Consider the following 57671-nt stretch of genomic DNA (forward strand, 5'->3'; position numbering starts at 1 on the left):
GGTGAGGCCGGTCTTGCGCACTTTCTGCACCTCTTTGGCCAGTTCAACCGAGAAGGCGTCCACCCGCAACGACGGCAGGGACAGACCGACCTTCTGCTCCTGATGGGTGACGATCAGTTCTTTGATCAGCGGCTCCACGCAGGTGTAGTCAGCCGTGCTTAATGAGGTCAGGGCGATCTCATCGTAGCCGGTCGCCTTGACGAGCGCCTCAGCCTGTCGCTTCAACGTCTCAGGGGAGCGCTCCCGCACAGGTCGGTAGATGCTCCCGGCCTGGCAAAAACGGCAAGCCCGGGAACAGCCACGGAGCACCTCGAGCATAACCCGGTCATGGACCACATCCATGAATGGCACCAGTGAGGTGGCAGGAAAAAAGGCCTTGTCCAAATCGGCCACGATCTGCTTTTTCACCTTTGCCGGAACACCGTCCCGGATGGGCGCTGTGCCCAGGAAACGCCCGTCGGCGGTGTACTCCGACTGGTAGAAGATGGGCACGTAGACGCCGGGGATGGCGGCCAGCCGCAGTAGCAGCGCCTCCCGGTGGGCACGATCGCCCGCTTTTGCTTCGCCAGTATCGCCTTTGAAATCTGCGATAGCTTGCAGGACCCTTGGCAGCGTCTCTTCCCCTTCGCCGAGGAGGACCAGATCGACAAAAGGCGCCAGGGGCTCCGGGTTGACGGCACAGGGTCCGCCAGCCATGATCAGGGGATCGCCGTAGACCCGCTCCTCGGCAAAGAGGGGAATGCCGGCCAGGTCGAGCATGTTGAGGATGTTGCTGTAGGACATCTCATACTGCAGGGTGAAGCCGACGACGTCAAAGTCGGTCAGCGGACGCCGGCTCTCCAGGGAGAACAGGGGCACCCCGCGCGACCGCATGGCCCTTTCCATATCGGGCCAAGGGGCGAAGACACGCTCCATGGCCATGCGCGGCTGTTCGTTGATCAGATGGTAGAGGATGCGCAAACCCAGGTGAGACATGCCGACCTCATAGACGTCGGGAAAGGCGAAGGCCATGGCCACATCGATGCCTGACCAATCCTTTTTCACCTGGTTGTGTTCGCCCCCTGTGTACCGGGTCGGTTTTGTCACCTTGCGCAGCAGTTCGTCTTCTAAGATTTGGCTGATTTCACGTTTACGACTCAAACTGGTATCCCCGCCTCACGCGCTGATTCGTTCAATGATAACCGATATATAACGGAACTTACGATAAGATTATCCCCTTTAACTCAGAAAGACAACCCCGTTGGATCCTTTTTTGGTCTGACGTCCTCCCTCCCCAGACCTTCAAGCTTATGATCCCCTCATCTGCCTCCCTTTTGGATCAGATCCCCCACGGTCAGGTCCTCCTTCCCTTGCAGCATCTGTTGGAGCAGATCGTTCTCGCTGACCTGGCCGATGATGGCGCCGCTCTCGTCAACGATGGTGACAAGCAGGCACCGTTCAGGCACGATGCGAGGCAGCAGGCTGGAGACGCGCACATCGCGCCGGGCCACGACCACCTCGCCGTTCCAGGCGGCTTGACCTGTCAGCTTGCGCCGCTTCACCCGGAGCAGGTTCCAAAAAAACATGGGGCCGTTGCTCCTTTCTTTGTGGGCGCCGAGAAAGAGAAATCCAGCGATGAGCGGCAGGTCGAGGCCGTTGCGCCCCCCGTAAAGGCCCACCACCGCCAGCAGACCGAAGAGCAGGGCCAACGCCTCCCCCCAACGGGCGGTGCGCAAGGAAGCGCCCATGACCCCCCAGCGCCCAGCCAGCCAGGCGCGGCAGAGACGGCCGCCATCAAGGGGGAGGATCGGCAATAGATTAAACAAGCCGATGGAGAAATTGACATTCCGCAAGAAATCGAAATAATCGCCCCAGTCGATGCCGAGGCGCTGCCCCCCTTCGAGGACCAGCAAGAGGAAAAAGGAGAAGAGAGGGCCGGCCAGGGCGACGGGGATCTCATCGCCAGGGCTTTGCTCCAAGCCCGGTTCGAGCCGGGCGACGCCGCCGAAAGGAAAAAACTCCACCTCCTGGACAGCGAAGCCCTTCCGACGGGCGACAAGCACATGACCCAACTCATGCCAGGCCACACAGGCAAAGGCCAGGGCCACCTCGACAGCCACACCGGCCCAGACATAGAGCGCCGCCAGCACGATGAGCCATTCGTTGATCCGCACGTCCACCCCGGCTAGGCGGACGATCCTCACTGGGGCTGTCCCCCCTTCTCGCTTTCAAAAGGGTCGATGCTCTGGCCCCCCCGACGGACCTCTAGATAGAGTTGGGACTGGCCGTCGGCCTCGCCGCGGGCCAGTCGGCCCAGCGTCGTCTCGACCGCCACAGCCTGACCGGTTTTCACCTCCAGCGACTCCAAGGGACCCACGATGCGAACCGTTCCGTCATCGGCTGCGATCTGCAGGTAGTGACCGCCGTTTTCCATCCACTCCACGGCCACCTTGCCGGCGGCGCCGGCAGTAACCGGCGACCCCGCTGGCGCCGCGATGCGAACGCCAGGATAAAACTGGCCGCCCCGTTGCCCGAAGCTCTGCACGATGATGCCCTTGACCGGCGTGTCCACAGGCAAGCCGACCCGGGCGCCTCCTCCGGCAGGGGCGAAGACGGGCGCCACCGCCGTCGCGTCCGTCCAGAGACCAAGGCGCAAAACGGCATCATGGAGTGCCTCATACTCCACGCTTTCGGTGGCGACCCGCCGGATCTCCCCTTGCAACCAGTGAGCCCATGGCTGGTCGACCTGGAAGATCTGCCAGGTCCCAGCAAAAAGCGCCAGCGAGATGGCCGTCTGCCAGAGCCAACGGCGGAGCGGAGAACCTTCTCTCGCCGGCGGTTCGCCCCAACGGGCCGAGCCATCGCCCGAAAACCAACTCCGCGCCGGCGACGCGCCGAAGCCTTTGAACCAAGCGCCGCCCCCCTCATCGCCCAGACCGCTCCTTCCCTTCACTGGCGGTTCCAAATCGCCCTTTCCCTTCGGGCTCTCCCCTGTTGACGCCGAACGCCGCCGCCGGCGGTTGGTGATCCACTCGCCCCCATCGGGAATGATCGACTTTTTCACATTTGTCCCCCCTGTTCACCAACCCTGATACACTCTATGCACTGCCCTGGAAAAAATAGGACATCCCTTTCTTTACCCTCGCTGTCACGCATGTGCCGGAACGCCGGCGGGCATACTCTAAGCCAGGAGGTGGTGCTTATGGCCCGAATTATCCCCATGCCTCGACCACACCGCGCCGGGAAGTGCTCCGAATGTCCGATGGCCCCCTGGTGCTACACCAACCCGGCCGACCGCACATCAATCAACCCCGTACATACACAAGCGATGAAGCGAGCCTTCGAACAATGCATCCGCCAGCGAGGCGAAGAACGGTAACTCCAGTCGATCAGGCGATCCCGGAAGCACTTCCAATCGCCTTTTTCTTTTCGCCTTTTTTCTTTGTCCGCCTCCGAAGGACACTTGTACAGGTTGGGACAAATGATTATAATATGTGCTTGTTGGCACTAACCAGTGATACCCAAAAGCGAGACAGGGAAAACTTGATTCGAGCCTTATCTTCTAGACGATCTTCCCAACCTCATGCATTGAAAGGAGCCTCTCTTCATGAACCTCTGGCGGAAAAAATCCCTGGACCAGTTGATCGAGTTTGCCCATTCAAAATCGGGCCTCAAAAAAACGCTGGGCGCCTTTGATCTCACCTTGCTGGGCATCGGGGCAATCATCGGAACGGGCATCTTCGTGCTAACCGGCATCGCCGCCGCTGAACATGCCGGTCCAGCGCTGGTGCTCTCCTTCGTGATCGCCGGACTTGCTTGCGGCTTCGCCGCCCTGGCCTACGCCGAATTCGCCGCCCTTTGCCCCGTGTCAGGGAGCGCCTACACCTATTCCTACGCTACCCTGGGGGAATTCATGGCTTGGCTGATTGGCTGGGCGCTCATCCTCGAATATGGTCTCGCTTCCTCAGCCGTCTCCATCGGATGGTCGGCCTACTTCGTCAAGCTTGTGGAAGGCCTGGGATTCCACTTGCCAGCAGCCTTGGTCAATCCGCCTGCCAGCGGGGGAATCGTCAACCTGCCCGCCGTCATCATCGTCTTGATCGTCACCTCACTCCTTTCGATCGGCATTCGGGAAAGCGCTCGTGTCAACAACATCATGGTTTTCATCAAGATGGCCGTCGTCTTCCTCTTCATCGGTGTCGGCGTCTGGTACGTCAAACCAGCCAACTGGGTCCCTTTCATGCCTTACGGCGTCTCCGGCATCTGGTCCGGCGCGGCCATCGTCTTTTTCGCCTACATCGGCTTTGACGCTGTCTCCACAGCGGCCGAGGAAGTGAAAAATCCACAGCGGGACCTTCCTATCGGTATCGTCTCTTCGCTGGCCATCTGCACCGTCCTCTACATCATCGTGTCGGCCATCATGACCGGCATCGTCCCTTACGCCCAGTTTAAGGGCGTCTCTGCACCGGTCGCCCTGGCCATGCAGGTAGCCGGCCAGAACTGGGTGGCCGGTTTTGTCTCCATCGGCGCCATCGCTGGCATCACGACGGTCCTTCTGGTGATGCTCTTCGGTCAAACGCGCGTCTTTTTCGCCATGAGCCGAGATGGCCTGCTGCCTCCCTTTTTTTCGAAGGTGCATCCCCGCTTCGAGACGCCCTTTGTCTCCACATGGCTGACTGGGTTGATCGTCGCCTTTGTCGCCGGGTTCGTGCCTATCGGAATCGTGGCGGAGATGGTCAACCTAGGCACCTTATCCGCCTTTGTCTTCGTATCCATCGGCGTTATCCTGCTACGCCGCCAACGGCCGGAACTGAACCGCCCCTTTCGTTGTCCCGGCGTTCCCTTTACGCCTTTGCTCGCCGTGCTCTTTTGCGCCTTTTTGATGGGCTCTCTTCCCTGGATCACCTGGAAGCTGTTCCTGATCTGGATGGCCGTCGGCATCGTCGTCTATTTTCTCTATGGCTACTCGCACAGCAAGATCGCCGTTACTGCCGGAAAGGCGAACGCTTCTGAACAATAAGTCGCGCCTCTCGATAACATCAAATCGTCAAAAAAGCCCTCTCTCTTCCTTGTGGTCAAGGAAGGGAGAGGGCTTTTTGGGATCGATTTCTCATCGACCACCGCCAGATCTATTCGGCAGGATAACGAGTGCCATACTCTTGGAGCCGTGGAAATCGCTCTCTCGATTGAGCCTGTACAACCAATCGACGAACCGCCTGCGGGTCAAGCCGCTGTGTTTTCCGGTAGGTCTTCTTTTGACCTACCTCCAGCCAAATGACAGCCCCGATAAATAATGCCAACAGGGCAAGCATGTACATCAGCCGCGTTCCCCCTTTCATCGCCTTCCAATTCAGCCATCCCTGGATACGTTTTACCTCGATCAGTTGAGCTTGATCGAACTTCGAATGTCATCATTGTAAAGCAAATTCAACAAAAGAATTAGTAATTCCTTCCATATCCTTTGCTTTTCGTTCGTCATATTCCGACTCGATATGACCGGAGGATTTCTGCTCATTAAATAAAGGCAAAAGGCGAGGCAAGGCGGGTTGAAAAGGGCTGGCAATGGTTGCTGACAACCATAACCGACTGGCAACAGCAGGAAATGACGCGAAAAGGGTTATGGACGCAGGGGCCGTTTCAGGTACTCCATGATCCCGGCGACGATCGCCTGGGCGACGCGATCTTGAAAATCGGATGTGAACAACAGTTTTTCCTCTTCAGGATTGGAGATGAAGACCGTCTCCAGCAACGCGGCGGGAACCTCAGAAGTGCGCAAGACATAGAAGTTGGCCTGTTTTACCCCCCGGTCGTCTCTTCCTGTCGCCGGCTGCACCTTCCGCTGGATCGTCTCGGCCAGCGACCGCCCATTCTCTCCGCTGATCCAGGTTTCCGTTCCTCCTGCTTCCTGCCTTGTAGCAGCGTTAGCATGGATACTGAAGAAGAGATCCGGATGCAATCGGTTGTTGATGATCCCCCGGTCGGACAGCGACACATCCATATCGACAGACCGGGTCAGCGACACATCGATGCCCTGTTTGACGAGAAGATCACGGACCTTCAGCGCCATGGTCAGCGTATAATCTTTCTCCCGTGTTCCCGTCGGCCCTAAGGCGCCAGGATCGATGCCACCGTGACCGGGGTCCAACAGGATCAAGGGGATTCCGGCACGCCGCAGCGACCTTGCGCCAGGGATACGGATGCACAGGCCCTCCGGCGATTTTTGAATCTGAGGCGTAACCGTTCCGATCAGATCAATGACGATGCGGGCCGTGTCCTCCCGGAATTGACCAAAGCGCACCTGTTTGACCGGACCGAGGTTAATCGCCCTGTTTTTCGGCAAGGATTCGCCGAGTTTTACGCCCGGCAGGTCGACGACCACCCGGTCTGGCCCCCTTAATACCGACAACTGGTATTCCATCTGGTCTGTCTTGGCAACAATGATGATGTCTTTGTTGTTCTCGATCCACCAGTCGATGTCAGAGAGTTCTCCTGAAACCGTTCCCGCAGGCTTGCCGGCAGTCGTTCCAGCCCCAGGTGAGACGGCTGTTCCGGGCGCTTGACCTTCCGAAGTTGCTGGCCTTTCACCGCCCATGCCCACTCCGGAGGAAGGCGGCGTTCCAGACGGGGTAGTTACCGGCGTCTGTCCCGCCCGCTCCGATGTGGAGTCAACATAGGCCGTGCGACTGGGGCCATCCCAATCGACCTTACCGCCCATGGAGACGCCGACAAAGCGCAAGGGAACAAAGAGCCGGTCGTCACGCAGTTGGGCCGGGGCATCGAGGGAGACCACCTTTCCGTTCACCGTGGCCTCCCGCTGACCGGGGCGGAGGGCGATCTTCAATCCCTCCCCTTCCAGAGCAGCCTCGTATTTTTCGCTGTTCCAGGCTACCTTTAGCCCCAGTTGTTCCGACACGACCCGCACCGGCACGAGCACCCGCTCTTTGACAATGACCGGCGGTGAATCGGGGACGACAGCCTTGCCGTTGATGACCAGATTGACCGTATCTGGCGACGGGGAAGCGGCAGCCGCCGGAAGGAGTTGTCCAAAACATAAGAAGGCGGTTAGCCAAAGCCCGAAGAGGAAGGCAGCCGCAAGAGACCGCTGAGGTAGATTAAACAACGTTAGCACTCCTTAGAAAAAACAACTGCCGCCGATAAATTCGCGAAGGATGGAGTTGTGGGGAACCTCCACGTCCTCCATGGGCCGGAAGTAATCGAGCAACGTCAAGAGGCGCTGTGCTTCACCGTAGACCTTCGAGTCGCCGGGGATGACCTCCAGGAGCGGAGCAGCGTAGCGGGCCAACACGGCCAGCTCGTAGACGAGGGCGGAGTTGAACATGACATCCGCCTCTTCCTGGAAGGGGAAGATCCACCGTTCCTCACCACGGCGGACAGAGGACCACATGGTCAGGGTCCGCAGTGCATCATGGGAACGGAACTGGTGGTCCCGGACGATACGCCGGATACAGCGGGCGTCAGTTGTCTTGATGTAGTTCATGGGATTTAGATTCAGTTCCATGAGAGCGCTCACATAGATCTTAAACTTATGATCGCGCGCGACCGCTGCTGTCAATCTTTCATTGAGGCCATGAATCCCTTCGACAATGATGGGCCGGTCGATGCCGGCCTGCACGACATCTTCGTGGTACTCCCGGTCGCCCGTATGGAAATTGTAGCGAGGGATTTCCACAGCCTCCCCGGCGATCAACTTCGTCAAGTGGTCGTTGAAAAGGGCGCAATCGACGGCATCGATGGACTCAAAGTCATAATTGCCGGAGGCGTCACGAGGTGTCAGCGATCGCGGCAGGAAATAATCGTCCATCGACAAGGTCACCGGATCCAGGCCGTTAACGCGCAGTTGGATCTTCAGGCGCTGCGCGAAGGTGGTCTTGCCAGAAGAGGAGGGGCCGGCGATCAGGATCAACCGCGCCTTTTCCGGCTCCTCGGTGATCCGGTCGGCGATCTGGGCGATCTTTTTTTCATGGAGCGCCTCGGCGATGCGGATCAGTTCCCCCGTCTTCCCCGCTGCATTGTGGCTGTTGAGGTCGCGCACATCGGCCACCTTGACGATCTTTGTCCACTTATCCGATTCGCGGAAGATATAGGCGAGCTGCTTCTGCTCCACATTGGGCGGGATCCGGTACGGATCGGACTGGTCAGGGTGGCGCAAGAGAAAGCCCGAGTAGTGAGGCGCCAGTTGATAGGTGGTGATCATCCCCGTATGGGGGACGAGGATTTCATCGCTGTAGGCCACATAACCGCCACAGGTGTAGATATTCACCGGTTCACGGCTGCGAAAGCGAAGGACGTCCGCCTGGTCCTGGCGACCGGACGCCTCCAGGATGTGCAGCGCTTCAAAGCGACTGACCACCCTACGCTCGATCGGTTCGGCAGCGCGCACGACTTCCCACATGCGTTCCCGCAACTGTTCGACCATCTCCGCCGTCAAGGGCTGATCGCCCATGAGTTCGCCATAAAAACCCTTGTTCAAGGAGAACTGGATCTCTAGCTGCTGGCGGGGAAAGAGTTCCCGCGCTACCCGCATCAAGACAAAAGCGAGGCTCTGACCGTAGACGCGCAAGCCCGTCTCTGTCGACATGTCGACCATTTCCACCTGGCAGTCCCGTTCGGGGACGTACCCCAAGTCCTCCAGCACGTTGTCGACGCGGACAGCGACGATCGGCGCCGGGTGTTCCGGTTGCAGTTCCCAGGCCAGCGCTTGCAACGGCAGACGGCGGTTCCACCAGCGGCAGAAAGAGCCTGTCTTCGGAGAGGACACGGTCACACCGAGACAGTCGGACGCGTATTCGTTCATCATCACCGTTCCTCCTCAGTGAACCCCTCCCGGAACGTGTGTTCCGAGTCGCTATTCCCATTATACTTCTTTACGCCTTGCATCGACAGATGCTTTTGTCCTAAAAAAATAACCCCGCCGGGGGGTCCGGCAGGGTTACTGCATGCCTTGGCTGCGCATTTCCCGTTGTCTGGTGAAGATGAATTGTATGACCCGCTCCTGCTCTCCCCGGGAGATGTTCAGGAACTCGATCCCAAGGACGTAAACGAGCTCCTTTCCCTCTCCCTCCACAAAGGAACGCTTCACCTGCCCGCCGACGCGGAGCCGATCCTTGCCAAGGGGCAGGTCCACGAGGATCTTATCACCTACATGCAACTGCTCCTTCACGTTCAAGCAGACACCGCCGCCGGAGACGTTGCGGATGACCCCCTTGTACCAGGTCCAATCCTTAGGTTCTACATCTTTCTCCTGTTTGCAGTACTGGGTGGCGATAGTGATGGGAAAGCGGTAAAAATTGCGCCGCTGCACCTTGTCGGCGCGGATCGGCTTTTTCACGATGATCACAGGAAGGGGATTCGAACGGCGGGACTGGACGACCGTCTGATAGACCCAGACGCCGTTCTCGCTGGCTTTGTAAAAGATCAGGTGTTCCCCGATATGCAACGGGATCAGCTGTCCCTCTTTGAAGGGCAATGCCAGCGTCAGGCTGTCTTCTTCCACATCCTCGATCCGACTCTTGTAATGCCCGGAATAAATGCTGCCGGCAGGAATGAGGATCTGGATTAGGTCATTGACTTTCAGTTGGTCCTGACTCATGACATGTCCACTCCTAAAACATTATCGACTGTCTACGCCAGTATACGTTAAGTAGCAACCCCAAGCAGACCAGATTTGTCAACATGGCCGATCCGCCATAGCTGACAAAGGGCAGCGGGATGCCTGTAACCGGCATGATGCCTGTTGTCATACCTACGTTGACCAGGACATGAAAGAGCCACATGGAGACAATGCCTGTCACGATGAGCGAACCGAAGCTGTCCCGGGCATCGAGAGCGATGCGCAACCCCCGTAGGATGATTACGAAGAAGAGCGACAGCAAGCCGACGGCGCCGGTGAAACCGAGTTCTTCCCCGACGACGGAAAAAATAAAGTCAGTGTGGTGTTCCGGTAGAAAATTCAATTGGGCCTGGGTGCCCCGGAAAAGACCCTTGCCAAAAAGTCCGCCGGAACCGATGGCGACCAGTGACTGATTGATATGGTACCCGTCTCCGAGGGGATCCAAATCAGGATCCAAAAAAATGATCAGCCGTTTGATTTGGTACTCCTTCAAGGGCAAGGGCCAGTCCCAGGTGAAGTGTCCGTAAATGCCGACGACGATCACCACAAGGCCGGAGAAGACGAGAAGACCCATGATTCTCTTGTTCGCTCCCGCCGCCACCATCATCCCCAGCATGATGGCGATAAAGACGAGCGATGTGCCAAGGTCGGGCTGCTTGAGGATCAGCAGCATGGGCACTGCCACAAAGGCGAAACAGGGCAGCATGTCTTTTAGGGTCTCCAGTCGCCCTTGCCGTTTGGACAAAAAGTCGGCAAAGGTGAGGATCATGAGGAGCTTGGCAAACTCGGAGGGTTGAAACTGAAATCCGCCGATGTTGATCCAACGGACGGCGCCGTTTACATTGACGCCGAGACCAGGGATTAACACGGCCGCGAGGATAAGCAGGTTGAGTCCGTAGAGGTACCAGGAATAGCGGGAAAAGGTCTGGTAGTGAAAAAACATGGAGATCGTCACAAAGGTAATGCCGACGAAGACCCAAATCGTCTGCTTGCGGGCAAAGGCCAGCGGATCGGCGCCCACGTTCGATGAGGCGCTACGCATGATAATGATGCTGAAGGTCAGCAGGAGAAGCACGACGGCGACAAGTGTCAAATCCAGGTTCCGCGCAAGTTTCCAGCGCAAAGGTGTTCCCCCTACCTTATGGTCTGAAGACATTCCTATTATAGGGGATAGTACAGGCAATGAAAAGCCCCTCCCTTTTTTAGAGAAGAGGGGCCGATAGCTTTTGCGCTCCTATTGGTATTGCTTTATCACTATCCTCAGCGTAAGTTCATAGACTTTTCGCGATATCCACCTTTTGGCGAAATCATACGTTGCGGCGCTTCAACCCCAGCACGGGGATGTTGGCCACCAAGGCGACCGACGCTTCTTCGTTGTTCAAGTTGACTTCCAGGGATCTTTCGTCGATCTCCAGATAGCTCGATATGACCTTGATCAGGTCCTCTTTGAGGGCCTCCATGATTTCCGGCGAGACGCTGCTGCGGTCGTGAACCAGCACAAGACGCAGGCGCTCCTTCGCAATGTTTTTGCTGTTGCCGCTGTCGCGGCTGAACATGCGGTTGAGAAAGTCCAGCACCGCCATGGGCTTCCTGCCCCCTTTCCTGCCTGTTAGCGGTTCATGCCGAAGATTTTGCGAACCTTATCGAAAAAGCCTTCCGTGATCTCCAGGTTCATTAGGGGCACTTCGGCGCCAGTCAAGCGACGAGTGATGTTCCGGTAAGCTTGTCCGGCCCGGGAGTTGTCATCTAGCACAGCCGGTTCGCCTTTGTTCGTCGAGATGACGATGGTGTCGTCCTCCGGCACGACGCCGAGCACATCGATGGCCAGGATGTCGACCATATCTTCAATGGACATCATGTCGCCTTGTTTGACCATGGTCGGCCGCAGGCGGTTGATGATCAGCCGGGGATTGCGCAAGCCGGCCGCCTCCAGAAGTCCGATGATCCGATCGGCGTCACGAATGGCCGAAACCTCCGGTGTCGTGACGACGACAGCCTTTTCAGCCCCGGCGATGGCGTTCTTGAAGCCTTGCTCAATACCGGCAGGGCAGTCAATGAGCACAAAGTCAAACTCCTGCTTCAAGTCTTCACAGAGCTTTTTCATCTGCGCCTGATTGACCGCCGTCTTATCTTTCGTCTGAGCCGCTGGGAGCAGGTTGAGGCGGCCGTCAGGGAAACGTTTGTCCTTGATCAAGGCCTTCCCATAAGTCACCTGGCCGCTCGTCACATCGACGATATCGTAGACGATCCGGTTTTCCAGGCCCATGACAACATCAAGGTTGCGCAACCCGATATCCGTATCGACCAGGACGACCTTAAATCCGAGCGCGGCCAAACCGGTGCCGATGTTGGCTGTCGTGGTCGTCTTGCCAACGCCGCCTTTGCCTGAGGTGATGACAATCACTTCACCCATGTGAGTTCCTCCCTTACATGTCTTTGCCGTAAGCTTTTGTTCCATAGTGGTAGCGCTCAATCGTCACCATGCCATCCCGGATGCGGGCGATTTCCGGATGATCGGGACCTTCTTCCTCTTCATCAGGCGGGCGGGTGATGTGATTGGCAATTCGCAGTTGTGTCGGACGAAGACGGTAGGCAGTCACTACCGCCTCATCGCCGCCCATGGCGCCGGCGTGGGCGACGCCGCGGAAGACGCCCATGACGATGATATTGCCGCCGGCGACGATCTCCGCGCCGGGGTTGACATCGCCCAGGATGACCACATGCCCGGGGTAGCGAACAGTCTGGCCGGAACGAAGGGTCCGCTGGATGAGCAACGTCCGCTCGTCGCCGCCCTGGGTCAGGATAGCGGTTTGCTCATCCACCCCATAATTGTCCACCGGCTCCGGCGGCGCCTCGCCATCGTCCAAGGCCGCGCCTGACTGCGCGAGAACCGGTGCGGAATCGTCAATGATGTCACGCTCTCTCCTATCACGGTCTCGAACATCGCGGCTTCTGACGGCGCCATCGGCCCGTTCGCTCGATTCGTAAAGGTGATTGGCGATCTGGTAGATGCGTTCCCGGTTTCCTTTTAACACGGCCCTTTCCTCCTCGTCATGTTGACCGGCTGGATCGGTCCAAGAATTGATGCCCCGCAAGATGAGCCCGTAGGATGGGAAGAGAGTCCGCAACCGTTCAATCTGATCCGGATGGAGTTGCCGTGTCCCAATATCGACGGTGACATGGGCGCCCACAAGGAAACAATCAGCTGACGCCAGTTTATCTTCAATCGCAGCGGCCAGTTCGTAAAAATCGCACTGGGAGTCCAGAAAGAAGGTAAGCCCGTCTTTGGATCCTTTGATTACGATGTCTGTTTTTCGCATTGCCGTCAACTCGCCCCTCAGCCGATTTCCATATCTTTACCATTTTTAGTCCATCAATAAATTCTACGCTCTAGGGGGAATTCCTTCAAACAATAGAAAAAAACGAGGAGACTGGCTCCTCGTTTCCCTTATTCTTCGACACGTCCAAAGGGAACCAAGGCTTCCGGATTGGTGGGTTCGACACCGAAATAGGCTTCAAAAGCTGCCCGCGCCACGATGCCGGCAGAAGAACCGCCGTGGTAGCCGTACTCGACAACGCCGGCGTAAGCCACTTCCGGGTTGTCGTAAGGGGCGAAGGCCACGAAGACGCCATGGTAATCCTTTTCCTTGTCGTCGCCGGCCCGGCCTGTCTCGGCGGTGCCCGTCTTGGCGCCCACCTTGACGGGAAAGTTTGAGAACAGGTAGGACGCCGTCCCGCCTTGTTCCGTGACAGCCAACATGGCCCGCCGGACCAGGGCCAGGTTCTCCGGCGATACCGACACCTGGTTGAGGATGGTCGGCCCGAACTGCTGGACGACCTCTTTGTCTGGCGTTTCAATCCGATCGACCATGTAAGGCTGGAAGCGGGTGCCTCCGTTGGCCAGCGTAGCGATGTAGTTGGCGAGTTGCAAGACGGTGTACTGGCTTCTTCCCTGGCCGATGGAGGTGTTGTAGGTCTCAAAGGGCTGCCAGTAAGGCCAGTAGTTCAGGTCGTTGCGGTAATCACGCTCGATCGTTTTGCGCATGGCCGTGTCTTTTTTCTGGATCTTAGCTTTCTCCTCTTCCGTTTGGGCGTTGGCCAGTTCCTCTTGGAGCTTTTTGTCCTGTTCACGCATGCGGGCTTGGTAGCGGTTGTTGGCGTAGGAGCTACCCCAGGCGCGCTTCCAGTCGCGGCCCGGCAGGAGTCCCTCCTCCTCGCCCGGCAGCAGGATGCCTGTCTCCTGGCCAAGGCCAAACTCACGGGCGATGCGGCTGATGTTATCGATGCCGGCCCGCCGCCCCATCTCCTGAAAATAGACGTTGCAGGAACCGGCCACCGCTTCGTTCAGGTCAACCGAACCGTGGACGGTCCAGCAGGGAATGTTAGGCTTCTCCCAGTAGGCGCCGGTGCAGGTGATATGCTCGTGAGGATCAAGTTTCCCCACATCGAGAGCGGCGATAGCTGTGAGCGGCTTGAAGGTCGAACCTGGAGGGTAAGAGGCCTGAATGACACGGTTGATACCCGCTGGCGGGTCGGAACGGAAGTAGTAATCGGCTGTCTCTTGGTTCATCGTTCCGACAAAGTCGTTGGGATTGAGGGCCGGCCGCGAGACCATGCCCAAAATGGCGCCAGTGCGAACGTTGATCATGACAGCAGCGCCGGCTTTCGCTTTCGGGTTATCGCGCTGCAGTTGGCTCAAGGTCCGGTCCATCGCCTCTTCCATGGTCTTTTGGACCTTGGCGTCAAGGGTCAGCACCAGCCGGTCGCCCGGAGTGGGGTTATGGGTAAAGAGGTTGCGGATAGGTCGGTTGGACCGGTTGATCTCCACCTGCTGGTAGCCGTCCTGCCCGCGCAGGTATTTCTCGTACGCCTTTTCCAGGCCTGTCTTACCGATCATATCATTTAAGCGGTACTTTTCATCACCGTACTGCTTGAGCTCTTCCGGGCTGATTTGACGGACATACCCCAGCAGGTGACCGGCGATCTGGCTCCCCTCAACAGGGGGGTAGTTACGGACAGGGCCTTTTTCGACGACGACACCGGGCAGTTCGGCGCGCCGTTCTTCGAGCATGGCCACTTCCGTCTCGGTCAGGTTGGATTTGATCAGGATGGGCTCGTAGAGGCGCTGCTTGCGTTTTTCAAACTGCTCGCGGATGTACTCGGCAGTGATCGAAGGATCGTTGGCGCCGAGGATCTGGGCCAGTTTCTGCACCACAGCGTCCCGGTCGTTGTTTTGGATGCCTAAGTAGGTCACGTAGGCGTTGAAGACCGGCACTGATGTGGCCAGGGTCACGCCGTTGCGGTCGACGATGTCTCCCCGCATGGCCGGGATCGGCAGCATTTTAATGCGGTTTTCCTCCGAGGTGGTCGTGTACTCGGAAGCGGCGACAAACTGGAGATAAAAAAGGCGGCTCAAGAGGACGCCAAAGACAACGATCGCCACCACGGCAAAGAAACGCAGCGTCTTTTCCAGATCTTTGCGACGCTTCGCGGCAGGGGGATCGACGGTCATTTCGTTACTCATCTCATTGATGAGGTTGTTTAAGTCGAGGCTCATGAACCCACCTCTTCCTTCGGCAGCCACCCCTTGCAGGCGGCCCGGTAAAAGGGACCGTACAGCAGGGGGACTGCCGCCGTGTTATAAAGAGCCTGGGTCAAGAGGGTCATGAAAAAGCCCCCTACGGCAAAGGGCAGTCCGGCGAAACTTCCCAGCAGGAAGGCCAGGGTGTGGTAGGCCACCGTGCCGGCAAGGACACAACCGATGGGGACGAGCAGGTTGTCCTTGTAGAGCCGCCCTTCGATCAACCCGCAGAGACCGGCCGTGGCAGCGAGGGCGAGGGCGTTCAACCCGATATAGCGTCCCGTCAGCATATCGAGAAAGAGGCCGGCGCCGGCGCCAAAGAGGCTGCCGAAGCGTCCGCCCTTTAAGATGGCTGTAAAGACGACTAGGATCAGCACCAGATGAGGCGTTACGCCAGCAATGGCCAGATGGGTCATCAGGGTCGTCTGTAAGGTCGTGCTGGCCAGCAGCAACAGGACCAGGTTCAGATGGCGCAACTACTCTCCCTCCTGGCGCAGGACCTTTTGGACGATAAAGACCTCTTCCAGGCGCTGAAAGTCGACGGCCGGGCGCAAACCGGCCTGTTTCGTCAGGCCGTTCGGTTCAGGCTCTACATTCGTCACATAGCCGACGCGAAGTCCCTTCGGATAAAGCGACCCCAGACCGGAGGTGACGACCAGTTGCCCCTCCTGCGCCGGTGCGTCGCGCCGCAGGTGAACCATCGTCAACATCCCTGAACCGTCGCCTTTTGCTTCGATGATCCCGGGCTCCCGAGTCACCTGCAGCATGGCGGGCACCGGCGCCTCCCGGTCGATGATCAGCAGAACCTGGCAGGAATGGGGCGATACAGAGGTCACATGACCGATCAGACCGTCATTGTTGATGACGACCATGTCCTTCGCCACCCCGTCGTTGGCGCCCTGGTCAAGGGTCAATGATCGAAACCATGTCGATGTCTCGCGGCCGATCACCCGGGCGGCGATCATCTGGTAGTTTCCCGCTTTTTCTTCTTTAAACGCCAGCATCTCTTTCATGCGGAGGTTTTCCAACTGGTACTGGCGCAACAATCCGTTTTCACGACGCAATTCGCCGTTTTCCTGGCGCAGCGCCTCGTTCTCCTCCTTGACCAGACGGTAGTTGATCACCGCCTGGCCAATGGCCTCCCCTTGTCCGGTCACATAGGCGAGACCTGCCTGAAAAGGCGCCAGCAGCGAATGGCTGGAACTCTCCAGCAGGGTCGTGTCCCATCGGTCGTTGCTCGTCATACGGAGAAGCCCCAGGCCGATGACCGTTCCAAGACCGACGACAAGAAGTGTCTTTCTTATTCTTGTTCGGGCCAAAAAGGCTTCCCCCTTAGTGGAATCGACGCGTCCGCCTATTATGCTTCACCTTTAAGCCCGCTCGCCTCGCTGTACAAAGCGGGGGACGCATGGGCAAAGCTCGCTAAGAGCTCCGCGGCTGCTCGCTCGACGCCGCAGCGGGCGCGCCAAATCTATCGGGCTTTTTTCTGCATGTCAGAGGGCGCGCCTTTTCGCTGCGCCGTCTTCGCTCGCTGACGCCGCTCCGCTCAAACCGCTCACTTTGCCCATGCGCCCCTGCTACAGATCGTTTCACGCAACGCGCCACCCAACTATTGTCGATCAAGGGTAAGAAATAATCAACGGGTTTTTGCTTTTTTCAACAATTTCCTATTTAATCTATGCTTCTCTATGCCTGATGACGCTGGAACGCGCTTGCTTGCGTCTGAGAACGCCGTCCGGCAATTAGAGCAGCACCATGTTCTAATTGAGCCGCTTCTGCGGAATCAGGACGCGCTTCAGGGCGGGGATGTTTTCCAGGACGCGTCCAGTGCCAAGGGCGACGGCGGAAAGGGGCTCGTCGGCCAAGTAGACGGGCATGCCGGTCTGAAGGCTGACGAGGCGGTCCAGTCCGCGCAGGAGGGAGCCACCGCCGGCCATGACGATGCCGTGTTCCATCAGGTCGGCTGCCAGTTCGGGCGGTGTTTTTTCCAGGCAGACCTTGATGGCGTCAATGATGGCGGCGACCGGCTCGGAGAGGGCCTTCTGGATCTCTTCCGCCGTGACGGTGACTGTCTTGGGCAGGCCGGAGACGAGGTCGCGGCCGCGCACGTCGATGGCCTCCTGCAATTCTTCAGCGCGGTCCAGGAAGGCCGAGCCGAGGCGGATTTTGATCTCCTCCGATGTGCGCTCCCCGATGGCCAGGTTATACTGGCGCTTGATGTAGGCGGCGATGGCTTCATCCATCTCATCGCCGGCGATGCGGATCGATTTGGAGGTGACGATGCCGCCGAGGGAGATGACGGCCACCTCAGTCGTGCCGCCGCCGATGTCGACGATCATGTTGCCGGTCGGCTCATGGACGGGCAGTCCGGCGCCGATGGCCGCCGCCATGGGCTCTTCGATCAGGTAGGCTTCCCTGGCGCCAGCCTGCAAGGCCGCTTCCTTGACGGCACGCTCCTCTACGGCGGTGACGCCGCAGGGGACGCAGACGACGACGCGGACGCGAGAGAACAAGCCGGTGCTGGAGCCGAGGGCCTTGCGGATGAAGTAGCGGAGCATGGACATGGTGATGTCAAAGTCGGCAATGACGCCGTCTTTCATGGGACGGATGGCGGTGATGTTGCCGGGGGTGCGGCCGATCATCTGCTTGGCCTCTTCGCCGACGGCCATGACCGAGCCGCTGTCACGCTGAATGGCGACGACGGAAGGCTCCCGCAGGATGATCCCTCGGCCTTTCATGTGTACGAGGGTGTTGGCGGTGCCAAGGTCGATGCCGAGGTCTTTTGTAAACATCATATTCCTATCTCCTTACCGGATCAGACGTATCCTAGTTCTTTGAGGCTGCTGTAGCGGTTGTCGCCGATGATCACATGGTCGAGGATCTCGATCCCTAAAATTTTTCCTGCTTCAACGATTCGCCGCGTAATCTCGCGATCCTCCCGCGACGGTGTCGGATCTCCGCTGGGATGGTTATGTATGAGCACAACCGCAGCGGCGCTTTTGCGGATCAAGACTTTGAACAGTTCCCGAGGATGGACAATGGAGGAAGAGAGACTGCCGACGGAGATATCCTCGATGCTGAGAACCTGGTTTTTCGTGTTCAAGGCAATGGCGCGAAAGACCTCTCGATCCAAAAAGCGCATATCCTCCATGACCAATCGGCTGGCGTCCTCAGGCGATCGGATGGCGGGACGCGATTCAGGCGACGTTGAAGCGATGCGACGTCCCAATTCAACAGCCGCTTTGACCTGGGCTGCCTTGGCTGCGCCCAAGCCTTTGAGGGCGCTCAACTCGTCGGCTGTAGTCTCAGCCAGGAAACGGAGACCGCCCTGGCGGAGGATGCGGTGGGCCATGTCGATGGCCGTTTCCCGGGTTGTTCCGGTCCGCAACAGTATAGCCAACAGTTCAGCGTTGGTCAACGCCTGCGGACCTGCCGACAGAAGGCGCTCACGGGGGCGCAGGTCCTCAGGCAGATCTTTAATGGTCAAATGATAAGTTTCACTCACGGTGTACCCCCCTTTTCAGGCGGGGAACCGGCTATCACTGTGCGACGGTTAGGCTGGAGAAGAGCTTCGGTTGTTCCCTTCCGTTCCTAGACTCATCAAGGAAATTCCCCATTGGCGAAGCAGCTTATCCAAACGAACGAGCGGCAAACCAACGACGTTAAAATAGTCTCCCTCCAAGCCTTCCACCAGCAGGGCGGCCAATCCTTGGATGCCGTAAGCGCCAGCCTTGTCGAGACAGTCGCCGGTGGAGACATAGCGTTCGATGTCCTCCTCCGTGAGATTGCGGAAGTGGACCAACGTCTCTTCATAGCCGCCCAGTTCATCAACGATGCGGCCCTTTTCGACTTGAAACAATGCCAGCCCCGTGATCACCCGATGGGAACGGCCGGAGAGGCGGCGGAGCATCTCTCGGGCATGATCGGGCGATTTCGGTTTCCCGAGGACATCCTCGTCGAGGACGACGATGGTGTCTGCGCCCAGGACGATCCCGTCGGATATTCGTTCACAAACGGAATGAGCCTTGCCGCGGGACAGCGCCAAGGCTTGGGCCTCCGGGGCTAAGGCGTCCACACCTTCTTCAGGAAAATCGCTAGGCAGGACCGCAAAGCGGAGCCCCAGGTCGGAAAGCAACTGGCGTCGACGGGGCGAAGCCGATGCTAGCACAAGGTTCAAGTGAATCCCCCCAGGCTAGAATCGCCGGTAGAGAAAGATACCGGCAAGCATCCCTACGGCGCCAGCCAAGTTCAACTTGATGCCGAGGCCGAGGGTGAAACTAAACGATACAAGATTGATGTGAGCCGGGCCGAGTTCGACTTCCTTGCTCAGCTTCATGACAGGTACGACAGGGCTCAAGGCCTCCCCGATCAAACTGCCTATGATGGCGCCGACGATCATGAATAAAACCAGCATGCCCATCTGACCAGCGCCGACACGAATCCCCTTCACAGCCCGTACCCCCTGACCAATGAAAAAGGAAAGCCGGGAACACCCCCGGTCTTCCCAGGTAACTTGGAATTTATTCGTCAGATTGCACGAAAATCCTTCTCACCGTCCTTTTTTCCCTCCCGGCGGAATACACATCGGGTTTTGCCTTTCCCGTAAATGAAATGAGGCACAGGGGGTAGCGGATGGGTGAGCCGTTTGGGCGGAGCGGCGAAAAGCGAGCAATGACGGCAGAGCGTCCAGGGCGCCATGGTTGACATGCAGAAAAGCCCAGAGGTTTGGCGCCCTAGCGGCGCCGTCGAGCGAGCCGCCGCGGAGCCCTTAGCGAACCCATCCGCTACCCCCTCCACCGATAGATCTCTTAAGGAATAACTCAAAAACCCAGTGCCTTCCGCCACAACGCCAGCGCCCCCTCCCGCTTCACATCCAGCACAGGTACCCTCAGTTTCCGCCCCAAACGCCCCTCCAAGACCCCGCCAGGCAGGTAACGAGGGCGGTAGCTCTGGCTCTCGGCGTCATATTCCGGGTAAAAAGGGTTGACGGTCACAGCGAGGAGCGGGATTGACCGCCGCAACACCGGCGTCAACCCGGCTTCCCGCAACTGCCGCAGCATCAAGTCTGTTTCGCCGGGGTTGTCACTGAGCAGCAAAGTAACGGGATCGCGAAAAAAGATGCGCCACCCGATTAAGCGGGGTCCAACTGTAGAGAGTAGGGAACGAACGGCGGCGGTGGTTACCAGCCTCGGCAGGATAATCAGGCCTTCGACGGGACCTGCCGCGTGACTGGGGAGGAAGGCGCTCACCTGCCGCCCTAGGTCCCGTCCATCGTCAACTGTCAGCATCTGGGCGTCCGCCAGGGGCATCTTGCGCCACTGCCCCTGTTGGCGGCAGGCGACACCGCCGGTGTCCGTGAATACCGATGTGCTCCCTTGAGGCAACCGGAAGATTTGGGCGATGCTCTCCGTCTCTGCTGTAAGGTGTGCCGGATCAACGTGGCGAGCTGCGCCGGTAGCCACGATCAAGCCGTCTGTCTCCACCATGGGCGCGATGCGGTTGAGGGCGCCGTCGACCATGAGCAGGTCGGGCCGGTAGCGGGCGAGGCGCCCTTTCACCTGCCCCAACTCGACAGCCTTGTTCGGCCCGGCGACGACGACGAGACCAGGCGACACCACCTCGCCGATGATGATTGGCCCGAGCGCGCTGGCAATGTTCGTGTCTTCCAGGATGCGGATGTCGGCCGTGGACGGCGTCAAGCACCGTCGGGCCGTGGCGACGAGGGTTCCCGGCGCCAGGGCCAGGCGAGGCTTGGGCAGACCGGTAATGTTGTCCACCTCTTCCCCATCATAGCCGATGGAGGTGACGGCGATCCGCCGCCGCCGGCGGTAAGCTTCCCGGAGCAACGCCGAGGTGGTCGTTGTCTTGCCCGTGTTTTTCGCTGTTCCAGCGATGCCGACCGTCCTCATCCCTCGGTGACCGTTCCCCGGCCGCCCCGCCCCGGGTAAGCGCCCTCCTCCTTGCTGCCCAGCAAGCCCATGTAAAGGGCTTCCGGGAAAGAGGGCGCATCGGCGACCGCTTTTAAAACGCCCTCGATCTTGTCGACAATCTCCGTCGCCCATCGGCTCGCATGTTTTGTCGGCTCGACGCGGCCCTCGCCGAAGAAGCGGAAGCCCTCGGCGACAGCCCGCAACGTGTCGACGCGGGAGGCGGCGACGATGGGGCCGCCGGAGTAGGCCTCGTCCGAGGAGGCGATGGAGACGGCGTCCACCTTTAACGATGCCGCCAGGGCCGCATGCAGGGAGGTGGTCATCGAAGACTGTACCCGGTCCTCGGTCTGCGTCAAAAAACCGATAGGCGCCCCCGGCCAGATGGGGGCGTCGATGATGGCGCGCAAGGCCTCGATCTTGGCCGCATTGAAATCGATGTAGTTGTCGTTCATCTGACCACTGACCATCACTTCGGGGCTGAAGGCGAAGAGCGGCTGCAATAGGGGCTTGCCGCCAAGACGGCGGGCCAGGGCCGCCACAATCAACATGCCGGCAAAAGCCTTGTGGGCGGGCACGCCGGCCAACTCCTCATTGGTGACCACATCAAAGGGGAGGTTGTACTTGACGGCCATGCGGATCGCCTCCACCCCGTCGGCAGTCAGTCGAGCCGGATCGGTCCCGGCGGCCAGCGCGCCATAGACGATATTGATCTTGGTCAGGTCAGCGCCGAGCTTGCCCGCCAGGACGACCGTCTCAGGCGTGTTCAATCCCCGGTGGGCGCGCACCTGCCAGAGGGTCGACGCCTCCAGGGCTGCCTTGATCCAGGAGAGGTTTTCCGGGGTGATGACGGAACCATCCTCTTGGTGGGTCAGAAAATCGCCGATGAAGCCCTCTGTCCGGGCGCCCCAGGAGGGGTCGAAGTGAACGACGCCGTCGGCGCCCCAGGCCTCGCAGACCTTGATGTGGGCGATATCCATGAAGGGACAGCCGGTGCCATACTGGATGAAAATCTTCGGCTGGTCCTCCCGGTGCTGCAAACGCCGGACGGTCATCCTTTTTTCGACGGAGGTGATGTAGTCTTCCAGGCGCGCAATCTCTTCCTTGCTCTGGCGGCGTGTCTTGGGATGGACGTCGCCCTTGCGGTAAAAGGCTCCGGCGACAGGATCACAGAGTGCGGCATAGGCCTTATTGAACTGGGCATCGATTTTGCCCTGCCGCCAGGACTCCGCATCCCAGGCCTCATCGCGCAGCCTCGACCGTTGGATCCCCGGCGTCGTCTTCCCCTCGGTCCAAGCCACGATGCCATCGACGATCTTTTCGAGCAGTTTGGCGATGGCTGGGTGACGGTATTCATAGCTGTAGCCGGCGGTGAGGTCGGCTTTTTCCTTCCGAACCCGCTCCCCCTCCGGCTTGTAGGGCCGGCCTTCAATGAAAGCGACCACCTCGTCGACAGAGGTCCCTGGGCCGAAACCGGCGTCAAAACCGAGTTCGGCCGCCAGTTCTGGACGGATTGCCATGCCGCCCACAACCAGGGTCGTCTTGTCCCTCAGGCCGGCGGCGTCGGTCAGATCGACGAAGCGGGCAAGGAGTTCGGCTACGCCGTAGCCGAGGGTCCGGCTGACGAGCACCTGGTCGGGACTCTCCCGGCTGATGATGCTGACGATCTCCTCCGGCGGCAGGTCGGGCGGCAACAGCATCGTCTGGTGCCCCGCCTCGTCGAGGCCCCGGCGGATCATCTTCAAACCGATATCATGGACCGGATCAAGGGGCACCAGCAGCACTTTTTTCTTCTCTGGGCATTTCGCCATCGTCAATCACCCCTTCCCTTGCCGGTCCGCATTGCGCACCCAGGCATAGTCCTGGCCGGGGCGATAGATGTAAGCGCGAGCCCGGACGCGCGCCCCCGGCCCGGCAAACTGGATGAACACCAAGTCCACATCTTGAAAGCCCAGCGTTTTCATCAGGCGAATGGCCATTTCCTTCCCCTCGTCTTCGCTCGAACAGATGAGGAAGGTCTCCAGGTCCAATGCGTCGAGGACTTGGGAGAGCACCCCTTGCGCCAATTGTCTTCCTCCTCGCCATGTCCCTGCCGGGACCCTGTCATTTGCGCTGGGATTATTTTCTCCCTAATAGGGATTTTTATTTTTCCCAGAGAAATTGCAGGATTTCGTGAAAAGAATGCTTCCGATCGTATCTGCTTGCAGGCGAGAAAAACGCAGCGCATTTCCGCAAAGAAACCGCAGCAAAAAGCGGTTGAAAAGGTCCTTGAACCTCTCAACCGCTTTTTTGCTTGATAAACCGGAACCCGATGACATATAGGGCCGATCAAATTCCCCCGCCTACATCAGCAGGATGGCGACGATCGTCGTCACTGCCAAGCCCGAGATGACGGGGATGAAGTTGCGGCGGGCCAGTTCGATCGGGTTGACGCCCGCGATGGCCGCCACAGGGATCAAGCCCCAGGGGATGATGGTGCCGCCGCCGGTCCACACACCCGCGATCTGGCCGAGGGCGGCCAGCACAGCCACATTCAGATCGGGGAGAGCCGTTTTGAAGGTCGCAGCGATGGAACCGACCAGGGGAAGCGGCGAGAATCCGGAGCCATCCAGGCCGACGATCATCCCCGCCGCCAGTTCGATCACAGCCACAGCCGCCTTGTTCAGCGGGACGGCGTTGGACAGGGCCAGACCCACATCCTCCAGGAAGCCGGGCGCTCCCTTGCCGAGGATCTGCTGGGAGAGTTCGCCCTTACCGAGGAAGAAGAAGCCGCCGATAATGATCACAGGGGCAAAAATCTTGATCCCGAACATGAACCCGTCCCGGACAAAATCGGTGATCTTCTCCAATGACTCTACACCATACTTGAGCACCGATCCGAAGGCCAGCAGCAGCGCCGCCGTTCCGCCGACGAGGGCCGTGGCGTCGCCGCCTTTGAGGTCATAGGTGAGCATGGCCCAGACGTCGGCGATGAAGGCGATGGGAACGAGGAAGGCAAACACATAGGATAGGCTTGTGATCTCCTGCTTTTGGTTTTTATTCTCGTACTGCAACCGCTCTTTGTCATGAGCTGCCCGGTTGGCCGCAATGTCCCGGCGAACGAGGATGAAGGCGATGACCGATGTGACAACGCCCATGACTACCACCAGCGGGATGGAAGCGGAGACCACCTCACCTGACGTTATCCCAGCCGCCTTGGCCGTAATCGTCGGGGCGCCCTGAATGACGTAGTCGCTGGACAGGGCAATGCCGTGACCGAAGATGTTCATGGCCATGGCCGCCCCCATGGCTGGCAGTCCGGCCCGAACGGCGATGGGCAGCATGATGCCGCCAATCAGTGCCACTGCGGGGGAAGGCCAGACGAACCAGGATACGATCAGCATGGCAAAGCCGAGGATCCAGAAAGCCACGTCGGCATTGACCATCAGTTTGGCCGCTGGTCGCATGATCAGGTAGTCAGCGCCCAGTTCGGTGAGCACTTTGGACATGGCCACGATCAGCGAGATGACCACGATGATCCCAAGAAACTCAATGCCGGCGACGACAAGGGCGTTAAAAACAGCTTGAATGGCGCCGCCTAATCCTCCGGTGTACATCCAGCCGATATGCAGGATGCCAATAAGGCAGGGGATCAGGGGGTCACGGCGCAAGCCCATGACGACGATGACCACCAGCACGTAGAACAGGAAAACCCAGTGAAGTGTTGTGAGGGTAACCAACTGCGACCACCTCCTAAGAGACCGGCCGTTCCATGACGCCAGTCAAGCCGGCCGCTTCCACCCGCTGCCGGATGGCGTTGATATCGGTCGAGTAGAGCCCTTGTTCCTTCATCCGTTGAAAATAGACGGAGCCGGAGAAGGTGTACTTTTTCGTCAGTCCCTCCTCGGTCTGCATCTGCTCGTTCACATGAGCAATGGCGTCGCCGACAGCAAGGGAGGGCGGCAGTTCGAGGAGCGGTTTTTGCAGGGCGAAGCGGACGGCGTTATGACCAGCCAGAGCGCCCGTGACGATGGCCTCCGTGTGTCCCACCAAGAGTCCCGCCTTTTCGCCGGCGCAAAAGAGGTTCTCTGCATCGCCTTTGACCTTCAACGTGTTGTCCCGGGGGCACATGCCCACATAGCGCATGGAGTTGCCGATCCCGCCGGAGTAGGGGTCTTCAAAGCGGGCGTTCTCGAACCCCGGGATGTGGCGCAGCTTGTCCAAGGGATAATAGGGCGACATGAGTTTGGCGTGGCCCGTGTCGAGGAGGATGATGTTTTCTGCGAACTCCTTGAGGGCGTACTGTTGGCAGGCTTTCTGGGAAAGGGCGTCCTCCTTGCGCAGTTCCTCGGGGATGGCGACGACGGCGACGCCCCTTTTATTCAGGGTGTCCACGATGTCGTCGCAGATGGAATCCTTGTGCAGCTTGCAGGAGCCGGACATGGCGCCGAAGCTGCCGTCGGCCTTTTTGCCGACGACCTCTTTAACGCCCGCCTTGCCGGCGATGGAGACGCGCCCCCCGAAGGTAGGGCAACGGTAGATGCACATGACACAGCCGTTGCCGTACTTGCCACAGTTGCCCTGGGGTCCCGCCGTGCCACTGGCGTCAACGAAGACATCACCAGTGATTTCATCAGTCTCATCGATCACAACGCCAGTGATGCGCGATCCCTGCATGGTGATGTCGCGCACACGAGCGAGTGTGCGGAAGTGGATGTTGGGGTATTTGGCGAGCCGCCGGCGGACAGCGGGCTCCACCTTGGCCACATCATAGAGGCTGGCGTGCTTGTGGCCGGGGAACTCGATGTTTTTGTGTCGGGAGACTTCATCGGTGACCTCGAAGAGATCGCCGCCGCCCATGGCCAGCATTTCCTCAGTGGCGGTGAAGCGGCCATTGTTGCGCATGATCCCGCCAACGAGGCCGGTCCCCAGGAACATGTCCGTCCGTTCCAGCAGGGCCACCTCGGCGCCCGCCTTGGCCGCCGCAATCGCCGCAGCGCAGCCGGCCCAGCCGCCGCCGACTACGACTACCTTCGGCATTGGTTCGCCACCTCGCTTTCCCTGACGGATTTTTCGCTGCGAATGCTTTGCTTGCCGGTTTTCATCGTACAGCTTTCGATCAAATCATGCCGGCATAGCGGGCGGTGATCTCCATCAGGCGGACGAGGGCGCGGACGGCGAAGCGCATGTTCTCTTCGATGATCTGGCCGTCATCGTCGGTCGTGCCCAGGCCGGGCGAGATGTAGACGTTGGCGTCATAGGCGATGGTCGGGATGACGCCCATCTGAGCAAGGCCGGACTGCAGGATGTTGCTGCCGGCGTACATGTCTTCGATGGCGAAGATGGGCAGGCCGAGACCGCCTTCCTTCCAGGTGCCTTCATAGTTGACCTCGACAGCCTGAGAGTTGTAGGACTTGCTGATCTTGAGGCCTTTTTTGATGTTCGGATGGATCTTGTCGAACTCGTCGTTGACGATCCGTTCCATGTCGTCGACAGGCTTGGTCAGGATCTCCGGCTTGTCCCGCAAGACCCGCAGGGTCTGCACCTGGCTGAGCAAGGCCTCCTTACCGGGGTCGAAGGTGACATAAGCGGCCTTGCCATAGGAGGCCGTCGTTCCCCAGCGGTCGCCGTGCATGCCCATGGCTCGGCGGATATGAGTCATCACATCCTCGCGGCCGATGACCAGGCCGGAGGTGGCGGCGCCAGAGGCTTTGTCCATGGCATAGGTGATCACGTCGGCGTTAACCTTGCGAGGGTCGGTGCCAACGAAGGGGATGCCCCAGGCGTTGTCGATCAGGTAGGGCACATTGTACTCGTGGGCCAGTTCGCCGATGCGCTTCATCAAAAGCGGCGCTCCATCCTCGTCCTTGACACCGTAGCCGTAACCGGGAGTATCATAGCCGAGAGAAGCGAAGCCGGTCAGGAAGGGGGCATGCACCTCGGCGGCGAGGGCCATCTGTTCGATGGATGCCTCGGGGTCGACCTCGGTGAGCAGCGGGACGGGATGGGCTTTGATGCCGTGAACAGGATACTGGGCGCCGACGAGCGGCACAATGACCGTGTCGAAGTTGTTCTGCCGTTTGCCGTAAAATCCAAGCTCGCCGGCAGTGGTGCCTCGGTCGGCGTAGATGTCCTTGTACTTGGGCGGAAAGGGCCGGCCGTAAGCGGCTTGATGGTGCATGTGCTTTTCATAGGGGCAGATGTAGCGGGCGCGGTAGTTGTCGCCGCGGCCCAGGTTGGGCGGCGTCATCAGGGTGTCAAAGCAGAGCCAGAGGGCCGCCTCGCAAGTGCTCGTCGGCACGGGCTCCCACTCGTCGCCGTAGACATCCTTGACGATCTCCCGCAGTTCGTCGACGAGCTTGGCCAGGGGGATGACTTCCCTCCCGCCCTTTTCGGTCGCCTCGGCGATGTCGCGGCGCAGCGGCGCCGGGCACCCCGAGATGGCGCCGGTGAGGCCGAATTTACCGCGCAGGTGCGGCGGGATGCCGATCTCATCGGCTGCTTTCTTGGCTTCAGCGTAGATCTGGGGGATGCTGGCTTGCAGGTGGCGGTACAACTGGTACTTGTATTTCAGGGTTGTCGTCAAATCAGGGGCCTCCTTGTCTTACATGGGCTTGCGTATTGCATCCTCCGCTAGGCATGGGCAACATGGTTCAAACCTGGACGATCATCTCCACTTCCACAGCGGCGTCGAGGGGCAGCTCGTTCACCCCGACGGCGGAGCGGGCGTGCTGCCCTTTGTCGCCGAAGACTTGGCCCAGCAGTTCCGAAGCGCCGTTGATGACGCCAGGCTGGCCCTGAAAGCCGGGCGCGCTGTTGACAAAGCCGGTCACTTTGACGATCTTTTTGACCTGGTTGAGATCGCCCACCTGCCCCTTGATCACGCCGAGGCAGTTCAGGCAGCAGACCTTGGCTGCTTCATAAGCCTTTTCGGCTGTCAGGTCCTTGCCCACCTTGCCCTTGTATTTCAACTCGCCGTTGACAAAGGGGATCTGCCCTGACGTGTAGATGAAATCACCGGCCTTGACTGCCGGCACGTAGGCGGCCACCGGTTTGGGCGCTTCCGGCAACGTGATTCCCATCTCCTGCAGTTTCGCTTCTACGGACATCCCTTCACCTCCTGAATGTGCGAATGACTTGAAACTCATCGCTAGTTTCACCGAGGCTGGGAAAATCATGTGCTTTTTCAGCATTTGTCGGGGCGGGAGTTAGCTCAGCAGAGATGTCATTCAGGGGCGATTCAATCGGGGCTTTTGATCAGCAGTTGCTGGCCGATTTCGGCGCCGATGGAGACGCCCGACTGGCGCTCGTCTGACTTGATGACGATGTTGATGTGGTTGGGCATGTGGGTTTCATCAAAACCGGCGATATGGCCGAGGAGCTTCCCTTTTAAAAAAACGGGATCGCCGGTGACGATGACGCCGCCCCCCTTCACCTCAAAAAAAGCGAGATAGGCGATGCGATCGACCTGTTTCCCCGGGCCGGCGTCCGCTTCGTCGGTGACGATGATCTCGTGGATCTCGTCTTCAGCCAGGGCGCGGGAGATGGGCTTGATCAACTGCAAGCCTCGGTTCTCGAGCCTTCCTTCCAAGATCGCCACCAGTTCGCCGACGACGTCTTTTTTCTTGGCATAGGGGTGAACGCGGAGCATGCCTTTGGCGTAGGGATCGGACATAGTATTAGGGCTCCCCCTTTGTCACGATTCTGTCATTCCTTAGTTTGGCATTGTATCGTTTTTTTATGAAAAGACAGCACTTCTTTGCACCCACGAGTGCGCGCAATTTAGTACTTTTAGGGCGTTTGATACACGTTTACACAAAATGCATAATGCTTTTCGGGTCTCTCATGAAGGAAAATAAAATTTTCGATAGAATTACCAACGCAGATTAACGTAAGAGAATGGGGCGCTTTTAAGATGCAAAGAAAAAAACTTTAGAAAGCAAGGTTGTAAATCACTTTTTCAATGACAGTAAAACGAGTCAAATGTACCGTTAGTCGTTTTTTCGATCGTATCATCGATGTGGAACCAAAATCCGAATCTATTTATGTAGTAGATGATTATTCGAGTAATTTCATTATAAATTCGTATAGGATAATTGCAGAAAAAAAAGACGATTATAGTGTGGTCATTAGCGGGTTAGTTGGTCTCAAAAGTCGCAATGCAATAGGAAAAGGCATGTATTATTATGAAAACCTCAATGTATACAAAGAGATACGTTAATGCCGCATCTTCATAGTTCTTGAATAATTCTTTTCCAGCATCTATCCGGTTTTAAAAATGCAAAAAAGTTACCCCCCTATTGTAGCCACGTACTATCATAGGGGGTAACTTTCTCTCGCTTCTGTTTCTAAGTTAACGGTTCCATCAGAAAATATACAAACAAGTCTTGTTATTTCTACCTAATAAGTAGAGCAACAGGTTATTACCTTAGCAAAAAAGAATACCGAAAAAGCAGACCTGGTTTACAGCTTCCCCCGCGACCCCAAATTGAAGGTCAAGACCTCTAGGTTCACCGACAGGTCCACGTTGCGCAGTTCGACCCGGGGCGGCAGGTTCAAGACACAGGGGGCGAAGTTCAAGAGGGCGTCTACGCCGGATTCGACAAGGATATCCGCCACCTCTTGGGCGACCGTGGCTGGCACAGTGATGATGCCGATGCCCACCTGCTTTTCCTTCACCGTCTTGGCCAGTTCTTCAATGGGCTGCACGGTGATGTCGTCATACTGCTTGCCGATCTTGGCCGGGTCGCTGTCAAAAATTCCGACCAGGTGAAAGCCTCGCTCCCCAAAGCCCCTGTACATGGCCAATGCGGAGCCCAGGTGGCCGGCGCCGACGATGACGACGCGCCACTCCCGGTTCAGACGAAGGATGTTCAAGATGTGGTGTTGCAGTTCGTCGACATTGTAGCCGACGCCGCGTGTGCCGAATTCCCCGAAATAGGCCAGATCCTTACGGACATGGGCGGGACTGACTCCCACCCCTTCGGCGATCTCTCCCGAAGAAATCATTTGTACGCCCCGCGCTTCCACCTGGCTCAGGTAGCGGGAATACATGGACAACCGGATGATTGTGGCTTCGGGGATTTTCAGGGTTTTCACGCCAAATCCCTTCTTTCTAGATACCGATTAACCAGTGGATCGCAACGTAAGACAAAGCCGCCACGGCGGCAGACGCCGGTATGGTAAAAATCCAGGCCGTCACAATGCGCTTAGCTACAACCCAACGGACGGCAGAGACGCGTTTGGCCGAGCCTACCCCCATTATACACGAAGAAACAACATGTGTGGTACTGACAGGCATGCCAAAAAGTGAAGCGCCGTAAATCACTAGGGAGGAACTGAGGTCGGCGGCAAAGCCATTGATCGGCTCCAGCTTGACGATCCGGCCTCCCATGGTGCGGATGATCTTCCAGCCACCGACCGCTGTGCCGAGAGCCATAGCTAGGGCGCAGGCGAAGATGACCCACTTGGGCACCTCAAAGGCGGCGATCATGCCGGTGCTGAAGAGAGCCATGGTGATGATGCCCATCGACTTCTGGGCGTCGTTGGAACCGTGCGAAAAAGCAGCCGCCGTCGCGGCCAGAATCTGCAAGCGCAGGTAGCGCTGGTTCACCCGGCCCGGCGTCTGTTTGCGCGACAACCACCAGAGGGCCGTCATGATGAAGAAACCGACGACGAGGCCGACGATGGGAGAGGCGATGAGGATGAAGACGATCTTTTTAATGCCGGCCCACTTTAGATGGGCTACGCCTTGTCCAGCCACGACAGCGCCGATGACGCCGCCGATCAAGGCATGGGAACTGGATGAGGGGATGCCATAGTACCAGGTGAGGAGGTTCCAGAAGATCGCCCCGACTAGGGCCGCCAGGATGACGGACAGCGTGACAGCACCCGGGTCGGCGATATCAGAGCCGATGGTCTTGGCCACGGCAGTGCCCGAGAGGGCGCCCACGAAGTTCATCACCGCCGCCAGCATGACGGCGTGGTTCGGAGCGATGGCCCGCGTGGAAACTGATGTGGCGACGGCGTTGGCCGTATCGTGAAAGCCATTGATATAGTCAAAGGCGAGGGCTAAAAAGACGACAGCAAAGACAACAATTTCAGTATTAGGCATTCTTGAGGGCGACTCCTTTGACGATCTTGGCCACATGCTCGCAGTTGTCGATGGCGTCTTCAACCCGTTCCCAGATCTCTTTCCATTTAATCAGTTCGATGGGCTCATTGATCTCATTGAAGAGCTTGGCCATGCCGCGGCGGTAGATGCGGTCGCCGTCGCTCTCGCACTGCTTAATGCGGGCGCAGGTTTCGATGATCTTTTCCTGTTCCTTGCGGATGTTGCGCATCGATTCAAAGGCGGAGACAAGCAGACGGGTGGACTCGGCCAGCACGTCGACGAGCACAACCAAGTCCTCGGAGGGTTCGCCTGTTTGGTAGAGATGCATGCGCTCGATGGTGCCGTGAATGTTATCGAGAATGTCATCCAGCCGGTTGCTCAAGGTGTAAATGTCTTCCCGGTCGATGGGCGTGATGAAGGTAGAGTTGAGTTGGTCGGAGATGTTGGCGGTGATGTCGTCGCCTTCATGTTCGACCTCGGTGATCTCGGCCATTTTGACCGAGAGGAGTTGGTAATCCTTCATCAGCGATTGAAAGACAGCAGAGCCGCGATGGACAATGCGGGCGCTTTGTTCCAGGAGCGTGAAGAACTTGTCTTCCCGGGGCTTCAATGACAGCAACATGTTGTTTAAACCCTTCTTCCTGTTTTTTACGAAATGCTAACATCCATAATCAAATCTTTACGCGCACACCTCAACTATTATATCAGCAGAAAATGAGATGGTGAAGCCACCATCTCATTTTTCGTCAAATCTTCGATTAAATTCGCTCGTTAGAATGATTCCTCGCGCCTCTGCTACCATGTACAGGGAACCGGTGACGACGATCGGTGCCGAAAACTCGGACTTCGCCCTGTCGCTGTTCCGATTCCTCCTGTCCTCGGCTTTGTCATCTGGCGGCTCTTCCAATGCTGGCCCTTTCTCATCCAACGCATCTGCTTCTTCCAGCCGCTGCGCCAGCAGCCGGGCGGTCTCCAGGGCCTCGCCGATGTCGGGCGCGGTCGTGACGATCCCGCAACGGCGGGCCGCCAAGGACGCCAAGGCCTGCCACTCACCGGCGCGGGGGCTGTTGGGCCTTGTGACGACGATCGCCTTGGCCAGGGGGGCCAAAATGTCCACCACCCGCTCCCGCTCTTTGTCGGCCAGCATCCCCAGGACGAAGACGCGCTTCTTCTTCCCTTCCTCCTGAAGCGCCGCCGCCAAGGCGAGAGCGCCGGCCACATTGTGGGCGCCGTCGAGCAAAAAGGGTCCGAGCCGTTCGAGGCGGCCCGGCCAGGCGACGTGGCGAAGTCCCGCTTCCAGGTGATCCGCTCGCCAATCAATCCCCTTCTCCTTCGCTGCTTCCAGCACAGCGACAGCGGTGGCCAGATTCACCTGTTGATGTCCGCCCAGCAAGGGAGGCCTGAGGGGACCGTAGAGATCGAGGCGGCCTTCGACGACAATCCCCGGCTGCCCATTGACGGAATACCACTTGACCGGGGCGGCTGCTGTCAGACAAAGCCCCCGGCGAACGACTTGGATCACCGGCGCGCCAACGCTCCGAGCCTCCTCCCGGAGCACTTCCAGCACATCCGCGTCATCGCTGGCCGTCACCAGCGGGACGCCGGTCTTGGCGATCCCCGCTTTGACGGTGGCGATCTCCTTCAGCGTCGTTCCCAGGTAGTCCATGTGATCGAAGGAGACGTTGGTGATGCAGGCGACGATGGGCGTCACCACATTCGTCGAATCGATGGCGCCGCCGAGGCCCACCTCCAGGACGACCACATCGACCGCTTCGCGCGCGAAGTAGAGCAGCGATAAAGCGGTCCAGACTTCAAACTCGGTGGGATGCTCGAAGCCTTCGGCCACCATTGCCTCCAGGTGGGGCTTGAGTTCGGCGATCAGCGCCGCCATCTTCCCCTTCGGGATCGGTTGTCCGTTGATGCGGGTCCGCTCGGTGTAGCAGTGCAGGTGGGGCGATGTGAACAAGCCGACACGATGACCGGCAGCCTGCAAGACAGCGGCGGTCATCACAGAGGTGGATCCTTTGCCGTTGGTGCCTCCGATATGAATAAAAGCGGGACGCTCCTGGCGGTGCGGGTCGCCGAGGCGGCGCAACAGTTCGGTGATGCGGCCCAGGCCGAAATTGAAGCCGAACTTGGTCAGGTCTTTCAGGTAAGCGATAGCCCCCTCAAAGGAGACACTCTGACGCCCCTCTTGCCCAGGCGCCCTCTTGGCGCACGTTGAAGCGGCAGCGGGAGCAGCATGCTGCTCCCGCTCTATTTTTTCCCGATTCTTCACTTTCTGCTCCATCAGGCTCCCAGCGATGTGAGGGTGCGCAGGCGCTCTTCCAAGGCGGCCTTTTTCCGGAGGGCTTCCCCTTCCTTCTCGCGCTCCTTGGCGACCACCTCAGCCGGCGCTTTGGCCACAAAACCGGCGTTGCTCAATTTGCTGCCAAGGCGGCGAACCTCCTCTTCAACGGCCCGCAGTTCCTTGGTCAAACGGTCGATCTCCTTGGTCAGGTCGATGAGCCCCTTCAAGGGCAGGTAGATAGCCGTATCGCCGACAATAGCCGTCGCGGCCCCTTCCGGCTGACCGTAGCCGGTCCCTTCGATTTCGACCTCGGAGGCACTGGCCAGGTTGAGGATATAGGCGGCGCCCCGAGCCAGCACCCGGCGGTGTTCCTCGCTGCCGTTGACCAGAATCACCTCGGCTCGCTTGCCTGGCGCCACGTTCATCTCGGCGCGGATGTTGCGGATGGCGCGGATGACATCCATAACCAGGGCCATCTCTTCTTCCACTAAACTGTTGATGCGCTCCGGCTCTGTCTCCGGCCAAGGAGCGACCATGATCGATTCGCCATGGTGAGGCAGTTGCTGCCAGATCTCTTCTGTCAGGAAGGGCATGAAGGGATGGAGCAGTTGCAAGGTGCCCCGCAGCACATGAGTGAGCACCTTCTGGGCTGTTTGGCGCGAGGCGGCAGCGTCGGCGACGCCCACCTCCTTGCCATAAAGGCGCGGTTTGGCCAGTTCGATGTACCAGTCGCAGTACTCGTTCCAGAGGAACTCGTAGATCAGGCGGGCCGCCTCGCCCAGGTCGTACTGTTCCAGCGCCGCCGTCGTCTCGCCGATGAGGCGGTTGTAGCGCGAGAGGATCCATCGGTCGGCCAGGGTCAGTTCGCCCCAGGGCTGGTGGATCTCAAAGCCCTCCAGGTTCATCAGAACGAAGCGGGAGGCGTTCCAGATCTTGTTGGCGAAGTTGCGGATCCCTTCCAAGCGTTCGAAGTGGAAGCGGATGTCGTTGCCGGGCGTGTTGCCGGTGACGAGCATGAAGCGCAGCGTGTCGGCGCCGAACTGGTCGATGATCTCGATGGGGTCGACGCCGTTGCCGAGGGACTTGGACATCTTGCGCCCCTGGGCGTCCAGGATCAGGCCGTGGATGAAGACCTCCCGGAAGGGCACGTCGCCCATGAACTCCAGTCCCATGAAGACCATGCGGGCCACCCAGAAGAAGATGATGTCCCGGCCGGTGACGAGCACCGATGTGGGATAGTACTTGGCCAGTTCCGGCGTCTGTTCCGGCCAGCCGAGCGTCGAGAAAGGCCAAAGGCCCGAGGAGAACCAGGTGTCGAGCACATCGGGATCCTGCTCAAAGTGGCTGGCGCCGCATTTGGGGCAGACCTCGGGCAACTCCTCGGCGCGGCCGCAGTAGATGTAGTCGCAGTCATCGCAATACCAGACAGGGATGCGGTGGCCCCACCAGAGCTGCCGCGAGATGCACCAGTCGCGGATGTTTTCCAGCCATCCCAGGTAGATCTTGGTAAACCGTTCCGGCACGAACTTGAGCCGGCCATCCTTGACGACCTCCATGGCCGGTTCGGCGAGGGGTTTCATGCGGACAAACCACTGGGGCGACACCATCGGTTCGACGACGGTGTCACAGCGGTAACACTGGCCGACCGCGTGGACATGATCGTTCACCTTGACGAGATAGCCCTGAGCCTCCAGGTCCTTGACGATGCGCTTACGGCATTCGTAACGGTCCAATCCGGCGTAGGGGCCGGCTTCCTCGTTCATGACTGCTTCCTTCGTCATGACGGTGATCTGGGGCAGGTTGTGCCGGAGGCCCACCTCAAAGTCGTTCGGATCATGAGCGGGGGTGATCTTGACGACGCCAGTGCCGAAGGCGGGGTCGACATAGGCGTCGGCGATGACGGGGATGGCCCGGTTGAGGATGGGCAAGATAACCATCTTGCCGATCAGGTGCTTGTAACGGTCATCGTCGGGGTGGACAGCCACGGCGGTGTCGCCAAGCATCGTCTCGGGACGGGTCGTCGCCACGACCACTTCCCCGTCACCGCCCTGGACAGGATAGCGGATGTGCCAGAGGTGGCCGCCGCGCTCCTCATGCTCTACCTCGATATCGGAGATGGTCGTCTGGCACTTAGGGCACCAGTTGATGATCCGGTTCCCCCGGTAGATCAAGCCTTTTTCGTAGAGACGGATAAAGACCTCCTGGACCGCCTCGGAACAGCCCTCATCCATGGTGAAGCGCTCCCGCGTCCAGTCGCAAGAGGAGCCGAGGGTGCGCAGTTGCGTCGTGATGCGATTGCCGTACTGGTGCTTCCAGTCCCAAACCCGTTCGAGAAAAGCTTCCCGGCCTAGATCGTACTTGGAGACGCCTTCTTTGGCCAGGGCTTCTTCCACCTTGGCCTGGGTGGCGATGCCGGCATGATCTGTGCCGGGGACCCAAAGCACGTTGTAACCCTGCATCCGCTTGAAGCGCGAGAGGATGTCCTGGAGGGTGTTGTCCATAGCGTGGCCCAAGTGCAGGCTGCCGGTCACATTCGGCGGGGGCATGACGATAGAGAAAGCTTTGCCTCCCTGTTTTACGTCGGCCGTAAAAAAGCCCTTCTCATTCCACCACTCATACCATTTGGCTTCCACCTGTTTCGGATCATACGTTTTCGATAAGCCGGAAGATGTCGCTTCACTCACTTGATTCATTCCTCCTGTCAATTTCCATCGGTCCGCTTTCCTACTTCCCAGGAAACTCTTCCCGGTGTCAAAAAAACAAAAAACACCCCGTCCGGCAAAGGACGGAGTGCTCCGCGGTACCACCTTTGTTCTTCCGTCCGCTGATGAAAGCGGTCGAAGAAGCGCTCTTGGGGGACGATAACGGGTCCTACCGACCTTTCGGCACTCCGGGGCGACTTCCACCGCGCCACCCGACGACCTTTCAGCCAGGGGCTCATCCCCTGAGTCGCCTCTCTGCAGGGTATAAAACGGTGTACTCCTCCCCATCGTCGTTTTATCCGATGGATTTGCCCTTTATCTTAGGGATTTTGCCCCTCTTTGTCAAGCAAGCTGTCCATGAGAATCCGCCAATGGCGGTGATTCGGCCATTGGCGAAACAGGACGCCTTTATTCGCCTTGCCGATTTCCGGAGGCCAAACCGATGTCGAGCACCTGCTCCGCCGCCGTGTGCGGGTCAAGGGTGCGATGGATCACCTCATCGAGGATCCGATCCCACTCGCCTGTTTTCTCCACCTTATTCCGGATCAGGTCCTTGATGTGATGCTCGATCACTTCCCGCAGTTCCAGCTTGATCCGCTGTTTGCGTTCGTCGGCGAGCTTGCCTGACGTCTCCAAGTGATCGCGGTGCTTTTGGATGGCCGCCAGCAGTTGATCGATGCCGCTGTCGCGCATGGCCACCGTCCGGACAACAGGAGGACGCCATTCCTGAGCGCCGGGTCGCGTGCGGGCGCCCAGATCGAGCATAACCTCGATCTCAGTGACGACGCGGTCAGCCCCTTCCAGGTCAGCCTTGTTAACAGCGAAGACATCGGCGATCTCCATGATGCCCGCCTTGATGGCTTGAATCGAGTCGCCGGCGCCAGGGGTGAGCACGACGACCGTTGTGTCAGCAGCCGTCATGATCTCCAACTCAGACTGGCCGACGCCGACTGTTTCGACGATGATGTAGTCACAGCCAAAGACATCGAGAACCTTGAGGACCTCTTTGGTCGCCCGAGCGAGACCGCCCAAACTGCCCCGGGTACCCATGGAGCGGATGAAGACGTCCTTATCCATGTAGTGCTCATTCATGCGGATGCGGTCGCCGAGGATGGCGCCGCCGGTAAAAGGGCTCGTCGGATCGACAGCGATGACGCCGACCTTCTTGCCCTGCTTGCGCAAGCCTGAGATCAGGCGGTCGGTCAGGCTCGATTTGCCAGCGCCCGGCGACCCGGTAATCCCGACAATGTAGGCTTTGCCCGTATGGGGGTAGAGCGCCTTTAACAGTTCCTGTTTCTCGGGGCCCCCATTCTCCACGAGGGTGATCATCTTGGCCGCCACACGTCGCTCGCCGGCGAGCAAGGCAGGGATCTGGTCGATCATGAGTTCATGCACCACCTGTATGAATTTCGCCGAAAGGGGAACATCCGATGCCAGTCATATCCGGTGATTCTCCTACCTGTAGTAAGTCTTGCGTTTCAGAAGGTTTTTTGCTCACGATAGATCTTTTTCAGCGACAGATATTCTGCCTGATACAGCATGTGTTCGATGGGTATTCGTTCGCTCTTGACGAAATTCCTGCACAAGCCCATTTGTTCAAATATTCACAAACATCCAAGCTTAAGAAAGCGTATCGCCTCGCCGCTATTTCCACCACAGCGTGTAGACGCCGACCGTTACCAGGGCGGCACCCAGGAAAATCATGATGCCCATGCCGATGGTCATGGCGGCCCGCTTCCAGGAACTCTCCCTCGGGTACCCTCGGAACCGCGCCTCTGGCGGCGAATCCTTCAAGGGGTCACGGCCGCCGCGCAAGCGGTCGTTGGTGATGGCAGGCAATGCTGAGCCGGCAGCCGTATCATCGATGACAAGGACAGGTTTTCCTTTTTCTGCGGAGACATCCCCCTGCCCATCGGCAGGGGCGTACATGAGCCGCGCCGTGTCCTCGATAGGCCGGTCAAATCTCGACGCAACGCTGGTTGGCCCCCCCCCTTTTCGAACCATGGGATCATCGGCGCGAGCAAAGGGCTGAACGGCACCTTGGGCGGCTTGAGCGGCAACGGGGCTGGAAACAGCAGGATTTTTACCTGCCGGTGACGAACGAGGGTAGAGCGGAACCGGTTGGGTGCGGGCGGAACGAGTGACCTGAATCGCCTGCCAGTCTTCCGTGGCGACCATGGCGCCTTTACGCCAGCGGTAGAAGCCATGGGTGCCAGACTGGGGATCGACGACCCAGCCGATGTGCCAAGGGCGCGGGAAGTGTTCCTGCTGATTGGTCAGATCCTGTCCGGAGAAAAAGAGACCGCAGCCGCGATGGCTGTGCACCCAGCCGAGAACCTGCAGTTTGGGAGCCAGCTTGCGCAGGCGCTCCCATTCGTCCCAGTCAGCTTCAGAAAATTTAAGGCTCGTATGGACCGGTTCGGCATGCAGCGCCGGCAGAAAAGCATCCACCCGGATGAGCGCGCCCAGGATGCCTGATCGCTCCTGAAAAAAAACGTCGCCCAAGAGCAGCCCGCCTGCTTCATGATTGCATTTGCCTACATATTCTCCCACATCGATGAAAACCTTCTCTTGGATTTCAATCCGCAAATATTCGACATGAACTTCTTCATTCATCTCAATTCCTACCCCTTTCCCCGTAGCGTTATCATTATATCCCCGGATTTTCGACGATTCAATCCACCTGAGGGAGAAACTGGAGGAAATTGGGGCTTGTCGATAAATGATAATAGAACGGCAAGACCGAAAGACTAAGCAGACGGGGGGCTCAGCGATGGAATTCCTACAGCCGATCTTGACGGCAGCTTTCGCCGCCATCGCCCTTTGGCTGGCTGCTCGCTATCTTTTCGGCGGTAGCGCCGCAGACATCACCTATGACGAGGCGGCGCGCATCCTCGCCAAAGGGGAGCAATCGCTCCTGCTGGATGTGCGTACGGCGCGGGAACACCAAAAGCGCCGACCCGCCGGCGCCCTCAACATCCCGGTCCAAGAGCTCAAATTTCGCCTAGCCGAACTGGAGCCGCACCGGCAGAAACAGATCGTCGTCATCTGCGCTAGCGGCATACGCAGCCGGCTGGCTGTACAGACGCTCCAAAAACAGGGTTTCGCAGGTGTGAAAAACTTCCACGGCGGCATGGGCGGCTGGCGAGGAGAGATAGAAAGCGGCTGACCACCCTTAAGGGCGGCAGCGCATTTTGGCGCCAGCAACGGCGCCCATAGAGGAATATCAAACAGGAGGAATCGCTTTGGCCAAAAAGATCACCCTGCCCCAGCTTAAAGAGATGAAGAAGCAAGGCAAACGACTGCGCATGATCACCGCCTATGACTACCCTTTCGCGCGCCTTGTCGACGAGAGCGACATCGAGATCATCCTCGTCGGCGATTCTCTGGGGATGGTTGTCCTGGGTTATGACAGCACCGTCCCAGTCACCCTCGATGAGATGATTCACCACTGCAAGCCTGTTGTCCGCGGCGCCCCAAAAACCCTCATCGTGGCCGACATGCCCTTCGGCGCCTACAACATCTCAAAAGAGGACGCCATCCGCAACGCCAACCGCATGCTCAAGGAAGGCGGCATCGAAGCCGTCAAGGTCGAAGGAGGCGCGCGGTTGGCCCCGACGGTGAGCGCCCTCGTCGACGCCGGCATCCCCGTCATGGGCCATATCGGCCTTACCCCGCAAACGGCGGCCCAACTGGGTGGCTTCAAGGTTCAAGGAAAGACGGAGGAAGCGGCCCAGCAGATGCTGGAAGACGCCCTGGCCCTGGAAGCGGCCGGCGCTTTCAGCATCGTCATCGAATGCGTCCCAGCCGGTCTGGCCCGGACGATCACCAACAGCCTTTCCATTCCGACCATCGGCATCGGCGCCGGTCCTTTCTGCGATGGCCAGGTCCTCGTCATCCAGGACCTGCTCGGCATCTACGACCGCTTTGTGCCCAAGTTCGTCAAACAATACGCCCAGACCGCTCCCGTCATCCGAGACGCCCTCGCCGATTATGCCCGCGAGGTGGCCGATGGCATCTTCCCCGGTCCAGAGCACAGCTTCGGCATGGACGATGAGATGAAAGGGCTCTACTGATGCGCATCGCCGTCCTGGGCGCCGGGGCCATGGGCTGTCTCTACGGCGGCCTGCTGGCCCGTTCCGGCGCCGATGTGACACTCATCGACCGCAAGGCAGACCATGTGGCGCTTTTAAATCAGAGGGGTCTTCTCCTGGAAGGACTGCAAAAACCTAATGGACCGCACGGTTCCAACGGACCAGATGGCATAGATGGTTCGGTGGACCCTGAAAACTTTACGCCCATCCCTCTACGGGCAACTACACTCCCAGAAGAAGCCGGTCCGGCTGACCTGGTGATCATCCTCGTCAAGTCGACTGACACAGCCGCTGCTGCTGAAAAACTGGGGCCGCTCCTGGCCCCCCACACCGCCCTGCTCACCCTGCAAAACGGCTTAGGCAACGCCGAGATCCTTGCTGAACGATGGGGCGCCGAACGAGTGCTGGTGGGAACCAGTTCCTTCGGCGCTCTCTATGTCGGGCCTGGTCATGTCCGGCTGACGGGATGGGGACAAACCCACCTGGGAGAGCAAGAAGCCTTCCGCTCCTCCCCACTTGCATTTTCACTATCATCTCGTGTTAAAGCGATCGTGGAACGCTTCAACCGCGCCGGGCTGAATGCAACAGCCAGCGACAATGCAACGAGCCTCCTCTGGGACAAACTGCTCGTCAATGTGGGCATCAATGCCCTGACAGCCATCTCCGCTATCCCCAACGGCGAAATCCTAAAGTCGACTGCCTTGACGAGCCTGTTGGAGGCGGTTGTGACGGAAGCGGCCGCAGTGGCGATGGCAGTTGGTGTCACCATCCGCCCTGATCCCGTCGCCCAGGCGAAAGCGATTGCCGCTGCGACAGCGGCCAACCGCTCCAGTATGCTCCGAGATATGGAGTCGGGGCGAATCACCGAGATTGACGCCATCAACGGAGCGGTGGCGCGCTTAGGCCGCTGCTGTGGCGTCGCCACACCGGTCAACGAAACGCTCACCTTGCTGGTCAAAGGGATGACCGAGTTGCGAAGGATTGAAGCACATAAAGATGGCTCTAACCGGAACCGGGCATACTAAGTCCGAGGTGAACTTTTGCCATGGATGTTCGTGTCTCTATCATCGGAACAGGCCATGTGGGCGCCGCCACCGCTTTCGGCCTCCTCAGCGCCTCGACCGCTTCGGAACTGGTTCTTGTCGACATCAATAAAAAGAAAGCGGAAGGGGAAGCCATGGACCTCAGCCACGGCGTCTCCTTCGTCAGCCCCGTCGAAGTGGTTGCCGGCGATTACAGCGACTGCAAGGGATCGCGCATCGTCATTTTTACGGCCGGCGCCAATCAGAAACCGGGAGAAACGCGTTTGGACCTGGCTGAAAAAAACGCAACCATCCTCAAGCAAGCCATCCCTGAATTGATGAAGCACTGTCCTGACGCCATCCTGTTGATGGTGGCCAACCCTGTCGACATCCTGACCTACGTGGCCCTTAAAGTCAGCGGCTTGCCGCCGCGGCAAGTCATCGGTTCTGGCACCGTCCTCGACAGTTCCCGCCTTCGCTACACCCTCAGCCGCCATTTTGGTGTCGATGTGCGCAATGTGCACGCCTACATCGCCGGCGAACATGGCGACACAGAGGTGCCCCTCTGGAGCCTGGCCAACATCGCCGGCGCTGACCTGGAGCACATCGATTTCTTCGGCAAGGCGCCCCTTGATCGGCAGGCGCTCTTCGAAGAGACGAAGACAGCCGCCTACCACATCATTGAACGCAAGGGCGCCACCTACTATGCCATCGCCCTCGCTGTCCGTCGCATCTGTGAGGCCATCCTGCGCGATGAGCACTCGGTGCTGACGATTTCCAGCTTGATCGAAGGCCAATACGGGATGAACGACGTCTGTCTCAGCCTGCCCAGCCTCGTCAATGCCAGCGGCCGGGAAAGGATCCTCGACCTGCCCCTGAGCGACCATGAGGAAGGTTTGCTGCGCCACAGCGCCGGCGAACTGCGCAAGGTGCTCTCGGGGCTCGGATTCTAGCCGGTTTCCGTTAGGAAAAAAACACAAAAAATAGCAAGGCTGCTTCTTCGCGGGGCAGCCTTGCTTTTTTACACAACATCATCTTCGTCTCGACGGTGGAATTCAACGTTCCAGAAATATTTCCCTTATCTTCCATCAGCAGCGAAAGCCCTGTCTCTAATTCGTTTGCCGATGAGTATGACCATTGCCGTGATGAACAGAGGGACGACATACTCCGTTAACGGGACTTGCTGAATAATGGGGTCGATGCTCTTGTCATGGATGACCATTTTTCCTGCCGTCCAGGCAAGAATCCCTGAGCCGACATAGACCAGCCAGTTATGCCGTTTCAGCAGATTCGATAAAATGGTGCTTCCTGTTAAGACGATCGGTATACTCAAGATGAGTCCAAAAGCAAGCAAGTAAACATTCCCATGGGATGCTCCAGCTAAAGCAAGCACGTTGTCAAGACTCATCAATACATCTGCGCTGATGATGGTGAGCAGCGCTTTTTTGAAGTCATTCCCAACATTTGCAACCTCGTCCACTGTTTTCTCCGGATAAAGCAACTTCAGGGCGATCCACGCAAGGAGAATTCCCCCAATAAATTGAATGAGGGGGATTCGCAACAACAGCGCGACGATGAAGGTAAGCGTTACCCGTAGCCCCACAGCCAACGATGCTCCCCAGAAGATCGCTTTCTTCCGGTATGCCTCTGGCAGCGCTTTGGTCGCCATGGCGATGACCACCGCGTTGTCACCGCTAAGTACCAGATCAATGACGACAATATTGAAAACTCCTGCGACGAGTGTCCAGTCCATAGTCTCCTCCATGGTTATTCATTTCAGTACAGACATCGCTTCGTGAACTAGGTTGCGCTTGCCAGAACAGCCTTATTCCCCTACCGCCCCATTTGCACCCGGTTCGTTCCGCCCGTCGAGCGCGCGCCGAATAGGCCGCCTGCAGTGCCAACAGTCATGAGAGCAAAGGCGTCAGCGCCGGCAATCGCCAGTGAATAGGCGCCCGTGGAAGACCATAAAGCCATTAAGAAAAGAGCCAGCAACGTGCCTACGGTGAATCCTTGCAGCCAGCCATGGCGCCGGGCAACTCGAGCTGCCCGGTATCCGCCAAAAAAAGCTGCCGTCCCTAAAAGGAGAATGATCCAGGGACTTAAAAAATACACCGGCCCAGATAACCTCCCTATCAGGATGGCAGTCAGGACCACTCCGACAGCAAGAATGGCAGCCGCATGCAGCAGACCGGCCCAAAGCGGCTTCCAATGCCAAACTGAGGCCATCGTAATTTCACTCCTTCCCTTTCCTCCATCCGAGCCTTTCCCACTACACCTTATGAACAAGGGAAAGGAAAAAGGACAAGCGCTATAAGTTTCACTTTTTTCGGCAGGAATTCGGTAGCTTTTGTCTAATTCAGGTCTAGTCCAGACAGAATCTAAAATGTGGCCATCACCACCAGGAGGTCATCGATGAAACGCCTTAAACCAGGAATCCCTCTGATCGTCGCCCTGCTCGTCGTCATCTTCGCTGCTTACAACCTCGCCTCAAACAAACACTTCCCCCTGACCACCGCCGATAGCATCGTTCCTGGCCCGGACACCCAGTGGGTCGAAGCAAAGACCCTTCCTCCCCTGGACGGTCCGCCGGCCGGTTACCATCTCGTCGACCTGCGGGAAATCTGTGACCAGGCCCTCGCTTCCTACACGGTCCGCACACCGGGCTTGGGCGACGTCAAGCCCGCCCCGGAGAAGAAGCCCAGCGACTCAGCCGCGAAAGAAGAAGTCCAGTGGTCCAGCATCACCTTCAGCAACAAAAAAGAGCGCATGGCCTTCACCACACGCTCCAGTCTCTATGTAGTCAACATGAAATCGAAGCAGTCAATCCGCTTGCACCGTTTGACTGATGAGGAAGGGACTGAATTCTACCCGGCCATCGCCTGGAGTCCCGACGACAGCATGCTCACTTTTGGCACAGTCACTCGCCCGAAAGATAATGGCGCGTTGACGTACACTGTCAGCCTGGCCCGTGTGAATGACGGCGACGTGAAGAACATCCACCAGACGGACAAACGTCCCAACCTGCCCGTCTGGTCACCCGATGACAACTACGTCGCCCTCGACAATCCCCTTTTCATCTATGAGGTTAAGACGAACAACCGCACCCCTGTCGGCATGGGCGCCGACTTGCGTTCCCCGCGCTGGTCGCCTGACAGCAGCTACATCATTTTCAGTCAGTACACTTCGCCGGAGCGCTGCGAGATTTACCGCTACTCCCCGGAGACGCGGGAAATACTGCAGATGACCGACCTCGGCAAAACGGTCGCCCCGATGGCCTGGTTGAAGTACCCCTCAACAATCATCATGGAGACGGAAGCGACGGCCAACGGAAATGACACAGGTCGTCACCATGTCGGGGAAGTGCGCCCCCACTCGGAGAGCAGCATCCGTTGGCTCACCAGCTTTGACAGCGCCGAATCCAACCGGTTTCTCTGCGCCTCGCCCAACGAACGGCTGATCATCATGCGCCAGTACAAACCAGCAGCAAGCGCAGCGGCGTCCGGAACGGCAACGAAACTCCAGAACAGCTTCGACCTGATCGCCGTCAACCGCGAGATCACATCCTTTTTCGGCTGGCGCCGGGTCAAGCTCCATAGCCTCCCCGCCGACACGCGCCTGACCTACGCCTGGAACCGGGACGGCAAGCTTTTCTACATGATCGACGTTAAACCGGAAGGCGCTTCAACGGGAGAAGCCCCGAAATACGAGCTCTATATCTTCGATTTTGATCAGATGACCCGGCAAAAGGTGTGGGACTCAACGACGCCCTTGCGCTTGGTCGCCGTTGACGGGTACAATACGATCTATTACTGCCCTTACTGATTCGGAGTTCCACCAATCTACACGTAGGAAACGCTGTTTCTGGGGCATCCTATCCCCGGGAGGTGACCGCATGCACCACTGTTCAGGCTTCCGGAAGATGCACGCCAACGCGGCCCATTTCGCTGTTGTCGCTTATATCGGACTGGTCGCCTGGTTTATCCGGGAACTGCGGACCATCACCGACGCCGTCGTCGACATCCGTGAGGCGCTCCGGCGCCGGTGACCCTCCTCCGCTTTGGCTTGCCGTCACCGGCGGCCAAAGCGGTCCAAGCGCAAAAAAGCCCTGAACCGCCTCATTATTTGGGCAGGTACAGGGCTTTTTTACTCTCCTTTTTCACGCTTTGCCTTTATGCCTGAAGCGTTAAGGTTCGGATCGATAACTTGGGATGAGGAAATTAGGCGGCGTTCAAAACCTCTTCAATCGCCTGAAAGCCGACGGCAATCGCCTTTTTGTTCATCTCCTCAGTCCCTTTCGGGATACGGGAAAGGACAGCCTTTTCCAGGGCCTCCCGCGATACGACGCCGGTCAGACCGACGATGACGGCGAGCGCAACGATATTGGCCACCACTTCGCGCCCCACTTCCTGGCGGGCCAGGCGGCTGATGTCGACGCGGTAAACTTTTCCCTTGACAGGTTCACAGTTCTTGATATAGGTGCTGTCGAGGATGACGATACCATCTTCCTTGACCTCATCGATATACTTCTTAGCCGCTTCCGGGCTCATGGCCAGCAACAGGTCAGCATCCTTGACCTTCATATAGTCAATCCGTTCGCTGGAAATGATGACCTCGGCTTTGGAGGAACCCCCACGGGACTCGGGACCATAGCTCTGGGATTGAACGGCGTTCTTCCCATCAAGGATGGCCGCTTCGGCCAGAATGATCCCGCCGGTGATCAGACCTTGACCGCCGGTGCCGCCCAGTCGGATTTCCCAACTATCACGCATTGCTGTTGGCCTCCTTGAATCTGTTGATGATTTTTTCGTACTGCTCCGTATACTCTGGAGCCGGTACGTGGTGGAGGATACCGGTAAGGATTTTGCCTTCCTTTTTTTCCGGGGGCAGCCGGTCGGCCACCTCCTTGGAGAGACAATGGTCCTTCTGCCACTTGAGCATATCGGCGGCGCTGCCCTGCTTGTTCTTGCGGCCGTAGTAGATGGGGCAGGCAGCGAGAGCCTCCACGAAGGAAAACCCTTTGTTGGCGATGCCGGCGTGGATGATGTCGGTCAACTGGCGGGTGTGGAAGGAATTGCCGCGGGCCACATAGGTGGCACCAGCGCCGATGGCCAGATTGCAGATATCGAAGGGGCGCTCGATATTACCATACGGAGCAGTAGTTCCTTTTGAGCCCGTGGGGCTCATCGGCGAGTACTGGCCGCCAGTCATGCCGTAAATGTTGTTGTTGAAGAGGATTACATTAAGGTCGATGTTCCGCCGGGCGGCGTGGATGAAATGGTTGCCGCCGATGGAGGTACAGTCGCCATCGCCGGTGATAACGAAGACGTTCAATGCCGGGTTGGCCACTTTAACTCCGGTGGCGAAGGCAATGGCGCGACCGTGGGTGGTGTGGAGCGTGTCGAAGTTTAAGTAGCCTGTCGCTCGGGAGGAGCAACCGATGCCGGAAACGATGACCGTTTTATCCTGGTCGAGGTCGGCCTTTTGGATGGCCTCCACGATCGATTTGACAATGATGCCGTTAGAGCAGCCGGGACACCAGATATGAGGGAGCCGGTTGGTGCGGAAATACTGTTCGATTTCGGCAAACACTTATAGTACCTCCTCAACCTTCTCCCGGATAGTGTCGGGAGCGATCATTTCTCCGTCAGCCCGGCAAACGCCATAGACGGGTACCTGCCCTTCCACGGCGCTTTTGACCACATCCAGCACCTGGCCGAGGTTCATTTCCGCTACGATGATGGCCCGGGCGCCTTCAGCGACACGCCGGACAGCATCCACCGGGAAAGGCCAGAGAGTGATCAGGCGCAGGAGGCCAACCTGCAACCCTTGGGCGCGCGCTTCCCGCACGACGCGAGCCGCTGAACGGGACACACAGCCGTAAGCAATGATGACGATATCCGCGTCTTCTGTGTCGGTCTCTTCCACCATAACGATTTCGTCGAGACCGCGGTCCACCTTGCGGTGCAACCGCTCCAGGTGGGCGCCGACGACGGAAGAACTGTTGGAGGGGAACCCCGTCTCGTCGTGGAGTAAGCCGGTCACATGGAACCGGTATCCTTCCCCGAAGTTGGCCATGGGGGGCACCAGTGTATCATCAACAGGGGCATAGGCAACATACTGCCCGGGCGGAAGGTCGGTCTTTTTCCGATCCAACACCTCTAATTCGCCGGGGTCCGGAATGACCATCCGCTCTCGCATGTGACCGATGACCTCATCGAGCATGAACAGGACGGGGATGCGAAACCGTTCGGACAGGTTAAAGGCCGTCACGGTGAGGTCAAAACACTCCTGCACCGAATTGGGGCAGAGGGCGATGACAGGGTGGTCGCCGTGGGTTCCCCAGCGGGCTTGCATCACGTCGCCCTGGGAGGGCGCCGTCGGTCCGCCGGTGGAAGGACCGAGTCGCTGCACATCGACGACGACGCAAGGGACCTCGGCGAGGATGCCGTAGCCCAGGTTTTCCTGCTTGAGGGAAAAACCGGGGCCGGAGGTGGCCGTCATGGACTTCACACCGGTCAGTGCCCCGCCGATGATAGCGGCCATGCTTGCGATCTCATCTTCCATCTGGATGAAACGACCTCCCACCTGGGGCAGCCGTTCCGCCAAAATCTCCGCGATTTCAGTCGACGGGGTGATGGGATAACCAGCGTAGAATCGGAGGCCGGCGTAGATGGCGCCTTCGGCGCAGGCTTGGTTGCCTTGCATCAAGCGGGCCTTGTTGGGCATGATGGTCAACTTCTCTTCCCCCCTACGACGGAAATAACGAAATCGGGACAATGGTTTTCGCAGATCTTGCACTTGGTGCATTTTTTCGGCTGAAGGACGGTGACTTTGCCCAGTTCATCAGCGCCCAGCACCTTGCTGGGACAAAGGCTGTAACAGATCCCACAGGCCTTGCACCAGGCAAGATGGATCTCGAGGGGCGACTGTTCGACGGCCGATGACATTGCATCACCTCATAAATTACTGCTAAAGCAATTTCTTGCTTTGTAAACTTTTCCTAGACAATTCAGAATTTTTAGTCCTGCCTCGTAGACTCATTGTAGTCGATGGCGCGAAGGACTGTCAATTTAAGTGAAACTAAATATTTTCTCGTTTCCACCAGAAAATACTTAAAAGAAAAAAACACTACAAGGGTTCTGCCTACAGCAACCTTATCGACTTAAGGAAATCACCTTTTGTCGATTAAGAAAAAAAAAGACTGCCCCCTATGGCGGTAAAGCAGTCGTTAAGGAGATATGTTATTGAATGGAATCTATTTTTCCCCTATACACCTCATTCCGAGGGGGCATCCATTGTGTCAGGATCTCCTGCAGTTTGTCAGGACGGATCGGCTTCGACGTATAGTCGTCCATGCCTGCTTCAAGACAGCGCTCCCGGTCCCCCTGCATGGCGTTGGCTGTGATGGCGATGATCGGCAGATGGCGCCCGCTGCCGGCCTCCCAGCGACGGATGGCCCGGGTCGCCTCGTATCCGTCCATATCGGGCATCTGGCAATCCATCAACACCAGCGAATAGGATTGGCGCATAACGGCCTGGACAGCCTCACGGCCGGTGGATACACAATGTCCCTGATAGCCGAGGCGCTTTAACAGCAAAAGAGCCAGTTTTTGATTGGACCGGTTGTCCTCGACGACGAGGATTTCACCCTTTTCACCAACCGATGGCAAAGCACCGGCGGCGCTGTCCCTTGGCGCCTTGTCCGCCTTCGGCATCAAAGCGCCGTCCTTTGCTGGCATTGGCTCGACTTGCGACCCTTCCGGCACTTCTGAGGCGGGTTGCCGCCCTTCCTCAGCGGCGAGACGGGCCAGGCAGGCAGCCAACTGGGCCGATTTCACTGGCTTGATCAGATAGGCGGAGAAGCCGGCCCGCAAGGCGGCCTCGCCCCACTCTCTACCGTCGATGGCGATGAGCAGGATGAATTTCCCTTCCCTGTTGCGAGAGGCCAATTCCGTCAGTTTACTGTTGGGCAGTGAATCGTCGATGATGATGAACTCGAAAGGCGACTCATCCTCAACGGCCTCATCCATCAGGCGTGCCGCCTCGTCCTCATTGCCGGCATGTCGACATCGGAGACCCCAGGCTTCGCCATAGCGGGACAAGGTGGCGCTGATTCCGCCGTCAGCGAGGATGAGCAACCTTTTTTCAGCGATGCCGGCCGGAAACTTTGCCGGTTCTCCCTTCACCGTGAAAGGGACAGAAAACCAAAAGGTGGACCCGTGCCCAAACTCGCTCTCCACCCCGATCTCGCCCCCCATCAGATCGACGATGCGACGGGAGATGGAGAGACCGAGCCCTGTGCCGCCATACTTGCGCGTTGTCGACCCGTCGGCCTGGGTGAAGGGCTGAAAAAGACGCTGCCTGGCCACCGGCGATAGACCGATGCCGGTGTCAATCACTTCAAAACGCAGGCGTAAAGGATTTCTCCCTGGCGAAGGCTCGCCCTCTCTCTTTCTTCCGTCGATGCTTTCTCCAGAATCTATCCGTTCCACATCAGGAGAATCGTCCGGCCTGATCAGGATCGTCACGCCGCCCCTTTCGGTAAACTTGACCGCATTGCCGCCCAGGTTGAGCAGGACCTGGCGCAACCGCCCCTCATCTCCCCATAAGACAGGAGGGATGTGGGGATCGATGAAAGTGCTTAAGGCCAGACCCTTTTTGCACGCGCCGACGGCCAGGATGTCGGCGATGCTTTCCACCATGCCGGCGAGATGAAAATCCGTTTCATCGAGGGTCAGCTTCCCGGCTTCCATCTTGGAGAAGTCGAGGATATCGTTGATGATCCGGAGCAACCCCTCGGCAGATTCGCGAACGATGACAGCATAATCCCGCTGCTGCGCATCGAGGTTCGTTTCCAACAAAACTTCGTTCATCCCGAGGATGGCGTTCATGGGGGTGCGGATTTCATGGCTCATGTTGGCGACAAATTCCGATTTAAGCCGTGACGCCTCCAGGGCCTGGTCGCGCGTTCGCGCCAGTTCATCTTCTGCCCGCTTGCGCTCGATGAACCCGCCGATCCCCGCGGCCATAGCCGTCAAAATTGTCTTGTCATAGTCCGTCCAGAGGCGCTCACGGCTGCAGTCGTCAAAACCAATGAAGCCCCAGCAGCTTCCGCCGGCGAAGATGGGCACAGCCAAAAAAGACTGAATGCCCTGTCGGGCGAGGACTTCTTCTTCGGCCTCAGAAAAGGTCCGGCTTGTTCCGCTCACCGGCTGTTCTGCGCAAAAGGCGGCATGCCAGCCTTGCAGGCCATGCTCTTCATAGGAAAAATTTTGCATCGCCGGATTGTCGATCTGGGGCGATACTGACCCGCTTGTCCACTCGAAACGTTGGCTGATCGCCCAGTCCCCACGCCATGGATGACGGTGGTGTTCAAAGATGTAGATGCGATCCACTCCGGCCGCCTGTCCCAGGCTGGCAAGGGCCGCCTCGATGGCCTGGTGGTACTCGCTGACTGTCAAGAGCCGCTGGGAACCTTCGGCGACCCCTTGCACGAGTATCCCCTGTTCCCGCAGCTTTTCCGCTGACCGGCGGGCCGACCACAATGCCTTGAAAAAGATATGGACGACCCAGAACAAGGCCAGGGTGGTGATGATCGCCACCATGCGATAGCCGGCGATAGTCAGCCGCCACTCGCGGTCGCTGACGTCCATGCCGTAGACGGCCACTACCCGATCCGTTGCCGGCTCGCGGACGACGGCGTGACCGGATACCCAGGTGCCCCAGGCATCGGAAATCGGCCCTTCAACGAAGGCCTCGCCGGTGGCAAAGATGGCTTGCAGTTCCGGTGACGCTTCGTCATAGCTCTGCCCGGGCGACGAGTAGTCCTCGGAATCTTCCGGTTCAGAATCGAGATAGAAAAAAATGCCTTCTTTGCTCTGCCCCAAAAGATAGACAAAACGGACGTCCTCGTTCGCCGCCCGCATGGCCGTGAGCCGCTCCCGCAGACGAAGGTAGTCGGGGTTGTCCAAATCTGCGCCTGTGGCCGAGAGACGGGTGACGATTTCACCGTCGATGGCTGCTGCCGATGTTTTCGCCCGCGTTAATAGACTCTGTTGGGCATGGTTTTCACCAGCGCCGCCGATCAATTCCGTAGCGCCCCATCCGATCAGAAGCAACAGGAAGAAGGCCCCCAGAGGACGCCACCAGACGTCTTTGGCAGCCATCGGCAAATTGCGGCGCTGTCGCTCATCAATCAACCAGGCATAACGCCAGAGGAAGATGACCGTTCCCATAGCCGGCAGCGTTTGCAAGGCCGCTACGGGCACACCGGCGATCGAGATCGGCGCTAGCAGATCCCCTTCATTTCCGGAAAAAAATGTTACCAACGCTGCAGCGGCTAAAAGGGCTTGCAGGGCTAAGCCGACGACAACCCCGGACTGGGTTGCAGCGATTTGCCGTTCACTTCGCCGGGACCGCTTCAAGACCCATGCGGCAGTCGCCCATGCAAATAAACCGAAACCGTAACGGGCCATCGCGTCGATGCCGGCCAGACCGAATGTAATGCCGACTACTGCGAAAGCAGCCGACAATAGGGCCAATACCAGGATCTCGACGGCCCCCTTTAACCTGGACAGGCCGCTTCTCGCAAAAAAGACAAGCGAGAAAAAGGCCGTCATGTGCAATAACGACCGTACAATGGCAAGAACCTTTCCGTCGCCAAAGTCCCACGCGATCAGATCCAGCCAAGCGGCCACACCAAGAGAAAAACCATACAACCCCAAATAGGGCCAAGAAAAGCTCCCCTTATCGGCTCGACGCAAAATCCCTGCTACCGATACCAACAAGATCAAGCTGAGACCGTAAACAAAATGCATATAATCCATTTGGCGCGTGAAAAATGGAATCATGCAAGAACCCGCCTTTCGGGACCACAGATCAGACCGACGGCTCTATTGCGTCTATCGTAGCATATTGATGTGATTTTTTCATGGGTTCCGAAATATGGCCCCGATGGTTGCGCCTCATAGGCCAAAAGGCTTTTTCTTCTATTGTTGTTCCAGCCTGCTTTTGATCCGGGACAGTTCATCACGAAGAGCGGTCCATTCGCGACAGATTCGCTCGAAATCGCCGGATACAGCGCAGGCTTCCAAGGTTTTTGCCATTTCTCCCACATCGTCGAGACGGAAATTGAAGGCAGCGCCCTTGATATCATGAAACAGCGCTTTTAGCGCCTTCAAATCACTCTTGGGCAGCGCTTCCTCAATGCCGGCCAGGGTGTTCTCGGCCTCTTCAAAAAAAACATCCAATGCCTCCCGAAACTCTTCCGGGGTCAACAGGAGAGACTCTGCCGCTTTTTCCAGATCAAAACTCATCTTCCCTATCTCCCTTACTCCTTCTTCATTCTTTCCATGACCCCTACGATGGCCAACCCCGCCAGGACAACTCCGGCTAAAGTGAGGGCCGTCGCCTTCACGTCCCCTGTCAAGTCAAGCAGGGAAAAGGGAGAATCTTCTAAGGCGTCGCCCTTGACGATGGGATCCCATAGTACCGCTGCGTCCTCGGCGAGGGCGCCTGACGTTCGAGCCGGCGAGACGGTTACCTCCCTGACAGGCAGGCTGCGGGCATCGAGGAACTGAAAGCCCCGTTGCTGCATCCCTTCGACAAACTGAATCAGCCGCCCGCTGTCGAGGAAGGAGTGGAAAAAGGCGCCGGCTGCACAATCCCGCACCAGGGCCACTTCATCAGCCCCTTGCAGCATCGGCGCCACCGGATCATCCAACCGGAAGTCGAAAAAACCAATGTTCTCTGGGATGACCTGGTAGCCATACTGATCCTTCTTCAGTAGGTAAGGGACCTTTTGGGTCAACCTCGAATGACCGGAGATCTGGGGAGAGCCCACGAGAAGACTGACCTGGTCGCGCAAGTGGATATAGGTGTCGCGGTTCATGGCGTAATGAGGCGCCGTGATGCCTAGGGGATGCAACCCAAGGTTGCGCAGATCGCTGATCGCACGGTCCCAGCGGCGCTCCGCCCAATCGGGAAAGGTCCGGGAGAAGATCGGCCTCTCTCTGCTGTCGTCCCAAAATTCAAAGCCCCAGCCGGTCTCGGTATCCCCGACCTGGTGGGTCAAGCCGTGGACTAGGATCGTGCCGCCAGAGGCCTCCATGTAGCGGAGCGCTTCCACCACGTCGGGACGTTCCGCCAGGCCCACCTGCTCTCCCGTCTTCGGATTGAAATAGATGGGAACGACAGTGACCATAAAGGGAATGTTGCGGCGTTTCAACACATCGGCAAATTGGCGCAACATCTCCGGCGAACGGAGCGGGTGCACGTCTTCAATGCGCAAGGTGGCCCATCGCTTCCCTTCCGGGGGGTGGCCCAGAAAATCATACAACTGATCGGCCACCAGCAGATAAGCCCGGCTGTCAAGGTCGGTATCGGCAATATACCAAAAGCGCTGGCAGCGCAAGCCGAATGGAAAGCGCCCCTTCAGGGTGTCGGCCCAAGCCCAGACCTGGCTGTCGGAGGGATACTCGCTCACCATGTTCAATTGTTGCAGCCGATTCGACGGCAGAGACGAATCTTTGTAAATATAGGTGATCGGCTGGCCTTCGGAAAGGCGAGTCTGCCAGCGAGGACCGCCGGACACCTCCAACTGTTCGATGTTGCGTCCCAGCCACATGACTGCACCATGAAAACGGGTCACATCACGCAGGAGAGCGCGGGGCACTTTTTCTGGGTAGGTTCCCATGTAGATGAAGGCATCATAACGGGCAAGATCTCCTTGCCGGTAGTCACCGCTTGCGCGCAAAGTCACCTCCACGTCAAAATGACCGAGAAGGTTTTGCATCATGACAGGCCAGTTCTGCTCCTGCCAGGGCAAAGTGCCCCGCAAGAGCCGCGGTGTGGGGTAAACGACGAGGACGGTCTTAGCGGCAGCAACAGATTCATCCTGGATGGCATTCCTCGCACCGGTCGCCTCTACCGCAACGGCAGCAGGGGCAGAAAAGAACAACAGAAAAAGGAACGCTGACACTGTTACCGCTGTGATTAGGTGGACGTTGATTGGGGTTGACTGTCGGGATGCGTTCAAAATATCACCTGATTGTCTCGTCGTTTCGTTCATGTTGGAATGATGCCTTTGGCAGCGCTTAGAGTTCTCATCCTTGCAATTCCATGCTACAGGGAAAAAACCTTCTTTCCTCTGTAAGAAAAATCGGCCGCTCCCGGATGGGTCGTATTTGCATGGACTGTCACCCTATCGCCCATACTATCCCCGAAAATGGATTGCCCTATCGATGTGAATGAAAAGGGGGTCTTAGATGCAAACGCTTCGAATCGGGGGCAAAGCGGGACTCTTCCTGCTGATCATGGCGATGCTCCTGTTCCCCTGGCCAGACAGCGAACCTTCGCTCCCCATGACTTACGGGCAGTTCCTGGAACAGTTCGGGCCGGAGATCGAGATGGCCGAAGCTCAGGCGATCGGACGGGGTTGGCCCCGCTCCTATGATGTCTGGATGATGGCGCGATGCATCACCGGCGAGGCCCGTGGCGAGCCCTATGTGGGCCAGGTGGCTGTCGGTGGTGTCATCCTCAACCGTTTGCGTAGCCCGGTCTTTCCGAACACTGTATCAGGCGTCATCTTCCAACCGGGTGCCTTCACGGCTGTCGATGACGGGCAGATTTGGATGAATATCAACCAGACCAGTCTCAAAGCCGCCCGCGACGCCCTTGCCGGTTGGGATCCTAGCAGCGGCGCTCTCTATTACTTCAATCCGGCCACTGCGACAAGCAAATGGATCTGGAGTCGCCCCCAGATCAAACGCATCGGCAAACACATCTTCACCAAATAGCTGTAAGACCCTCCCGATCGGGAGGGTCTTTTGTTCGAGGCTGGACTCGCACATACCCCCTTTTATTTCCATAAAGTGGAATTAAGTATGGGGGTGATCGATTGGTAACGGCATGTGTTGCCGCCTTTCTGGTCTTACTGCTTAAAGGTTTTGCCTTTTTTTTCGGCGGTCTGAACAGCAACTCATTTCCCAAGCCCCTCTCGGTCGAGGAGGAAGCGGAATGCATCGCCCGCACGGCCAGCGGCGACGCAGCAGCCCGAGAGAAACTGATTACCCACAACCTGCGCCTGGTGGCGCATATCTGCAAGAAGTACTACTCGAATGACGAAGAAATCGAAGAGTTGATCAGCATCGGAACGATCGGTCTGATCAAGGCGATCAACACCTTTAAGGCCGAAAAGAAGGTGCGCCTGAGCACCTACGCCTCCCGATGCATCGAGAATGAGATCCTCATGCATTTCCGAGACAAAAAGCGCGATTCCCGGGTCGTCTCCTTCGAGGAGTCGGTGGGGGTAGACAAGGACGGGAACATGATGACCTACAGCGACATCCTCGGCACCGATAGCGACACGGTGGCCGAAATGGTCGAGCGGTCTTTTGAAATCGAGGATCTTCAGGAAAAGGTCAAGCGGCGCCTGAACAAAAAAGAGCGCGAGATCCTGACGCTCCGTTACGGTCTGACCGACGGCACTCCGAAGACGCAGCAGACCGTGGCTGACCTGTTGAACATTTCTCGCAGCTATGTGAGCCGGATCGAGGGGCGGGGGATTCGGAAGTTGCTCAAGGAGTATACGAAGGAGCTTACAGGGAGCAACGATGGGCTGGGGCCGAATAAGCGCGGGTAATCAAGAAGGACGCTTTTGAAACGCCTTCTCCACAGCCTCCCGGATCTCCCCCGACAAGCCAGGGAAGCGGGCCAGCCACTTGCGCCGTTCGTTACGAAGTTTTTCGACACGGGCCTGGTACTCCTCTTCGCTGTAGAAGCGGCGGGGCATCAGTTCCTCGATGTCGAGGCCGGGTACAGAGACGGGCACCTCGTAGCCCCAGTCGGGGTCGACGGTCCACTCGATGCGTCCGTGAGCAATCTCTTTCATCAACGTGGTAGAGACCTTGATGGAGAGCTTGATCCCGGCGTCCCCCTCGTGGGCGCCGACGGATCCTGTATTCAACAGATAGCACTCCATATCGGGGTTGTTGCGCAGGATCTCTAGCAGGCGGTGTCCCTCTTCCTCTTCGGGACCGACGATGAAGGGGTTAGTCCCCACCTCGCGCTTGGACTGGCCGGCCTTCGTCGGGTCACCGGCAGAGGTCTCGATGGATTCGCCAAGCATGAAGTAAGCGGCGCCCTGGACAGGGTTCAAGCGGGCTAGGGGCGGTACGATGTCGTTACGGCGGGTGATGAAGATGATCTTGTGGGCTTTTTGCAGGTCGATGGAGTCGTCCGAGCCGGCCACTTCCTTGCGCAGGACGATGCCGCGGCCGTTGGAAGTCAGCTCCTGGTTGAAGAAGTCGATGACGCCGCCCTCGAAGACCTTGATGTTCTCAAAGAGGGCATTAGGGGACACGGCAGCATTGTAAAGCACCTTCTGGGGCTTGTCGAGGCCGTCGGTCTTGATGTAGAAACCGTCTTCCGTGCCGGCGCAGAAACCGTTGGGATCCATGAGCACGATGTCGTCCTGGCGGATGATCACCCGCTCGTCGCCAGTGAGGCCGTGGTCGTGAATGGTGAGGGTCGTCTTTCCGGTGCCGCTGAGACCGAAAAGAATGAAGCCCACATCCTTTAGTTCACCGGCGGCATCGCGGACGCGAAGCACCTTGGAGCCTGCATGGAGGCCCAAGCCGCCCTGTTGCTTCGTCCGGAACATGGCCATGCGCAGGAAGGATTTTTTGCACTCGCCGAAGTAGTCGGTGCCCAGGATATATGTAACGCCAGCCAGAGGATGGCAGAAGATGACTCGCTCAGGCCACTCGGGGACATAGATGCTGATCAGGTCAGGCTCTTTGTCCTTGTCCACGGGGGCGAACAGGGAATGGATCCACATGGCGGGGATGCGCGCATAGGGCTCGGTGATGTAAAGGCGGCAGTGGTAGGTATGGTCGGCGTCAACTCCCATCTGCCGGTCGAGGCGGATGACGCTCTTATCGGTCAGGTAGCGGTGCACTTCGGCGGCCAGGGCGGTTGCTTTTTCCAAGGAGATCCCCTGCTGGTCAACGCCCAGGGTGATGCCATCTTCCACGAGGTAGGTTTTCTTGGCGCTGCGGTTGCGCACTTCTGAGACGTAACAGGGACTGCCGAATTCAGTCGTGTGTTCCTCGCCCCGAGCCATTTCCCGCAGTTGCGCCGCCGTTGGGTTGTCGATCAGGCGGGCAATCTCAAGGGGTTGGCGGAAAGGATGCATGGTATGACACCTCCATTAGTGTGGCAAACCCCCGGTCTATGGAGCGGCCTTCCCACCCGGTAAGGGCCAGGGAAAACCGGTTACTGTCAAATGAAACCGGGGAAACGTCTTAACGATGGTGTCGATGCGGCGCTGAAAAAAACGCTTCCTGTCG

General features: G+C 58.3%; 53 protein-coding genes and 1 pseudogene (1 of these 54 cut by a window edge). 11 read left to right on the forward strand and 43 right to left on the reverse strand.

Annotated features, from left to right (window positions below; all coding sequences use genetic code 11):
• The 3 genes from AC0CW1_RS05235 to AC0CW1_RS05245 form a co-directional block, all read right to left on the reverse strand.
• On the reverse strand, positions 1–1140 hold the 5' portion of the coding sequence (locus AC0CW1_RS05235; protein ID WP_488181990.1) for a TIGR03960 family B12-binding radical SAM protein. 786 nt of this gene lie to the left of the window's left edge; only the first 1140 of its 1926 coding nucleotides appear in the window; the start codon lies at positions 1138–1140; its stop codon lies beyond the left edge, outside the window.
• A gap of 158 nt (positions 1141–1298) precedes the next feature.
• On the reverse strand, positions 1299–2183 hold the full coding sequence (locus AC0CW1_RS05240; RefSeq protein ID WP_488181991.1) for a M50 family metallopeptidase: 885 nt from the start codon (positions 2181–2183) through the stop codon (positions 1299–1301).
• The gene (locus AC0CW1_RS05245) at positions 2180–3043 is read right to left on the reverse strand and encodes a murein hydrolase activator EnvC family protein (protein WP_488181992.1); all 864 of its coding nucleotides are present in this window, start codon (positions 3041–3043) and stop codon (positions 2180–2182) included. The genes AC0CW1_RS05240 and AC0CW1_RS05245 overlap by 4 nt, the downstream gene beginning before the upstream one ends.
• Positions 3044–3181: 138 nt before the next feature.
• On the opposite strand from AC0CW1_RS05245, the gene AC0CW1_RS05250 reads away from it, so the two are divergent.
• Positions 3182–3358, forward strand: a complete 177-nt coding sequence (locus AC0CW1_RS05250; RefSeq protein ID WP_488181993.1) for a hypothetical protein — start codon at positions 3182–3184, stop codon at positions 3356–3358.
• A 228-nt stretch (positions 3359–3586) separates the two neighbouring features.
• Entirely contained in the window at positions 3587–4999 is a 1413-nt protein-coding gene (bcaP, locus tag AC0CW1_RS05255) for a branched-chain amino acid transporter BcaP (RefSeq protein WP_488181994.1), read from the forward strand.
• 109 nt (positions 5000–5108) lie between these two features.
• Here the strand turns inward: bcaP and AC0CW1_RS05260 are convergent, their stop codons facing one another.
• The 18 genes from AC0CW1_RS05260 to AC0CW1_RS05345 all read right to left on the reverse strand — a co-directional run bounded on the left by AC0CW1_RS05260 (position 5109) and on the right by AC0CW1_RS05345 (position 23184).
• A complete protein-coding gene (locus AC0CW1_RS05260; protein ID WP_488181995.1) occupies positions 5109–5297 on the reverse strand; it encodes a hypothetical protein in 189 nt (62 codons plus the stop codon).
• Between the two features lie 299 nt (positions 5298–5596).
• Positions 5597–7099 carry an N-acetylmuramoyl-L-alanine amidase family protein gene (locus AC0CW1_RS05265; RefSeq protein WP_488181996.1) on the reverse strand — a complete coding sequence of 501 codons (1503 nt, stop codon included), beginning with the start codon at positions 7097–7099 and terminating at the stop codon, positions 5597–5599.
• A gap of 12 nt (positions 7100–7111) precedes the next feature.
• Positions 7112–8797 carry a nucleoside kinase gene (locus AC0CW1_RS05270; protein ID WP_488181997.1) on the reverse strand — a complete coding sequence of 562 codons (1686 nt, stop codon included), beginning with the start codon at positions 8795–8797 and terminating at the stop codon, positions 7112–7114.
• Positions 8798–8929: 132 nt separating this feature from the next.
• Positions 8930–9589, reverse strand: a complete 660-nt coding sequence (locus tag AC0CW1_RS05275; RefSeq protein WP_488181998.1) for a flagellar brake protein — start codon at positions 9587–9589, stop codon at positions 8930–8932.
• A 13-nt stretch (positions 9590–9602) separates the two neighbouring features.
• Positions 9603–10733 (reverse strand): rod shape-determining protein RodA, encoded by a 1131-nt coding sequence (rodA, locus tag AC0CW1_RS05280; RefSeq protein ID WP_488181999.1) that lies wholly within the window; start codon positions 10731–10733, stop codon positions 9603–9605.
• Positions 10734–10917: 184 nt separating this feature from the next.
• On the reverse strand, positions 10918–11187 hold the full coding sequence (minE, locus tag AC0CW1_RS05285) for a cell division topological specificity factor MinE (protein WP_488182124.1): 270 nt from the start codon (positions 11185–11187) through the stop codon (positions 10918–10920).
• Positions 11188–11219: 32 nt separating this feature from the next.
• The gene (gene minD, locus AC0CW1_RS05290) at positions 11220–12023 is read right to left on the reverse strand and encodes a septum site-determining protein MinD (protein ID WP_488182000.1); all 804 of its coding nucleotides are present in this window, start codon (positions 12021–12023) and stop codon (positions 11220–11222) included.
• A 13-nt stretch (positions 12024–12036) separates the two neighbouring features.
• Positions 12037–12930 carry a septum site-determining protein MinC gene (minC, locus tag AC0CW1_RS05295; protein WP_488182001.1) on the reverse strand — a complete coding sequence of 298 codons (894 nt, stop codon included), beginning with the start codon at positions 12928–12930 and terminating at the stop codon, positions 12037–12039.
• 128 nt (positions 12931–13058) lie between these two features.
• Positions 13059–15167: a penicillin-binding protein 2 gene (gene mrdA / locus AC0CW1_RS05300; RefSeq protein ID WP_488182002.1), complete on the reverse strand. Its 2109-nt coding sequence runs from the start codon at positions 15165–15167 to the stop codon at positions 13059–13061.
• A complete protein-coding gene (mreD, locus tag AC0CW1_RS05305) occupies positions 15164–15667 on the reverse strand; it encodes a rod shape-determining protein MreD (protein ID WP_488182003.1) in 504 nt (167 codons plus the stop codon). Before mreD ends, mrdA begins: the two co-directional genes overlap by 4 nt.
• On the reverse strand, positions 15668–16510 hold the full coding sequence (gene mreC / locus AC0CW1_RS05310) for a rod shape-determining protein MreC (protein ID WP_488182004.1): 843 nt from the start codon (positions 16508–16510) through the stop codon (positions 15668–15670).
• A 441-nt stretch (positions 16511–16951) separates the two neighbouring features.
• Positions 16952–17986: a rod shape-determining protein gene (locus AC0CW1_RS05315; protein ID WP_488182005.1), complete on the reverse strand. Its 1035-nt coding sequence runs from the start codon at positions 17984–17986 to the stop codon at positions 16952–16954.
• A gap of 20 nt (positions 17987–18006) precedes the next feature.
• On the reverse strand, positions 18007–18678 hold the full coding sequence (radC, locus tag AC0CW1_RS05320) for a RadC family protein (RefSeq protein WP_488182125.1): 672 nt from the start codon (positions 18676–18678) through the stop codon (positions 18007–18009).
• Positions 18679–18744: 66 nt separating this feature from the next.
• Complete coding sequence (locus tag AC0CW1_RS05325; protein WP_488182126.1) at positions 18745–19359, reverse strand: Maf family protein; 615 nt, start codon at positions 19357–19359, stop codon at positions 18745–18747.
• Between the two features lie 24 nt (positions 19360–19383).
• Positions 19384–19641 (reverse strand): DUF4321 domain-containing protein, encoded by a 258-nt coding sequence (locus AC0CW1_RS05330; RefSeq protein WP_488182006.1) that lies wholly within the window; start codon positions 19639–19641, stop codon positions 19384–19386.
• A gap of 370 nt (positions 19642–20011) precedes the next feature.
• Complete coding sequence (locus tag AC0CW1_RS05335; protein WP_488182007.1) at positions 20012–21100, reverse strand: hypothetical protein; 1089 nt, start codon at positions 21098–21100, stop codon at positions 20012–20014.
• Positions 21097–22929, reverse strand: a complete 1833-nt coding sequence (locus AC0CW1_RS05340) for a cobalamin B12-binding domain-containing protein (RefSeq protein ID WP_488182008.1) — start codon at positions 22927–22929, stop codon at positions 21097–21099. Before AC0CW1_RS05340 ends, AC0CW1_RS05335 begins: the two co-directional genes overlap by 4 nt.
• 6 nt (positions 22930–22935) lie before the next feature.
• The gene (locus AC0CW1_RS05345; protein WP_488182009.1) at positions 22936–23184 is read right to left on the reverse strand and encodes a hypothetical protein; all 249 of its coding nucleotides are present in this window, start codon (positions 23182–23184) and stop codon (positions 22936–22938) included.
• Here AC0CW1_RS05345 and AC0CW1_RS05350 point away from each other — a divergent pair.
• Positions 23176–23415, forward strand: coding sequence for a hypothetical protein (locus tag AC0CW1_RS05350; protein WP_488182010.1), 240 nt, complete (start codon positions 23176–23178; stop codon positions 23413–23415). The two genes, AC0CW1_RS05345 and AC0CW1_RS05350, sit on opposite strands and share 9 nt — an antisense overlap.
• Before the next feature lie 45 nt (positions 23416–23460).
• Here AC0CW1_RS05350 and AC0CW1_RS05355 read toward each other — a convergent pair whose 3' ends face one another.
• The 12 genes from AC0CW1_RS05355 to AC0CW1_RS05410 form a co-directional block, all read right to left on the reverse strand.
• A complete protein-coding gene (locus AC0CW1_RS05355) occupies positions 23461–24837 on the reverse strand; it encodes a hypothetical protein (RefSeq protein ID WP_488182011.1) in 1377 nt (458 codons plus the stop codon).
• A gap of 13 nt (positions 24838–24850) precedes the next feature.
• Positions 24851–26137, reverse strand: a complete 1287-nt coding sequence (locus AC0CW1_RS05360; protein ID WP_488182012.1) for an FAD-dependent oxidoreductase — start codon at positions 26135–26137, stop codon at positions 24851–24853.
• A gap of 79 nt (positions 26138–26216) precedes the next feature.
• The gene (locus AC0CW1_RS05365) at positions 26217–27683 is read right to left on the reverse strand and encodes a hypothetical protein (RefSeq protein ID WP_488182013.1); all 1467 of its coding nucleotides are present in this window, start codon (positions 27681–27683) and stop codon (positions 26217–26219) included.
• Between the two features lie 67 nt (positions 27684–27750).
• Positions 27751–28206 (reverse strand): RidA family protein, encoded by a 456-nt coding sequence (locus AC0CW1_RS05370; RefSeq protein ID WP_488182014.1) that lies wholly within the window; start codon positions 28204–28206, stop codon positions 27751–27753.
• 131 nt (positions 28207–28337) lie between these two features.
• Entirely contained in the window at positions 28338–28772 is a 435-nt protein-coding gene (locus AC0CW1_RS05375) for a DUF6917 domain-containing protein (protein ID WP_488182015.1), read from the reverse strand.
• 788 nt (positions 28773–29560) lie between these two features.
• Positions 29561–30196, reverse strand: coding sequence for a redox-sensing transcriptional repressor Rex (locus tag AC0CW1_RS05380; RefSeq protein ID WP_488182016.1), 636 nt, complete (start codon positions 30194–30196; stop codon positions 29561–29563).
• 16 nt (positions 30197–30212) lie between these two features.
• Positions 30213–31211, reverse strand: coding sequence for an anion permease (locus AC0CW1_RS05385; protein WP_488182017.1), 999 nt, complete (start codon positions 31209–31211; stop codon positions 30213–30215).
• The gene (locus AC0CW1_RS05390) at positions 31204–31833 is read right to left on the reverse strand and encodes a DUF47 domain-containing protein (protein WP_488182018.1); all 630 of its coding nucleotides are present in this window, start codon (positions 31831–31833) and stop codon (positions 31204–31206) included. Before AC0CW1_RS05390 ends, AC0CW1_RS05385 begins: the two co-directional genes overlap by 8 nt.
• Positions 31834–31947: 114 nt before the next feature.
• Positions 31948–33501, reverse strand: coding sequence for a bifunctional folylpolyglutamate synthase/dihydrofolate synthase (locus AC0CW1_RS05395; RefSeq protein WP_488182019.1), 1554 nt, complete (start codon positions 33499–33501; stop codon positions 31948–31950).
• Entirely contained in the window at positions 33501–36194 is a 2694-nt protein-coding gene (locus AC0CW1_RS05400) for a valine--tRNA ligase (RefSeq protein WP_488182020.1), read from the reverse strand. The genes AC0CW1_RS05395 and AC0CW1_RS05400 overlap by 1 nt, the downstream gene beginning before the upstream one ends.
• 417 nt (positions 36195–36611) lie before the next feature.
• Positions 36612–37586 (reverse strand): methylmalonyl Co-A mutase-associated GTPase MeaB, encoded by a 975-nt coding sequence (gene meaB / locus AC0CW1_RS05405; RefSeq protein WP_488182021.1) that lies wholly within the window; start codon positions 37584–37586, stop codon positions 36612–36614.
• 261 nt (positions 37587–37847) lie between these two features.
• Positions 37848–38819: a hypothetical protein gene (locus AC0CW1_RS05410; RefSeq protein WP_488182022.1), complete on the reverse strand. Its 972-nt coding sequence runs from the start codon at positions 38817–38819 to the stop codon at positions 37848–37850.
• 157 nt (positions 38820–38976) lie between these two features.
• Here AC0CW1_RS05410 and AC0CW1_RS05415 point away from each other — a divergent pair, with 157 nt between their 5' ends.
• The 4 genes from AC0CW1_RS05415 (at position 38977) to AC0CW1_RS05430 (ending at position 42272) form a co-directional block, all read left to right on the forward strand.
• Complete coding sequence (locus AC0CW1_RS05415) at positions 38977–39372, forward strand: rhodanese-like domain-containing protein (protein ID WP_488182023.1); 396 nt, start codon at positions 38977–38979, stop codon at positions 39370–39372.
• 76 nt (positions 39373–39448) lie between these two features.
• The gene (panB, locus tag AC0CW1_RS05420) at positions 39449–40279 is read left to right on the forward strand and encodes a 3-methyl-2-oxobutanoate hydroxymethyltransferase (protein WP_488182024.1); all 831 of its coding nucleotides are present in this window, start codon (positions 39449–39451) and stop codon (positions 40277–40279) included.
• The gene (locus AC0CW1_RS05425) at positions 40279–41322 is read left to right on the forward strand and encodes a ketopantoate reductase family protein (RefSeq protein ID WP_488182025.1); all 1044 of its coding nucleotides are present in this window, start codon (positions 40279–40281) and stop codon (positions 41320–41322) included. Before panB ends, AC0CW1_RS05425 begins: the two co-directional genes overlap by 1 nt.
• A 20-nt stretch (positions 41323–41342) precedes the next feature.
• Positions 41343–42272 (forward strand): L-lactate dehydrogenase, encoded by a 930-nt coding sequence (locus AC0CW1_RS05430; protein WP_488182027.1) that lies wholly within the window; start codon positions 41343–41345, stop codon positions 42270–42272.
• Between the two features lie 125 nt (positions 42273–42397).
• Here the strand turns inward: AC0CW1_RS05430 and AC0CW1_RS05435 are convergent, their stop codons facing one another.
• Together AC0CW1_RS05435 and AC0CW1_RS05440 are read right to left on the reverse strand one after the other, a co-directional pair.
• Entirely contained in the window at positions 42398–43072 is a 675-nt protein-coding gene (locus AC0CW1_RS05435; RefSeq protein ID WP_488182028.1) for a TerC family protein, read from the reverse strand.
• An 80-nt stretch (positions 43073–43152) separates the two neighbouring features.
• Complete coding sequence (locus tag AC0CW1_RS05440; protein ID WP_488182029.1) at positions 43153–43548, reverse strand: TIGR04086 family membrane protein; 396 nt, start codon at positions 43546–43548, stop codon at positions 43153–43155.
• A gap of 186 nt (positions 43549–43734) precedes the next feature.
• Here AC0CW1_RS05440 and AC0CW1_RS05445 point away from each other — a divergent pair, with 186 nt between their 5' ends.
• Positions 43735–45144, forward strand: coding sequence for a TolB family protein (locus AC0CW1_RS05445; protein ID WP_488182030.1), 1410 nt, complete (start codon positions 43735–43737; stop codon positions 45142–45144).
• 70 nt (positions 45145–45214) lie between these two features.
• The gene (locus AC0CW1_RS05450) at positions 45215–45367 is read left to right on the forward strand and encodes a hypothetical protein (RefSeq protein ID WP_488182031.1); all 153 of its coding nucleotides are present in this window, start codon (positions 45215–45217) and stop codon (positions 45365–45367) included.
• Positions 45368–45539: 172 nt separating this feature from the next.
• Here AC0CW1_RS05450 and AC0CW1_RS05455 read toward each other — a convergent pair whose 3' ends face one another.
• The 7 genes from AC0CW1_RS05455 to AC0CW1_RS05485 all read right to left on the reverse strand — a co-directional run bounded on the left by AC0CW1_RS05455 (position 45540) and on the right by AC0CW1_RS05485 (position 54280).
• The gene (locus tag AC0CW1_RS05455; protein WP_488182032.1) at positions 45540–46091 is read right to left on the reverse strand and encodes a 2-oxoacid:acceptor oxidoreductase family protein; all 552 of its coding nucleotides are present in this window, start codon (positions 46089–46091) and stop codon (positions 45540–45542) included.
• On the reverse strand, positions 46084–46911 hold the full coding sequence (locus AC0CW1_RS05460; protein ID WP_488182033.1) for a 2-oxoacid:ferredoxin oxidoreductase subunit beta: 828 nt from the start codon (positions 46909–46911) through the stop codon (positions 46084–46086). The genes AC0CW1_RS05455 and AC0CW1_RS05460 overlap by 8 nt, the downstream gene beginning before the upstream one ends.
• The gene (locus tag AC0CW1_RS05465; RefSeq protein ID WP_488182127.1) at positions 46912–48048 is read right to left on the reverse strand and encodes a 2-oxoacid:acceptor oxidoreductase subunit alpha; all 1137 of its coding nucleotides are present in this window, start codon (positions 48046–48048) and stop codon (positions 46912–46914) included.
• 5 nt (positions 48049–48053) lie between these two features.
• Positions 48054–48269: a 4Fe-4S binding protein gene (locus AC0CW1_RS05470; protein WP_488182034.1), complete on the reverse strand. Its 216-nt coding sequence runs from the start codon at positions 48267–48269 to the stop codon at positions 48054–48056.
• Positions 48270–48563: 294 nt separating this feature from the next.
• On the reverse strand, positions 48564–51941 hold the full coding sequence (locus AC0CW1_RS05475) for a hybrid sensor histidine kinase/response regulator (protein WP_488182035.1): 3378 nt from the start codon (positions 51939–51941) through the stop codon (positions 48564–48566).
• A gap of 369 nt (positions 51942–52310) precedes the next feature.
• Positions 52311–52637, reverse strand: a complete 327-nt coding sequence (locus AC0CW1_RS05480; protein ID WP_488182036.1) for an Hpt domain-containing protein — start codon at positions 52635–52637, stop codon at positions 52311–52313.
• Positions 52638–52651: 14 nt separating this feature from the next.
• Positions 52652–54280 (reverse strand): DUF2334 domain-containing protein, encoded by a 1629-nt coding sequence (locus AC0CW1_RS05485; protein WP_488182037.1) that lies wholly within the window; start codon positions 54278–54280, stop codon positions 52652–52654.
• A gap of 493 nt (positions 54281–54773) precedes the next feature.
• Here AC0CW1_RS05485 and AC0CW1_RS05490 point away from each other — a divergent pair.
• Together AC0CW1_RS05490 and sigK are read left to right on the forward strand one after the other, a co-directional pair.
• Positions 54774–55118 (forward strand): annotated as a pseudogene (locus AC0CW1_RS05490) (cell wall hydrolase); the annotation flags it as partial.
• A gap of 101 nt (positions 55119–55219) precedes the next feature.
• Positions 55220–55963, forward strand: a complete 744-nt coding sequence (gene sigK / locus AC0CW1_RS05495; RefSeq protein WP_488182038.1) for an RNA polymerase sporulation sigma factor SigK — start codon at positions 55220–55222, stop codon at positions 55961–55963.
• On the opposite strand, the gene AC0CW1_RS05500 is transcribed toward sigK, so the two are convergent.
• Positions 55964–57517, reverse strand: a complete 1554-nt coding sequence (locus AC0CW1_RS05500; protein WP_488182039.1) for a phosphoenolpyruvate carboxykinase (ATP) — start codon at positions 57515–57517, stop codon at positions 55964–55966. It lies immediately after the preceding gene.
• Between the last annotated feature and the right edge of the window lie 154 nt (positions 57518–57671).

The sequence above is a fragment of the Heliomicrobium sulfidophilum genome (assembly GCF_057715735.1).

What these genes read in the sequence shown, in the direction of transcription:
- AC0CW1_RS05250 (WP_488181993.1), top strand. Translation starts at nt 3,182, where the DNA reads ATGGCCCGAATTATCCCCATGCCTCGACCACACCGCGCCGGGAAGTGC.
- bcaP (WP_488181994.1), top strand. Translation starts at nt 3,587, where the DNA reads ATGAACCTCTGGCGGAAAAAATCCCTGGACCAGTTGATCGAGTTTGCC.
- AC0CW1_RS05260 (WP_488181995.1), bottom strand. Translation starts at nt 5,297, where the DNA reads ATGTACATGCTTGCCCTGTTGGCATTATTTATCGGGGCTGTCATTTGG.
- AC0CW1_RS05270 (WP_488181997.1), bottom strand. Translation starts at nt 8,797, where the DNA reads ATGATGAACGAATACGCGTCCGACTGTCTCGGTGTGACCGTGTCCTCT.
- AC0CW1_RS05275 (WP_488181998.1), bottom strand. Translation starts at nt 9,589, where the DNA reads ATGAGTCAGGACCAACTGAAAGTCAATGACCTAATCCAGATCCTCATT.
- minD (WP_488182000.1), bottom strand. Translation starts at nt 12,023, where the DNA reads ATGGGTGAAGTGATTGTCATCACCTCAGGCAAAGGCGGCGTTGGCAAG.
- minC (WP_488182001.1), bottom strand. Translation starts at nt 12,930, where the DNA reads ATGCGAAAAACAGACATCGTAATCAAAGGATCCAAAGACGGGCTTACC.
- mrdA (WP_488182002.1), bottom strand. Translation starts at nt 15,167, where the DNA reads ATGAGCCTCGACTTAAACAACCTCATCAATGAGATGAGTAACGAAATG.
- AC0CW1_RS05315 (WP_488182005.1), bottom strand. Translation starts at nt 17,986, where the DNA reads ATGATGTTTACAAAAGACCTCGGCATCGACCTTGGCACCGCCAACACC.
- AC0CW1_RS05335 (WP_488182007.1), bottom strand. Translation starts at nt 21,100, where the DNA reads ATGAGGACGGTCGGCATCGCTGGAACAGCGAAAAACACGGGCAAGACA.
- AC0CW1_RS05340 (WP_488182008.1), bottom strand. Translation starts at nt 22,929, where the DNA reads ATGGCGAAATGCCCAGAGAAGAAAAAAGTGCTGCTGGTGCCCCTTGAT.
- AC0CW1_RS05360 (WP_488182012.1), bottom strand. Translation starts at nt 26,137, where the DNA reads ATGCCGAAGGTAGTCGTAGTCGGCGGCGGCTGGGCCGGCTGCGCTGCG.
- AC0CW1_RS05370 (WP_488182014.1), bottom strand. Translation starts at nt 28,206, where the DNA reads ATGTCCGTAGAAGCGAAACTGCAGGAGATGGGAATCACGTTGCCGGAA.
- AC0CW1_RS05375 (WP_488182015.1), bottom strand. Translation starts at nt 28,772, where the DNA reads ATGTCCGATCCCTACGCCAAAGGCATGCTCCGCGTTCACCCCTATGCC.
- AC0CW1_RS05385 (WP_488182017.1), bottom strand. Translation starts at nt 31,211, where the DNA reads ATGCCTAATACTGAAATTGTTGTCTTTGCTGTCGTCTTTTTAGCCCTC.
- AC0CW1_RS05390 (WP_488182018.1), bottom strand. Translation starts at nt 31,833, where the DNA reads ATGTTGCTGTCATTGAAGCCCCGGGAAGACAAGTTCTTCACGCTCCTG.
- AC0CW1_RS05395 (WP_488182019.1), bottom strand. Translation starts at nt 33,501, where the DNA reads ATGGAGCAGAAAGTGAAGAATCGGGAAAAAATAGAGCGGGAGCAGCAT.
- AC0CW1_RS05400 (WP_488182020.1), bottom strand. Translation starts at nt 36,194, where the DNA reads ATGAATCAAGTGAGTGAAGCGACATCTTCCGGCTTATCGAAAACGTAT.
- meaB (WP_488182021.1), bottom strand. Translation starts at nt 37,586, where the DNA reads ATGATCGACCAGATCCCTGCCTTGCTCGCCGGCGAGCGACGTGTGGCG.
- AC0CW1_RS05410 (WP_488182022.1), bottom strand. Translation starts at nt 38,819, where the DNA reads ATGAATGAAGAAGTTCATGTCGAATATTTGCGGATTGAAATCCAAGAG.
- AC0CW1_RS05415 (WP_488182023.1), top strand. Translation starts at nt 38,977, where the DNA reads ATGGAATTCCTACAGCCGATCTTGACGGCAGCTTTCGCCGCCATCGCC.
- AC0CW1_RS05425 (WP_488182025.1), top strand. Translation starts at nt 40,279, where the DNA reads ATGCGCATCGCCGTCCTGGGCGCCGGGGCCATGGGCTGTCTCTACGGC.
- AC0CW1_RS05430 (WP_488182027.1), top strand. Translation starts at nt 41,343, where the DNA reads ATGGATGTTCGTGTCTCTATCATCGGAACAGGCCATGTGGGCGCCGCC.
- AC0CW1_RS05435 (WP_488182028.1), bottom strand. Translation starts at nt 43,072, where the DNA reads ATGGACTGGACACTCGTCGCAGGAGTTTTCAATATTGTCGTCATTGAT.
- AC0CW1_RS05440 (WP_488182029.1), bottom strand. Translation starts at nt 43,548, where the DNA reads ATGGCCTCAGTTTGGCATTGGAAGCCGCTTTGGGCCGGTCTGCTGCAT.
- AC0CW1_RS05445 (WP_488182030.1), top strand. Translation starts at nt 43,735, where the DNA reads ATGAAACGCCTTAAACCAGGAATCCCTCTGATCGTCGCCCTGCTCGTC.
- AC0CW1_RS05450 (WP_488182031.1), top strand. Translation starts at nt 45,215, where the DNA reads ATGCACCACTGTTCAGGCTTCCGGAAGATGCACGCCAACGCGGCCCAT.
- AC0CW1_RS05455 (WP_488182032.1), bottom strand. Translation starts at nt 46,091, where the DNA reads ATGCGTGATAGTTGGGAAATCCGACTGGGCGGCACCGGCGGTCAAGGT.
- AC0CW1_RS05465 (WP_488182127.1), bottom strand. Translation starts at nt 48,048, where the DNA reads ATGCCCAACAAGGCCCGCTTGATGCAAGGCAACCAAGCCTGCGCCGAA.
- AC0CW1_RS05470 (WP_488182034.1), bottom strand. Translation starts at nt 48,269, where the DNA reads ATGTCATCGGCCGTCGAACAGTCGCCCCTCGAGATCCATCTTGCCTGG.
- AC0CW1_RS05475 (WP_488182035.1), bottom strand. Translation starts at nt 51,941, where the DNA reads ATGACGGCCTTTTTCTCGCTTGTCTTTTTTGCGAGAAGCGGCCTGTCC.
- AC0CW1_RS05480 (WP_488182036.1), bottom strand. Translation starts at nt 52,637, where the DNA reads ATGAGTTTTGATCTGGAAAAAGCGGCAGAGTCTCTCCTGTTGACCCCG.
- AC0CW1_RS05500 (WP_488182039.1), bottom strand. Translation starts at nt 57,517, where the DNA reads ATGCATCCTTTCCGCCAACCCCTTGAGATTGCCCGCCTGATCGACAAC.